This is a genomic window from Pseudomonas sp. W15Feb34 (genome assembly GCF_023127765.1).
GTDB lineage: Bacteria > Pseudomonadota > Gammaproteobacteria > Pseudomonadales > Pseudomonadaceae > Aquipseudomonas > Aquipseudomonas synxantha_A.
The window spans coordinates 172320-226030 of the sequence record NZ_SPKN01000042.1 but is presented as its reverse complement, the minus strand read 5'-3'; the positions used below and the strand labels follow the sequence as shown (position 1 = coordinate 226030).

Below are 53711 nucleotides of genomic sequence, written 5' to 3'. Positions count from 1 at the left end.
ACCCAAGCAATTTGACTACTCTAACGAGCATCAGATTGCGGTGTGTGAAGACCCAATGAACCGAAAGTTCGACGTTCACAAAACACCGAAAACTGTCACATACCCAATTTGCTGAAGCGAGGCCAACTGGTCCCGACTCAGTACCCGAATTTCTTGACGACCATAGAGCATTGGAACCACCTGATCCCATCCCGAACTCAGCAGTGAAACGATGCATCGCCGATGGTAGTGTGGGGTTTCCCCATGTGAGAGTAGGTCATCGTCAAGATTAAATTCCGAAACCCCTGTTTGCTAACGCAAACAGGGGTTTTGTTTTGGGCGGTCGAAAAGTACCGAGCTATTCAATACCCACAGCTTTTTGCAAAGCCTCAAAGATCAGTCGAACCTTGCAGCGCTTCAGGGTTCACAGCAGGGGCGTCATGTATTTATCTCTATCGTTGTGTACCTACAGACACAGGTGCAACGTCTGAGCTCTTATGCAAAATAATCCCCGGAAACAGGCCGCACCGCCTGTCCGGACCCGACCACCCGGACTATCATGCCGATAGCCCAATCCCTTACCGCAAGGAGCCGCTCGGAACGCCGATGCGCCAGATCTGGAAATCTTTTCGAGCCCTTTATTTCGCCTCTTTGATGATGCTGATTGGCTCCGGCCTGCTCAGTACTTACCTGGCCTTGCGCCTGGCGGCAGACAATGTCGACAGTTTGTGGGTCGGTGCGCTGATGGCCGCCAACTATTTTGGCTTGGTACTGGGCGGCAAGATCGGGCATCGCCTGATTGCCCGCGTTGGACATATTCGTGCCTACGCGACTTGCGCCGGAATCGTCGGCGCGGCAGTGCTGGGTCATGGCTTGATTGATTGGCTACCTGCCTGGATCGTGCTGCGGATAATCGTCGGCCTGGGGATGATGTGCCAGTACATGGTTATCGAAAGCTGGCTCAATGAACAGGCGGATGCCAAGCAGCGTGGCGTAGTGTTCAGCGGCTACATGATCGCGTCCTACCTCGGGTTGGTACTGGGGCAGTTGATCCTGGTTATGCATCCTCACCTTGGGCTTGAACTGCTGATGTTGGTCGCGCTGTGTTTTGCGTTGTGCCTGGTGCCTGTGGCCATGACCCGACGCATTCACCCCGCGCCCCTGCACCCGGCCCCGATGGAGCCCCGTTTTTTTATAAAGCGTGTGCCACAGTCTCTTAGTACGGTGCTGGGCGCGGGCTTGATCGTTGGGTCGTTCTACGGTTTGGCGCCGCTCTACGCGTCTCAGCAGGGGCTGACGACTGAGCAAGTCGGCTTGTTCATGGGGAGCTGCATTTTTGCCGGCTTGGTCGTTCAGTGGCCGCTGGGATGGCTATCGGACCGCTATGACCGCGCGCTGTTGATTCGCTGCTTTGCGTTGTGCCTGGCCGTAACAGCGTTGCCGCTGGCGATCATGACTCAAGTACCGCTGGAAGTGCTGTTTGTGGCAGGCTTCTTCTGTTCGCTGGTGCAATTCTGCCTTTACCCATTGGCAGTGGCTTTTTCCAACGATCATGTAGAAGGTGATCGTCGGGTTTCGCTGACGGCCATGTTGTTGGTGACCTACGGCATAGGCGCCAGTATCGGCCCACTGCTGGCGGGCGTAGTGATGAAGTTGTTCGGCAGCCAGATGCTCTACGCGTTTTTCAGTTTGTGTGCGTTGATCCTGGTATGGCGCATCCGCCCCAAAGCAGTGACCAACCTGCACCAGGTCGACGACGCCCCGCTGCATCACGTGGCAATGCCTGACAGCATGTCCAGTTCACCGCTGGTAGCAGCGCTAGACCCACGGGTGGATGAGCAAGTGGTACAGGAGCAGATGCAGGTCACTGTCCCTGACCCGGAACCCGAGCCAGACCCGGTAACTGATGAGCCAGCCAATGAAGAGCCGCAGGAGCCGGTGGACCCGGATGAACATCCCCATGACTTGAGCAGGGCACGCCCCTGAACGAAAAACGGGCAGTTCCTATCAGGAACTGCCCGTTTTTTATTTCAGCGTCCCAACCTTAAAGATCATCGTCCTTGTCGAAGCGCCGAGCCTCGCGCTGCAGCTGGTAGACAAAACGCTCCACCTGGCGCTGCACCAAACCACTCATGTTGTGAAAGCGCACGCCAGCAAAGGTCGTGTTGATCTTGTCTTCGAAGTGCAGGTAGCGCAGTTCGACGGAGGTGGTCATGCTGCCAAAGGGCAGGGCGGCGATAAACCGGTCATAGACCTGGCCCAACTGCAGGCGCTCGGAGATATCGCCCTCAAAGCGCAATTTGCAGCCGGTGGCGGAAATGTCCAGAAGTTTGCCGCTGATCGGTGCCTTGAGCTTCTCGCCGCCCAGTTCGATATTCACCAATTGCGCAAGTTTCAGCGCGGCGCGAAATGCATTGCGCCGCTGATGGTAAACCACTTCATCAGGCATGCTGCCGCTATAGATACGGTGGCCGTCTTTTTCGCTGATGTTCAGCGTGCCATTGCTTTCCCAGGCAACCCGTACACCTTCATGGAAGCCTTCGATACGAAAGGGTTCGCCGTTCTCGAGGTAGCGCTCACCGTCTCGGGGGATCATTTCATCCAGGGCCAGCGTTTTGCTGTCCCGATCAATATCCACCAAATAGCTTTGAAAGCGCTGGCTGCGTTCGTGGAAAGTGATGATCAGCGGATCATGGCTTTCTTGCAGCATCCGTAATGTGCTGGCGACTTCCAGAGGCGTAGTGAGCACCTTCGGTGGCTGCGGTGCATCTTCCGCATTAGGGGCGTTGAACACGGTTCTTCCATCTCCAGACAAAGTACGACTACACGCAAGAACCGGCATTTTGCCAGTATGTAGCGCTCCTTGGATAGGTCGCGCTGTAAACCGGTGTCAGGCTTGGCTGCGGGTACTTGGCTTGACCAGGCGAGAGGTGGAGCCTTGGGCGTTGTACAGGGCCGGAGGCTCACCACCGTGCAGTATGCGCAACTGATTGGCGGTCGTGGCTTGCTGAAGCTGGATTGATTGGCCGTTGAGCAGGTTGGCTTCCTGGCACTGGGCAAGCAATTGATTGAGTTCTTTGCTTTGCGCCAGTAGTTGATCACCGACCGAGGAATGGCTGGCCAGTTGTGCCAGGCCTTCGTGATCGGCAGGCAGGCCCAGGCTGATGAGTATCTGGCTGCGCTTCTTGCCGTGTTGTTCGAGCAACACAATCAGCGACTGCTTGCGCGCCAGGATTTCTTCGAGCAAGGGCATGTCCCGGCCGTACAGGGCCAGGGATTCTTCCTTGAGCAGCTCAAGCAACTGGTGCGTGGGCGTCAGATCATCAATGATCAGTTGAAGCAGATGTTCGTCGTGGTGCATGGCTGGCCTTGGGTTTTAAGCGTCCAAAAGCCCTGCGCAGGCTTTTGCCTAGCGCTCGGCTTCGAAGTTAAGCAGCTTACTGGCTACACGGCTGCTGTCGACTTTATAGCTGCCGTCGGCGATGGCCTGTTTCAACTCAGCCACGCGAGCTTTATTGACAACCGGCTGATCACGCAGCGAGTCAGTGACCTTCTGCAACTGTTGAGCCTCATTGCTCAGGTGTACCGATTCCCCGCTCTGGCTGGCGCTGGCCTGCTCTGCCTTGGCGGGCAGGGGCTGGGACTTGGCTTCTACGCTGTCCTTGGCACCGTTGGTGCGCGTATTGCCCGGCAAAGCCTGGGTGCTATTCAAACGACTGAAATCAATGACCATGGTGAAAAAAACCTCTGGGTATTTGGACGCTTGCCATGTTTTCGGCCATACCCGGGCAAACTTTAGGCTCGATTGACAATAAACCTGTACCGCTCGACATCCAATACACAGTGTAGGAAAAGCCGGGCTGTGATTCCAGTGATCTATAAAGCAACTTCGACCTGACCTGGCGCCGTGACCCGCGCCTTGATCACGCGATTGGAGTTGAGGTTCTTGACGCGAATCTGTTCGCTCATGCCGCCGTTGGACAGTGCCTCCCCTGGCATCCTTACGTTCAGCCCGCCACTGCTGGCAGAAATCACCACCTGGTCACCCTTGCGAATCACTTCGGCCTGTTCCAGATGAACCAGTGTGATGACTTGATCGGTGACCATTGGTCGGGTGAGTCTCTGCCCGATAGCCTGGTCCACTGAGGTCAGGTAGCCCTGGTTGATCAGGCTGATATCGCGCTCGCGCAGGGCCACATCCTCGTAGCCGATGATGCCGGTGCGTTTCAACGGTCGCGCGACCACTACCACATCGCGGAACAGCTTGACCTGAGCCGGCACGAATACCGTCCAGGGCGAGGCGCCTTCACAGCGAACTTTTACCGTTACGCGTCCGATGGGCTGGGTAGGGCTTTCCAGCGTGGCTGTCAATTCCTTGTCGCACATCGGCATGCGCAAGCGCGGGTCCAACTGGCTGACCTGAATTTCATAACGTCCCGGGGTCTGCGTGGTCGCCAGATAATCTTCTACAGTGAATTCAAGAAAACCCTGGGTGACGCCGATAAGGAGATCAGGCAGGGTGACATTGTCGGCGCGTGCGGTAGCGCCAATGCTCAAGGCAAGCAGCGCCATCACGGTGCTGAACAGCCTGCGGTGGCTAGGGCGTCGGGAAACTGTCGTTTTAATATCCATGTTTAATAAATAGCAAAGCTCGTGCCGTTTAGTGTTGGGTGCGCGTCGTACCCCCAGGATTTAGGAGTCAGGGCATGGCAGGTGTAATGGATTCAGTAAACCAGCGCACACAGCTGGTAGGGCAGAATCGCCTGGAGTTGTTGCTTTTTCGCCTGGATGGCAAGCAGTTGTACGGCATCAACGTATTCAAAGTGCGGGAGGTGCTGCAATGCCCCAAGCTGACGATCATGCCCAAGTCCAGCCCAGTGGTGTGTGGCGTAGCCAACATCCGTGGTGCAACTATTCCCATTCTTGACCTGGCGATGGCCACGGGCTCGGCGGGTTTGCAAGACCGCCAGAACCCCTTTGTGATCATCACCGAGTACAACACCAAGACCCAGGGTTTCCTGGTGCGCTCGGTGGAGCGTATCGTCAATATGAACTGGGAAGAGATCCACCCGCCGCCCAAGGGCACGGGGCGCGATCACTACCTGACGGCGGTGACACGGGTCGATAACCAGTTGGTCGAAATCATCGACGTGGAGAAAATCCTCGCCGAAGTGGCGCCCACTTCGGAAACCATCTCTGTGGGTGTGGTGGATGCCGAGACTGCACACAAGGCGGTGTCTCTGCGCGTATTGACCGTGGACGACTCCTCAGTGGCGCGCAAGCAGGTCACACGCTGCCTGCAGACCGTTGGTGTAGACGTGGTGGCCCTCAATGATGGTCGTCAGGCCTTGGATTACCTGCGCAAGCTGGTGGACGAAGGCAAGAAGCCCGAAGAAGAATTCCTGATGATGATCTCCGACATCGAGATGCCGGAAATGGACGGCTACACGCTCACGGCCGAGATACGCAACGATCCACGCATGCAAAAACTGCATATCATCCTGCATACTTCGTTGTCGGGGGTATTCAATCAGGCAATGGTCAAGAAGGTTGGTGCTGATGACTTTCTGGCCAAATTCCGTCCTGATGACCTCGCATCCCGGGTAGTCGACCGGATCAAGGCAGCAGATCACGGCTAGGGGATTTCCCCCGGCGATCACACGATTTAAGAGGCGGTATCATTGTCTACGGGTAATTTGGATTTCGAACAGTTCCGGGTCTTCCTGGAAAAAGCCTGTGGCATATTGCTCGGTGAAAACAAGCAGTACCTGGTATCCAGCCGTCTCAACAAACTGATGGAACAGCAGGGCATCAAGTCCCTGGGTGAGTTGGTCCAGCGGATCCAGGGGCAGCCGCGCAGCGGGCTCAAGGAAATGGTGGTCGATGCCATGACCACCAACGAAACCCTGTGGTTTCGCGATACCTACCCCTTTGAAGTGCTCAAGAACAAAGTGTTGCCGGAAGCCATCAAGGCCAGTCCTGGCCAGCGCCTGCGTATCTGGTCGGCGGCTTGTTCCTCGGGGCAGGAGCCGTACTCGATCTCGATGTCCATCGACGAGTTCGAGCGAACCAACATGGGCCAGTTGAAAGCCGGCGCGCAAATTGTTGCTACCGACTTGTCCGGCACCATGCTCACCAACTGCAAGACCGGTGAGTACGACAGCCTGGCCCTGGGCCGCGGTTTATCCCAGGAGCGCCTGCAGCGTTACTTCGACCCCAAAGGCGCCGGGCGCTGGGCGATCAAGGCACCGATCAAGAATCGCGTGGAGTTCCGCTCGTTCAACCTGCTCGACAGCTACGCCAGCCTGGGCAAGTTCGACATGGTGTTCTGCCGCAACGTGCTGATCTATTTCTCGGCCGAAGTGAAGAAAGACATCCTTTTGCGTATCCACGGCACGCTCAAGCGCGGCGGTTACCTGTTCCTCGGTGCTTCCGAAGCGTTGAATGGCCTGCCGGACCATTACCAGATGGTGCAGTGCAGCCCGGGGATCATCTACCAGGCCAAGTAAGTCGCACGCAGTTAAAGTGTGGGAGGGGGCTTGCTCCCGATAGCGGTGGTTCAGTTGATGTCTTTATCACTGATACACCGCTATCGGGAGCAAGCCCCCTCCCACATTTGTTTCTGCGGCAACGTTGAAGAAAGCGGCAACTCCCCATTGCCGCTTTACTGTCACTATGTGGAAAACGCTTGCCGCTTTTCTGGCATAGTCGCCGGCAACTACCCTCGAAACCCTTGATATACGGGCCTCCGCAAGATTGGCACGCGCCTTGCTATAACCCTGCTAACGAACAGCAGGTCAGCCTAAAGGTTTCCGCCATGAGCATCAGCTTCGATAAAGCGCTCGGTATCCATGAACAAGCCCTGGGCTTTCGCGCCCAGCGTGCCGAAGTCCTGGCCAATAACATTGCCAACGCCGATACCCCGAACTACAAGGCTCGGGACCTGGACTTCTCTGCCGTGCTCGCCGCACAGCAAGACAAGACCAAGAACGGCACCTTCGCCTTGAACATGACCAACAGCCGTCATATCGAAGCGCAAGGCCTGAGCAAGGGTGACGAGTCGTTGCTGTATCGCACGCCGATGCAGCCGTCGATCGACCAGAACACCGTCGACGCGCAGTTGGAGCAATCGAACTACGCCGAGAACTCGGTGAACTTCCAGGCCAGCTTTACCCTGCTCAACAGCAAATTCAAAGGGCTGATGTCAGCCCTGCGTGGAGAATAAGCCATGTCCCTGTCCAGTGTTTTCAATATTGCCGGCAGTGGCATGAGCGCGCAGACCACGCGTTTAAACACCGTCGCCAGTAACATCGCCAACGCCGAGACCGTCTCTTCGAGCATTGACCAGACTTACCGTGCCCGTCACCCGGTGTTTGCCACCATGTTCCAGGGTGGCCAGGCCGGTGGCAGCGATTCGTTGTTCCAGAACCAGGACGCAGCCGGCTCCGGCGTGCAGGTGCTGGGTGTGGTCGAAGACCAGAGCAACCTGGAGGCCCGTTACGAGCCCAACCATCCGGCCGCGAACGAAAAGGGTTACGTCTACTACCCCAACGTCAACGTGGTCGAGGAAATGGCTGACATGATCTCCGCCAGTCGTTCGTTCCAGACCAATGCGGAAATGATGAACACCGCCAAAGCCATGATGCAGAAGGTCCTGACCCTGGGTCAGTAATAAGGGGCGCCAAATAATGGCCATCGTTGATACGTCAAACAACACGGCAGTCCAGGACCTGTTCAATTCCAAGGTCAAGGACGCTTCGAACAATGTCTCGAATGTTTCCAAAGCGGCCACTGGCAACCAGTCGCTGGGCAAGGACGCATTCCTGCAGTTGCTGGTAACCCAGCTGAAAAACCAGAACCCGCTGTCGCCCCAGGACAACGGCGCGTTCGTGGCCCAACTTGCCCAGTTCAGCAGCCTGGAAGGCATCAACACCCTGAACGACTCGGTGAATAACATCTCCAGCAACTTCAGCTCTTCGCAAGCGCTGCAGGCTTCATCGCTGGTGGGGCGGTCGATCATTATCCAGACCGACAAAGCCATGGTTGATACCAGCAAGAGCATGAACGGTTCGGTAGAGGTGCCATCGGCGGCGGGTAACGTTTCCGTCAAAATCACCGACAAGGACGGCAACGTCGTGCGCACCGTGGATATGGGCGCGCAGAGTGCCGGCAGCCAGAGCTTTATCTGGGACGGCAAGAATGACAAGGGCGAGGTCGCCCCAGCCGGCACCTACACCTTCAATGCCTCCACCAAGAACGACAAAGGTGACGCGGTGGCCCTGGCCACCTCGCTACCGGCCACGGTTACCAGCGTGACCTTGAGCAAGACCGGCGGCGAAATGCTGCTCAACCTTGCAGGCGGCATGGGCAGCGTCAAGCTGTCGCAAATTCAGACTATCGGTACATAGAGCCGGCTAAATACGGCAGAGGGAGAGAAACATGTCTTTTAATATCGGCCTTAGCGGCCTCTATGCGGCCAACAAACAACTGGACGTGACCGGCAACAACATCGCCAACGTCGCGACCACTGGCTTCAAGTCATCCCGTGCGGAATTCGCCGATATCTACGCGGCTTCCAAGTTGGGCACCGGCCAGAACAGTATCGGCAACGGTGTGAACCTGGCGGCAGTGTCCCAGCAGTTCACCCAAGGCGATGTCAATGGTAGCGGTGGCATCCTCGACATGGCGATCCAGGGCGGTGGCTTCTTCGTGCAGAAGGGCAGCGACGGCTCGCTGGAATACACCCGTAGCGGTGCCTTCCGAGCGGACAAAGACGGCTATATCACCAACAATACCGGCACCTCGCGCCTGCAAGGCTATGCCGCGGACGAGAATGGCAAGATCACCAAGGGTGGCCTGGTCGACCTGCAGCTGAACCTGGCCAACCTGCCCCCGAAGGCGTCTACCAAGGTGGACTCTTCCAGCAACCTGAACTCCTCGTCGCCGGTGATCGATCAGTCCAAGAACCCGTTTGATCCAACCAAATCCGAAACCTTCACCACGCAATACAGCACCACCTTGTACGACTCCCAGGGCAACGCGCACCCGATGGTGCAGTACCTGGTGAAAACCGATGCCAACCAGTGGCAGGCCTACACCTTGATCGATGGCCGCAATCCTGATGGTTCGGCGCCTACCGGTACCGGTGCTGACGTGAAGGCGCCTGTGCCGTCGACGTTGAGCTTCGATGGTGCTGGTAACCTCAAGAGCATCGTGACCGGCGGTGTTGCCGGTAACACCTTGACCATCAAGGATTGGGTACCTGGCACGGTGACCGATGGCGTATGGAAGGCTAACGATGCGACGGCGAACAAGGACGGCATCGCCATCAACATGGGCACCGTCACCCAGTACAACTCGGCCAGCTACCGTAACCCGCCGGTCACAGATGGTTACGCCACCGGCCAGATCACCGGCTTGAAGATCGATGGCAGCGGTGTGCTCTTCGCCACCTTCAGTAACCAGCAGAGCAAGGCCATCGGCCAGATTTCTCTGGCCAGCTTCAACAATGAGCAGGGCCTGCAGCCCGCCGGCGGTACGACCTGGAAAGAGACCTTCGCGTCGGGTCAGCCGGGCTTCGACGCACCGGAATCTGGCACTCTGGGGTCGATCAAGGCCACCTCCCTGGAGAACTCCAACGTCAACCTGACCAACGAGCTGGTTGACCTGATCAAGGCCCAGAGCAACTACCAGGCGAACGCCAAGACCATCTCCACCCAAAGCACCATCATGCAGACCATCATCCAGATGACCTGATAGGTTAGTGCTTCAAAATGTGGGAGGGGGCTTGCCCCCGATAGCGGTGTATCAGCCAAGTATCCATTGACTGACACCACCCTATCGGGAGCAAGCCCCCTCCCACATTTGCATCTGCTTCACGCTGCCAATCCAGTTATTGACCGAACCGCAGTACCGCAACAAGGGCTTTATGCCCGCCCAAGAAAAAGCCCCCGATACACCCTAGGTGTATCGGGGGCTTTTCTGCCTTAAGTGGTTAAACCCTCGGCAGGTTCAGCTTATTGGCAAGCTTCGCAATCCGGCTCGTCAATCGCGCAGGCCTTTGGCACAGGTGCCGGACCGGCAGGAGCTGCGAGAACCGAATCATCACCATGGTTGCCGCTGGAAACAGCGTTCAACTTACCGGTGTTGATGGTCGACTTCTCGGTGCTGGTCGCGGCCAGGGCACGGAGGTAGTAAGTGGTTTTCAGGCCACGGTACCAGGCCATGCGGTAGGTCACATCCAGCTTCTTGCCCGAAGCGCCGGCGATGTAGAGGTTCAACGACTGAGCCTGGTCGATCCACTTCTGACGGCGGCTGGCGGCGTCAACGATCCACTTGGTATCCACTTCGAAGGCGGTCGCGTAGAGCTCTTTGAGTTCTTGCGGGATGCGTTCGATCTGCTGCACGGAACCGTCGTAGTACTTCAGGTCGTTGATCATGACCGAGTCCCACAGGCCGCGGGCTTTCAGGTCGCGAACCAGGTATGGGTTGATCACGGTGAATTCGCCCGACAGGTTCGATTTCACATACAGGTTCTGGTAGGTCGGTTCGATCGACTGCGACACGCCAGTGATGTTGGCGATGGTGGCGGTCGGTGCGATGGCCATGATGTTGGAGTTACGAATACCTTTTTGCACGCGGGCACGAACCGGCGCCCAGTCCAGGGTTTCGTTCAGATCAACGTCGATGTACTTCTGGCCACGGGCTTCGATCAGGATCTGTTGCGAATCCAGCGGCAGGATGCCCTTGGACCACAGCGAACCCTGGAACGTCTCGTAGGCGCCGCGCTCGTCGGCCAGGTCGCAGGACGCCTGGATCGCATAGTAGCTCACCGCTTCCATGGATTTGTCGGCGAACTCGACCGCAGCATCCGAACCGTAAGGAATGTGCTGCAGGTACAGCGCGTCCTGGAAGCCCATGATACCCAGGCCCACTGGACGGTGCTTGAAGTTGGAGTTCTGCGCCTGTGGCACCGAGTAGTAGTTGATGTCGATCACGTTATCGAGCATGCGTACTGCGGTGTTGACGGTGCGTTCCAGCTTGGCGGTGTCCAGCTTGCCGTTGACGATATGGTTCGGCAGGTTGATCGAGCCCAGGTTGCAAACGGCGATCTCGTCCTTGTTGGTGTTCAAGGTGATCTCGGTGCACAGGTTCGAGCTGTGGACCACGCCCACGTGCTGCTGCGGGCTGCGCAGGTTGCATGGGTCCTTGAAGGTCAACCAAGGGTGGCCGGTTTCGAACAGCATGGACAGCATTTTGCGCCACAGGTCTTTGGCCTGGATGGTCTTGAACAGCTTGACCTTGCCTGGGTACTCGGTGAGGGCTTCGTAGTACTCGTAGCGCTCTTCGAAGGCCTTGCCGGTCAGGTCGTGCAGGTCCGGCACTTCGGATGGCGAGAACAGGGTCCACTTGCCGTCATCGAAGACGCGCTTCATGAACAGGTCAGGGATCCAGTTGGCGGTGTTCATGTCGTGGGTACGACGACGGTCATCACCGGTGTTCTTGCGCAGCTCGATGAACTCTTCAATGTCCATGTGCCAGGTTTCCAGGTAGGCACACACAGCGCCTTTGCGCTTGCCACCCTGGTTAACGGCGACGGCGGTGTCGTTCACCACTTTCAGGAACGGTACAACGCCCTGGGACTTGCCGTTGGTGCCCTTGATGTAAGAACCCAGTGCGCGCACCGGGGTCCAGTCGTTACCCAGGCCGCCGGCGAATTTGGACAGCATGGCGTTGTCGTGGATCGCGTGGTAGATGCCCGACAGGTCATCCGGCACGGTGGTCAGGTAGCAGCTCGACAGCTGAGGACGCAGGGTGCCGGCGTTGAACAGGGTCGGGGTCGACGACATGTAGTCGAAGGACGACAGCAGGTTGTAGAACTCGATCGCACGGTCTTCTTTGTTCTTCTCTTCAATCGCCAGGCCCATGGCCACGCGCATGAAGAACACTTGCGGCAGTTCGAAGCGGATACCGTCCTTGTGGATGAAGTAACGGTCGTACAGGGTTTGCAGGCCCAGGTAGGTGAACTGCTGGTCGCGCTCGTGGTTGATCGCCTTGCCGAGTTTTTCCAGGTCGAAGGTGGCCAGGATCGGGTTCAGCAATTCGAACTCGATACCCTTGGCGATATAGGCCGGCAGGGCTTTGGCGTACAGGTCAGCCATCTCGTGGTGAGTGGCGCTGTCGGCGACTTTCAGGAAGCCCAGGCCTTCGGCACGCAGGGTGTCCATCAACAGGCGCGCGGTCACGAACGAGTAGTTCGGCTCGCGTTCAACCAGGGTACGGGCGGTCATCACCAGCGCGGTGTTGACGTCGGTCAGGGCCACGCCGTCGTACAGGTTCTTCAGGGTTTCGCGCTGGATCAGGTCACCGTCGACTTCTTCCAGACCTTCGCAGGCCTCGGTGATGATTGTGTTCAGGCGGCCCAGGTCCAACGGGGCAAAGCTGCCGTCAGCCAGGGTGATGCGGATCGACGGGTGCGCTTGTACGGCAGCTTCTTCGGCCGGGGAGCGTACGGCACGTTCCTTGGCGCGCGAATCGCGGTAGATCACGTAGTCGCGGGCCACTTTTTGCTCGCCGGCACGCATCAGGGCCAGTTCAACCTGGTCCTGGATTTCTTCGATGTGGATGGTGCCGCCCGAAGGCATGCGACGCTTGAAGGTCGCGGTGACCTGTTCGGTCAGGCGGGCAACGGTGTCGTGGATGCGCGACGAGGCAGCAGCGGTGCCGCCTTCAACTGCAAGAAACGCTTTGGTGATGGCGACGGTGATTTTGTCATCGGTATAAGGAACGACAGTGCCGTTACGCTTGATCACGCGCAGTTGGCCAGGTGCGGTGGCGGACAGATCCAGATTCGAATCAGCGGCCTGGGGCACGGAGCCTTGCGGGTTCTCGCGAGTTGTGTCGGTTTGCATGGGGGGTTGTCTCCACATTCTATATTTATTTGGGCACCATCAAGGTGCCCACCGTTCCGTCCTGAAGCACTTACAGCAGGCCAGGGCCTGGCATAACAACTTCGGGACAGGAGGAAGGGAGCTCATCGCGCCGCTTCCATGCCGAAGTCTTTGGCTTGGGGCCGGGAGCCCTTCGCCGTATTCCTGCTGGGTGACAGTGGCCTGGTTCAAGCCCTGCAACACCCGTACCGTCTTCAGCCAAGCGGGCTTGAAAACGGCTGCCATCCGCGTGCGCGGTTTGGGCTTTGAAAAAATGCTTTGGTTCAACCAAACGTGAGCAAGAAAGCGCTTGAGTTTCTGGTCTGACTTGTGTTTGGTTTTTTCGCTTAAAACCCTACATGTAGGGTTTTTTTAGCGCCGAGGTACAAGATAATGCGTTTTTGGGGGGTTAGCAACGCACTACCTGTGGATAACGCTGTGAGTAAAATGTGTATGAATCGTGGAACACCCGTGTAGGCCGCATTACTACTGGATCACACCGTTTGTCACCGAATATTCCGAGGTGCAAACCGTTGGTTGGAATTTTGAGGGCGCGAACCCTATCACAAAAAAACGCCATCACCGAATGGAATTCCTGGCTTGTATTTAAGGGTTGGGGCATGGCTACAATCGGGCTTTGTTATGCCCTTAAAACATGACAAACAGGGTATGGGCGGTGGAGGCCGCGTGAGCCAAAGAATTTCTAATAATAATGAGGTGGCGCGTGGAGCAAGATGCCTGGCAGATACTGATCATCGAGGACGACGAGCGACTCGCCGAGTTGACCCGTGAGTACCTGGAAAGCAACGGCCTGCGCGTGTCGGTGGAAAGCGATGGCGCCCAGGCTGCGGCGCGCATCATCGCCGAGCAGCCGGACCTGGTGATCCTCGACCTGATGCTGCCCGGCGAAGATGGCCTGAGCATCTGTCGCAAAGTTCGCGAGCGCTATGAGGGCGTGATCCTGATGCTTACCGCGCGTACCGACGACATGGACCAGGTGCAGGGCCTGGACATGGGCGCTGACGACTATGTGTGCAAGCCCGTGCGCCCGCGCCTGTTGCTGGCGCGTATCCAGGCGCTATTGCGGCGCAGCGAGCCGGCGTTACCGGCGGCGGGGGAAAACCAGCGCCGCCTGCAGTTCGGCCCGCTGGTGGTGGACAACGCGCTGCGCGAAGCCTGGCTGCACGATGGCGGGATCGAACTGACCAGCGCCGAATTCGACCTGCTGTGGCTATTGGTCGCAAATGCCGGGCGCATCCTGTCCCGGGAAGAAATCTTCATTGCCCTGCGCGGCATTGGCTACGACGGCCAGGACCGCTCCATTGATGTGCGCATCTCGCGCATTCGGCCGAAAATCGGCGACGACCCGATCCACCCGCGCCTGATCAAGACCATCCGCAGCAAAGGCTACCTATTCGTCCCCGAAGCCGCTGCCGACATGCCGCTGTGAATTCGATCTTCCTGCGCATCTACGGCGGCATGTGCGCGGCGCTGATCCTGGTGGCGTTGCTCGGCGCCCTGGCGTTGCATCTGCTCAACGATGTGCGCAGCGGCCAATACCGCGAAAGCCTGGCCCACGGCACCTTTGCCTTGATGGGCGATAACCTGCAAGCCATGAACGCCATCGAACGGCTGCGTGCCTTGGCGGTATGGGAGCGTTTGCTGGGCATTCCGCTGGAGCTGCGCACGTTTACAGAGGCGCAACTGGACCTGGGCCAGCGCAACCGCTTGCAACGCGGCCAGGTGCTGGTGGAACAGACCGGCCCTCATGCGGCGCGGGTACTGCGATTGGTCAGCGAGCAGGAACAGCTGGTGCTCACCGGTGAAGTGCAGCAGATCAGCGAGCAATTGGCCCGTGCAACTATCTACCTGCTGGCCGACGAACTGGTGCGTTTTCCGGTGGCTGAGCAGCCACAACGCCTGGCCGACATCAAGCAGGCCAAGGGCTTTGGTTTTGAGATGCACTTGATGGCCCTCGACCAGGCCGATATGGACGACGACCAGCGCCGTCGCGTGGCGGAAGGCGATACGGTGATGGCTCTGGGCAAGGGTGGCGATTCGATCCGCGTATTTGCCGGCATGGTCGGTACGCCGTGGGTGCTGGAAATCGGCCCGCTCTATCAAATGAACCCCTATCCGGCACAGTGGCTGATTCTGATCACCTTGATCGGCCTGACCCTGATCGGCTTGATCGTTTATCTGCTGGTGCGCCAGCTGGAGCGCCGGCTCAAAGGCCTGGAGGCGGCAGCAACGCGGATCGCCAAGGGCAACCTGGAGGTGCGCGTGCCGGCCCGGGGCGCCGATTCGGTAGGGCGCCTGGCGGCAGCGTTCAATGGCATGGCCGAGCACTTGCAGCAATTGCTGGCGATTCAGCGCGAACTGGTGCGTGCGGTGTCCCATGAGCTGCGCACGCCGGTAGCGCGCCTGCGTTTTGGCCTGGAGATGATTGGTGACGCCGCCACTCCCGAGGCGCGGCGTAAATACCTGGAAGGCATGGACGGCGATATCCAGGACCTCGATGGCCTGGTGGATGAAATGCTCACCTATGCGCGCCTGGAGCAGGGCGCGCCGGAGTTGAATTTCCAGCGAGTGGACCTCGATGCACTGCTTGACCAAGTCATTGGCGAATTGTCGCCACTGCGCCCGCAGGTCACCGTGACTCGCGGTGTCTGCCTGTCATCGGCCCACTGGGAGGACGCCTGGGTCGACGCTGAGCCGCGTTACCTGCACCGCGCCCTGCAAAACCTTGTCAGTAACGCCATGCGCCACGCCAAGGGCCAGGTGCTGATCAGTTATCAGGTCGGCCAGCTGCGCTGCCGTATTGATGTGGAAGACGATGGCCCCGGCGTGCCGGAGAGTGCCTGGGAGCGAATTTTCACGCCGTTCCTGCGCCTGGACGACAGCCGTACCCGCGCCTCGGGGGGCCATGGCCTTGGCCTGTCGATTGTGCGGCGGATCATCTATTGGCACGGCGGGCGGGCGTTGATCAGCAAGAGCAACAACCTGGGCGGGGCATGCTTCAGCCTGAGTTGGCCAAGGGATCAAGACAAACCCTGACACCGCTATCGGGACCAAGTCTACCTAGCGCCGATGGCCACCAGGCTCAACAACTGCTCCCCTTCCACCCCAAACTGCCCCTCCAACTCTTTGCCATCACCCCATTCTTCAGAAAGATCCGTGAGCAACCGCAGCCGCACATGGCCCGCCTGTGACCACTCCAACAGCTCGGCATGTTCAAAGTAAAAGCGCTTTTGCACGATGGGGTAGAGCGCCTTGAACAGACTCTCCTTGATCGAAAACGTCAGCGTCACCAGCAACCCATGCAGCTCACGCGGTATGGTCGCCATACGCTGCAGCTCGTTGGCTGTCAGAATTTCCCCGGCCAGGCGCTCCGCCCGCTCCAGAGTCAGCACATTCTCCAGGTCCATGCCCAGCCCGCGCCATTGCGCCTTATGCCCGACAATCGCTGCGGCGTGCCCGGTGCTGTGGGTGATGGAACCACTGATATGCCCTGGCCAGACAGGCGCGCGGTCTTCACCGATGGCTGGAATGCAGTTGAGGTTATCCAGGCGTTGCAGTGCTTCGCGGGCGCACAGGCGCCCTGCGAGAAACTCCGCCTGACGCTTGGCAACCGAGCGCTGAATGCTCGCCGGCGGCGGCACAGCGCTGCGTTGGAAATCGCCCGCGTCCAATAAGGCCGGATCGAATCGGGTGCTCAAAAACACCGTGCCAGGTAAGGCGACAGGTAGCGGCCAACGGGCATCGAGCGGGGTGCAGCAAGAGGGTAGGGGCGTCATGCGCGGTATTTTGCCGAGTTGGCGCGCCAGTGGATAGTCCGGCGCGGTTCAGGTGTAGTCAAGAGCCTGTTCAGGGGGAGTTCAGGGGCGCCTGCGTAGTCTGGACCTCACAGCCCAAACGCGTATGAGGTAATGACCATGACTGCGATCAAGAAGCTGATGTTGGCGTTAACCATGCTCGGTGCCACCGCGGGCGTGCAGGCCAGCGATGGCGCCTTTGCGGCCTTTGGCGGCGAAAAAACCAGGAAATCCGGCAACCTGATCCATCGTGTCAGCTTCGAAGACGTCGGCACCCAGGCCGCGCCGTGGGGTCAGGCCCTGGGCGTTACCGCTGCGCAACCCGACTATCGCAGCGGCTACACGCACCTGACGGGCCAGTACAATGGCATTAAACTGCGCCCGCAAGACGTGCAGGGCCGCTATGATATCCCTCTGTCGGACAGTTGAATTGCCTTGGAGAGCCTTATGAAATTGCTGGTGGTGGAAGATGAGGCGCTGCTGCGTCATCACCTGTTTACCCGCCTGACCGACAGTGGGCATGTGGTCGAAGCCGTGGCCAATGCCGAGGAAGCCCTGTACCAGACCGGCCAGTTCAACCATGACCTGGCGATCATCGACCTTGGCCTGCCCGGCATGGGCGGCCTGGACCTGATCCGCCAATTGCGTACCCAGGCCAAGACTTTCCCGATCCTGATCCTGACCGCTCGCGGCAACTGGCAGGACAAGGTCGAAGGCCTGGCGGCCGGTGCCGACGACTACGTGGTCAAACCCTTCCAGTTCGAAGAGCTGGAGGCGCGCATGAATGCCTTGCTGCGCCGCTCCAGCGGCTTTACCCAGTCCACTATCATCGCCGGGCCGTTGCTGCTGGACCTCAACCGCAAGCAGGCCTCCCTGGATGAACAGCCGCTGGCGTTGACCGCCTACGAATATCGGATCCTTGAGTACTTGATGCGTCATCATCAACAGGTGGTGGCCAAGGATCGCTTGATGGAGCAGCTCTACCCTGATGATGACGAGCGCGATCCGAACGTGATCGAAGTGCTGGTCGGTCGCCTGCGCCGCAAGCTGGAAGGCCCCGCCGGGTTCAAGCCGATCGATACCGTGCGCGGCTTGGGTTACCTGTTCAATGAGCGCTGCCGTTGATTCGCTCGCTACGTGTGCGCCTGATGCTGGCGGCCGCCACCCTGGCCGTGCTGTTTATGCTCGGCCTGTTGCCGGCCATGCAAGGCGCCTTCAGCCTGGCCCTGCAGGATTCCATCGAGCAGCGTCTGGCGTCGGATGTGACCACCCTGATTTCTGCGGCGCGGGTGGAAAATAACCGCCTGCTGATGCCGGCGCAGTTGCCTGACGAACGTTTCAACCTTACCGACAGCCGCCTGCTCGGCTATATCTACGACCGCGAAGGCCATCTGGTGTGGCGTTCGCGGGCGACCCAGGAAGAAAACATCAACTACAAACCGCGTTACGACGGGCGCGGTAATGAGTTTGCGCGCATCCGCGAGGCCAATGGCCAGGAATTCTTCGTGTATGACGTCGAGGTCCGGTTGCTGGGGGGCAAGAGCGCCGCCTTCAGTATCGTCGCCCTGCAACCGGTGCGTGAGTACCAGTTGACCCTCGAAGGCTTGCGCGAGAACCTTTACCTTGGATTCGGCGCGGCCCTGCTGGTGCTGTTGACGCTGCTGTGGCTGGGCCTGACCTGGGGCCTGCAAGCCTTGCGGCGCCTGAGTCAGGAACTTGACCAGATCGAAGGCGGTACCCGCGAAAGCCTCAGTGAAGAACACCCCCGCGAACTGTTGCGCCTGACCGGCTCGCTCAACCGTTTGCTGCACAGCGAGCGGGAACAGCGTACGCGCTACCGTGACTCCCTTGATGACTTGGCCCACAGTTTGAAAACCCCGCTGGCGGTCTTGCAGGGGGTGAGCGAAGACATGGCCCAGCGTCCCGAAGAGCGCAGCCAGGCGTGGGTATTGCAATCGCAGATTGAGCGCATGAGCCAGCAGATCGGCTACCAATTGCAGCGTGCGAGTCTGCGTAAAAGCGGGCTGGTGCGTCACCAGGTACGTCTGGAGCCCGTGCTGCAAAGCCTGTGCGATACGTTGGAGAAGGTTTACCGCGACAAGCGTGTCACCGTCACCTTTGATCTGCCACCTGAGTGCGACGTGCCCATCGAGAAAGGCGCGCTGCTCGAAATGCTCGGCAACCTGCTGGAAAACGCCTATCGCCTGTGCCTCAAGCAAGTGCGAATCAGCTTGGTGGAAAACCTGGACGGCCTTGAGCTGTGTATCGAAGATGATGGCCCAGGCGTGCCACCGGACCAGCGCGCCCGGATCCTGCAAAGGGGCGAACGTCTGGACCGCCAGCACCCGGGGCAGGGCATCGGGTTGGCGGTGGTCAAGGACATCATCGAAAGCTATCACGCGCGTTTGACGTTGGGGGATTCAGCGTTAGGGGGGGCTGCGTTCAGGATTCATTTTCCGGCCTTGTGATCTGCACTGGCCTCTGAATGTATTCACACATCAGATTTTGTAAACCCGATCAACTGTGGGAGCTGGCTTGCCTGCGAAGAGGCCCTCCCAGGCGCTATACCTTTAACTCTCCTGCGCCCTGTAGGCCCCCGGCGTCAACCCCGTCCATTTCTTGAACGCCCGATGAAACGCCGACGGTTCGGAGAACCCCAACTGTTCGGCAATTTCCTGCAAAGACAAATCCGCCCGTCCCAGGTGGTAAATGGCGATATCCCGGCGTAACTCATCCTTCAACGCCTGAAAGCTCGTGCCTTCTTCGCGCAGATGCCGGCGCAGGGTTTGCGGGCTGATGTGCAAATGCTGGGCGACGGCTTCCAGGTCCGGCCAGGGCGTGCGGTCGCGGCTGAGCAAGCGGCGCAACTGGCTGCTCAGGCTGTCGCCTTCATCCGGCCGCGACAGCAAGTCGGCAGGGGAGCGCTGCAAAAAATGCTTGAGAGTGCGTTCATCCTGCAACAACGGCAGGCTCAGGTAGCGGCTGGGAAACACCAGGCTGCTGGTCGGCGCACCGAACACCAAGGGGCAGGGGAACAGCAGGTCGTACTCGCCAGCATGGTCCGGCATCGGGTAACTGAAGGTGGCCTGTTGCAGCCGGATTCGCTGGCCGATCAGCCAACTGCCCAGGCGATGCCAGATCACCAGCAGGCATTCACTGAGGAAGTGATCCGGGTCCCATAGCTGCGAGTCATCCAGGCTCAGCCGCGCCATATCGCCTTCTTTCGTCAGCTGCCAGCGCGGGCCCTGTGGGAATAGGCTATAAAACAATAAGCCGCGTTCCAGAGCCTTTTCCAGCGTGCGGCAGTGGATCAGGGCGTGGCACATCATGGCGAAGGTGCCACGCTTGCTCGGGCCTTCGGCGAACCCCAGGTATTCGTCATCCAGCCCCAGCCAGAGCATTTGCAGCAACCGCGTAAATTGCTCCGGAGCGATACGGGCGCGGGGCTCGGTCAGCAGTTCGGGGCTGATGCCCACCTGCTGCAACAGCCCTGAGTAGTCGTAACCCACACGACGCGCACCGCCGAGGGCGGCTCGGGCGTAGTGACTGGCGATGGTACGTTCACGCATGAAAGGGCCTCATCCATGGAGTGGCGGATGGTAGTCAGACCCCGGCGCGACGGCAAGGCGGATATCCGCCAAATTGTAGGACGAGACGGGGCGGGCGGGCGGAAATCCGCCACCTTGTTCCACGGCTCAAGCGCGTCAATAAACGCCAAGCCCCGATGTTGAAGGGCCTTCAGGGTGTTTAAGCAAAGTGGCACGCTGTTTGCGATAGGGATTGCAGCGCAGGCTCTCTCCTACAGGCTTCGCAAACAACAAATCCCTCCAGTGCAGGAGGGTTCGCAATTCAAGTGTCGTGGGCAATGGCGGATATTTGCCACACGGGACGATTGAGGAACTTTGCAATGACGACTCGTCAGCCAATCTACAAATCCCTGTATTTCCAGGTGATCGTTGCAATCGTTATCGGTATTTTGCTCGGCCACTTCTACCCGCAGACCGGCGTGGCCCTCAAACCACTGGGTGACGGCTTTATCAAGCTGATCAAAATGGTCATCGCCCCCATCATCTTCTGCACCGTTGTCAGCGGTATCGCTGGCATGCAAAGCATGAAATCGGTCGGCAAAACCGGTGGCTACGCACTGCTGTACTTCGAAATCGTGTCCACCATCGCCTTGCTGATCGGCCTGGTCGTGGTCAACGTTGTGCAGCCGGGCGCCGGCATGCACATCGACGTCGCCACCCTGGACGCTTCCAAAGTGGCGGCCTACGTCACCGCCGGTAAAGACCAGAGCATTGTCGGCTTTATCCTCAACGTCATCCCGAACACCATCGTCGGCGCCTTTGCCAACGGCGACATCCTGCAAGTGCTGATGTTCTCGGTGATCTTCGGTTTCGCCCTGCACCGCCTGGGTGCCTACGGCAAGCCGGTGCTGGACTTCATCGATCGCTTCGCCCACGTGATGTTCAACATCATCAACATGATCATGAAGCTCGCGCCAATCGGTGCCCTGGGCGCCATGGCGTTCACCATCGGTGCCTACGGTGTGGGTTCGCTGGTGCAACTGGGCCAGCTGATGATCTGCTTCTACATCACCTGCATCCTGTTCGTCGTGCTGGTGCTGGGCGCAATCTGCCGCGCTCACGGTTTCAGCGTGTTGAAGCTGATTCGCTACATCCGTGAAGAACTGCTGATCGTACTGGGTACTTCGTCTTCCGAATCCGCACTGCCGCGTATGCTGATCAAGATGGAGCGCCTGGGTGCGAAGAAGTCCGTCGTCGGCCTGGTGATCCCAACCGGTTACTCCTTCAACCTCGACGGTACGTCGATCTACCTGACCATGGCTGCCGTGTTCATCGCTCAGGCGACCGACACCCACATGGACATCACCCACCAGATCACCCTGCTGCTGGTGCTGCTGCTGTCCTCCAAAGGCGCTGCAGGTGTGACTGGCTCGGGCTTTATTGTCCTGGCTGCCACCCTGTCGGCTGTCGGCCACCTGCCGGTTGCCGGCCTGGCGCTGATCCTGGGTATCGACCGCTTCATGTCCGAAGCCCGTGCCCTGACCAACCTGGTGGGTAACGCCGTAGCCACCATCGTTGTGGCCAAGTGGGTCAAGGAGCTGGACACCGACAAGCTGCAAAGCGAGCTGGCATCCGGTGGTACCGGTATCTCCGAAACTCGCGAGCTCGATGACCTGGGTGTGGCCGAAGGCCCTGCTCCTGTGGTCAAGTAAGCCGCTGATGGCGTGATCTGACGCTTAGGCAATTGGCAAACGCCCCGACTGGTTCGGGGCGTTTGCGTTTGTGCGCGGCCACTTTTTGATTATTTTGCTTTACAGTAAACAACGATTTTTCAACGCTGGCAGGAAGGTTTGATGGACAGTGTGGATTTGAATGTCCTGCGTAGCGTCCTGGAATGGCGCCGCGCCGGGCAGCGCGTGGTGCTGTACAGCGTGGTACAGACCTGGGGCAGCGCGCCGCGCCCTCCGGGGGCGATGCTGGCCTTGCGTGGCGACGGTGTGGTCATTGGTTCTGTGTCCGGAGGCTGCATCGAAGATGACTTGATCGCACGCCTGCAGGACGGGCGGCTGGCGGACGACGGACCACCAGTGCAGCTGGTGACCTACGGCGTCACCCGCGACGAAGCGGCACGTTTTGGCTTGCCGTGTGGCGGCACGCTGCGCCTGACCGAAGAGCGGGTGGATGATTGGGCCTGGGTCGAGCAACTGTTGGCGCGCTGTGAAGACCACCAGGTCGTCGCACGTGAATTGAACCTGGCCACGGGCGCGGTAACCCTGAGCGCTGCGAGCAAGACTGATGTGGTGAGCTTCGACGGCGAACGCCTGCGCGCCATTTACGGCCCGCGCTGGCGGCTGCTACTGATCGGCGCCGGGCAACTGTCGCGCTACGTCGCCGAAATGGCGCGCTTGCTGGATTTCGAAGTGCTGATCTGCGACCCCCGCGAAGAGTTCGTCTACGGCTGGGAAGAGCAACATGGCCGCTTTGTACCTGGTATGCCCGACGAGGCGGTGTTGAACATCCACACCGATGAGCGCACGGCCATCGTTTGCCTGACCCATGATCCGCGTTTGGATGATATGGCGCTGCTGACGGCGCTGAACTCCGCTGCGTTCTACATCGGCGCCCTGGGTTCGCGGGTCAATACCCAGAAGCGCCGGGAGAACCTGGCGGCGCTGGGCTTGTCGGCGGATGCGATTGCGCGCTTGCACGGGCCGATTGGTTTGCATATCGGCAGCCATACACCGGCGGAGATTGCCCTGTCGTTGATGGCGGAAATTGTCGCGATCAAGAACGGCGTGGCACCGATGCAGAAAAAGCCCCTGGCGGTAGCGGCGCAGTGACCGTTACAGCGATTGTGCTGGCAGCGGGGCAGGGCAGTCGCTTTCGCGCCGAAGCCGGGGCGGATCAAGACAAGTTACTGGCTGCTTGCGTGGGGCTGGATGGCGTTATCCGGCCGGTCATCGAGCAGGTGCTGCGCAACTTGCCTGAGCGTGTTGTAACGCGCTGGCTGGTGACGTCGCCGGGGCGCGGGGAGGTTATCCGCCTGGCAGAGGCTTATGGCTGTCAGGTTGTACTGCTGGACTCGAGCGGGATGGGCGACAGCATTGCGGCCGCGGTCAAGGCCAGCGGTGCAGCGGATGGGTGGCTGGTGGTGTTGGGGGATATGCCGTTTATCCAGTCATCGAGTATCGAGCGGGTTATTGCCAGCGTGGAGGGCATCACTGTGCCGGTATCTGCCGGGCAGTATGGGCACCCGGTGGCTTTCGATCACACGTTTGGGCCGGCGCTGATGGCTCTGAGTGGGGATCGTGGGGCCAAGCCGTTGTTTGCACAAACACAGGTGCGAGAGGTGCAGGTAGATGATCCTGGTGTGCTTTGGGATGTCGATGTGCCGCAACGGTTGAGTTTTACTGCAGGTTAAGTGTGGGAGCTGGCATTCCAAGTAGCCATAAAAAAGCCCCGCCTGATTGCTCAGGCGGGGCTTTTTAGTGGCGGATGGAATCAGACGAGGGGTTTAGGCTCTTCTTCCACGGCCTTGTGCTCTACCGCCTGGGCAGCCGCTGCGGCAGCTGCTTCGGCTTCCTTGCGACGACGACGCACTTCACGCGGGTCGTTCGGCGCACGGCCATTTTCGGTAAGGGCGCTGGCAGGTGCAGCTTCAACCACTGGGGCTTCAACTTCAACCACGGGTGCGGGCTCCACAACCGGCGTCGGCTCAACCACTGGGGCTGGCTCGGCGACGACTTCAGCAACCGGCGTCGGCGCTTCTTCTACCGCAGGGGCAGGCGTTGGCGCTTCAACCGGGGCAGCTGGCTCAGCGGTCCACTGGAAGGCGGTCTGTTCTTCGCGAACTTCACGCACAACCGGGGCGGCTTCTTCGGCAACCGGTGTTTCTACAGCCACTTCAACCACTGGCGCAGGCTCGATAACCGGTGCGGGCTCAACAGCAACCACTTCGGTTTCTGGCTGTGCGTCGCGAACCGGAGCAACTTCCACTTGCGCAACCACTGGGGCTTCGATAGGGGTCGTGGCTTCAACAACTGGCGCTTCCACAACCGGCGCTTCAACCACTGGGGTCTGGACAACGGGTGTTTCTACGGCAGCAGTTTCTTCGACAGCGGCGGTAGCACGCTCGGCTTGCTCGTGAGCCTGGGCTTGCGCAGGTGCGCTGATGACCGAGCTGGCGACGGCAGCGGTAACGGCCAAGCCGGCAGCCAGTTCGGCGCCCGTTGGTTCGTTGCTGGCCGCTTCTGCGTTTTCGCCGGCTTCTTCCGCGCCTTCGATCACGTTGCCGTTGGCGTCACGCTGACGCTCACGACGGTTGCTGCGACGACGCTGGCCACGGGAGCGGCGGCGTGGACGATCGCCTTCGGCGTTGTCCTGGCCGTCTTCCTGCAGTTGCTCTTCGCCGGTCAGTACTTCTTCTTCGCTGGCGGCAGCGGCTTGCTCGGCGCGTGGTTGACGCTCTTCACGCGGCGGGCGCGGCTGGCGCTCTTCACGTGGGGCACGCTCTTCACGCGGCTGGCGCGCCGGGCGTTCTTCGGTGGTTGCGGCAGTGGCAGCAGCGACGGCAGGTGCCGCATCCAGCGGCTCGCGCAGTTCACGCACACGCTCTTCACGCTCGCCACGCGGCTTGCGATCTTCGCGCGGAGCACGCGGGGTACGTGGTGCGCGCTCTTCACGCGGTGCACGTTCTTCACGGGCTACGGCCGGGGCTTCTTCACGGGCTTCGCGAGGAGCGCGCTCTTCACGGGGGGCGCGTTCTTCACGCGGTGCACGTTCTTCGCGTGGCTTGCGTTCTTCGTCACGGCGGCCGTTGCGGTTGCGGCTCTGCTGGCGGCCGTTGCGACGCTCTTCGTTGCGCGCCGGGCGCTCGGTGGCAGGCTTTTCAACCACAACCGGGGCGGCAGGCTCTTCCTTGGTGGCGAACAGGCTGACCAGCGACTTCACCAGGCCCTTGAACAGGCTTGGCTCAGGCAGGGCGGCCGGTGCGGCAACCGGTGCGGCGGCTTCGGTCGGGACCGGTGCGTTGGCACGTGCCGGTGCAGTCTTGACGGCGGCTTCCTGGCGAACCAGGGTGCGGGTCGCGGCCGCTGGCTGAACTTCTTCCACTTCGGCCGCGGCAGCAGCGATTTCATAGCTGGACTGCCCGCTATGGGCTTCCGGGCTGTCATCACGCAGGCGCTGTACTTCGAAGTGCGGCGTCTCGAGGTGATCGTTCGGCAGGATGACGATACGAGCACGGGTGCGCAGTTCGATCTTGGTGATCGAGTTGCGTTTTTCGTTGAGCAGGAAGGCGGCAACCGGAATCGGCACTTGTGCGCGAACTTCGGCGGTGCGGTCTTTCAGGGCTTCTTCTTCGATCAGGCGCAGGATTGCCAGGGACAGCGATTCAACGTCACGGATGATGCCGGTGCCGTTGCAACGCGGGCACACGATACCGCTGCTCTCACCCAGGGACGGGCGCAGGCGCTGACGGGACATTTCCAGCAGGCCGAAGCGCGAGATACGGCCCACTTGTACGCGGGCACGGTCGGCTTCCAGGCACTCGCGGACTTTCTCTTCCACGGCGCGCTGGTTCTTGGCAGGGGTCATGTCGATGAAGTCGATCACGATCAGGCCGCCGATGTCACGCAGGCGCAGCTGGCGGGCGATTTCTTCAGCCGCTTCCAGGTTGGTCTGCAGGGCGGTTTCTTCGATGTCGCTGCCTTTGGTGGCGCGCGCCGAGTTGATGTCGATGGACACCAGGGCTTCGGTCGGGTCGATGACGATGGAGCCGCCGGAAGGCAGTTCGACCACGCGCTGGAAGGCGGTCTCGATCTGGCTTTCGATCTGGAAACGGTTGAACAGCGGAACGCTGTCTTCGTACAGCTTGATCTTGCTGGCGTACTGCGGCATCACCTGGCGGATGAAGGTCAGGGCTTCGTCCTGGGCTTCAACGCTGTCGATCAGCACTTCGCCGATGTCCTGGCGCAGGTAGTCGCGGATGGCGCGGATGATCACGTTGCTTTCCTGGTAGATCAGGAATGGCGCGGAACGATCCAGGGACGCTTCCTTGATAGCGGTCCACAGTTGCAGCAGGTAGTCGAGGTCCCACTGCATTTCTTCGCTGCTGCGGCCCAGGCCTGCAGTGCGAACGATCAGGCCCATGTCGGCCGGTGCGATCAGGCCGTTCAGCGCTTCGCGCAGTTCGTTGCGCTCTTCGCCTTCGATGCGACGGGAAATACCGCCGGCACGCGGGTTGTTCGGCATCAGGACCAGGTAACGGCCAGCGAGGCTGATAAAGGTGGTCAGGGCGGCGCCCTTGTTGCCACGTTCTTCTTTCTCGACCTGGACGATGACTTCCTGGCCTTCGCTCAGGACGTCCTTGATGTTCACGCGGCCTTCGGGGGCTTTCTTGAAGTATTCGCGGGAGATTTCTTTGAGGGGCAGGAAGCCGTGGCGCTCGGAGCCGAAATCGACAAAGGCAGCCTCAAGGCTTGGTTCGATGCGAGTAATACGGCCTTTATAGATGTTGGCCTTCTTTTGCTCGCGTGCACCGGATTCGATGTCCAGGTCGTAGAGGCGTTGGCCATCTACCAGTGCAACACGCAACTCTTCGGGTTGAGTCGCGTTAATCAGCATTCTTTTCATGTTGTACCGTCGGTTTCCGGGCTGCCGGAAACGGCGTTCGGCACACACGACTTCTCACGGTCGGTGTCAGGTGCGTCAAGAGTGGTTGGCCACTCCAGTGTCCAGCAAAACCTGCCAATTGGGCCGGTATCGCGACGGACGCGTCCTGCTCGTTAGCGGTGGTGACAAAGGCACCACTTCAACAAAAGCTAAGGTCAGGAGGAGGAATCAACCGGCGACTGTGGACGAGATGAAGCGTCTGAAACAAGCCTAGTGCTACACAGTCCGACGGTTGTGCATCTCCACCCTACACGTATCCCTGATAATTCGGGTGCTGCCGCGCGCAGAATCCGCAGCGGGTTGGCATTTACCGTGGGCTCCAATGGGGAGTCCACGCTCATGGCTAAACAAGACTAGGTGTGGGCGACTGCGCTCTCACTCAGCTCTTAACAGGCGTTGTTTCCGAAGCATCTGCCATGGTCTGGCTCAAGACTGACTGCACTTTGTGAACTGGCCGTAAATATCGGCGCAAAACGCGAGTATTCACTCTGCTTTTTGCACTCGCTTCAGGCCTCATGTCACCTGCGCTTGTTACAATCCCGAGCCTTCCAAGGTGGCCGAAGCCCCGTAGGACGGCCTCGCGTCCTGATGAATTGCGATGGTCAGGGCCGGCAATTTGCCGCATGTCCTCTGCCCAGGCCGCTTTTGGCGGCGTTCGCGACTATAGCAGCAATGATTAAGTGCTTCAATTCCATAAAAAATTGTTATCATCGCGGCCATGACGACTACCACCCCCCCGACCCCCAGCGTCCAGCTGCTTGAGGTCTCGCCGGAATATGCCGGCCAACGCATCGACAATTTTCTCCTGGCCCGGCTCAAAGGCGTGCCCAAGACCTTGATTTACCGCATTTTGCGTAAAGGCGAAGTGCGCGTGAACAAGGGGCGGATCAAGCCTGAGTACAAGTTGCAGGCGGGCGATATCGTCCGTGTGCCGCCCGTGCGCGTGCCTGAGCGCGACGAGCCTGTGCCCCTGGCCCAGGGGCTGTTGCAGCGCCTGGAAGCCTCGATTGTCTTCGAAGACAACAAACTGATCGTGATCAACAAGCCGTGCGGCATCGCAGTTCACGGCGGCAGTGGCCTGAACTTCGGCGTGATCGAAGCCTTTCGCCAGTTGCGCCCGGATGCCAAGGAGCTGGAGCTGGTCCATCGCCTGGACCGTGACACCTCCGGCCTGTTGATGATCGCCAAGAAGCGCAGCATGTTGCGCCACCTGCACACCGCCCTGCGTGGCGACGGTGTGGACAAGCGCTACATGGCGCTGGTGCGTGGCAATTGGGCCAGCTCGATCAAGAGCGTTCGTGCACCGCTGCAAAAGAGCAACCTGCGTTCCGGTGAGCGTATGGTCGAGGTGGACGAGGAGGGCAAAGAAGCCCTGACCCTGTTCAAGGTACTGCGCCGCTTCGGCGACTTCGCCACCATGGTCGAAGCCAAACCCGTCACTGGTCGTACTCACCAGATACGCGTGCACACCCTGCACGCGGGGCACTGCATTGCCGGTGACACCAAGTACGGTGATGAGGGTTTCTCCAAGGAGATCCGCGATCTGGGCGGTAAGCGTCTGTTCCTGCACGCCTACATGCTCACTGTGCCGCTGCCCGATGGTGGCGAGCTGAAATTGCAGGCGCCGGTCGACGAGATGTGGGCCAAGACCGTGGAGCGTTTGAGTGTCGCACCTTGACTACAAACTGCTGATCTTCGATTGGGATGGGACGCTGTGCGATTCCATTGGTCGGATTGTCGAGTCGATGCATATGGCTTCGACTCGCTCGGGTTTTGAGTTGTGCAGCGACATCGCGGTCAAGGGCATCATTGGCCTGGGCTTGCCTGAAGCAATCCGCACGCTTTACCCGCAAATTGCCGACGACGAGCTGATAGCGTTCCGCGAGCACTATGCCGATCACTACATTGCGCTGGAGGCCGAGCCTTCGCCGCTGTTCGACGGTGTGGTGCAGTCGCTGGAGGCTTTGCGTGCCGAGGGCTTTCAGCTGGCGGTCGCCACCGGAAAAGCCCGTCGCGGGCTGGATCGGGTGCTCAAGGCGCATGGCTGGGAAGACTATTTCGACATTACCCGTGCGGCTGATGAAACCGCCAGCAAGCCCCATCCTCTGATGCTGGAGCAGATCCTGGATCATTGCGGTGTATCGCCGCGCCAGGCATTGATGGTGGGTGATGCGTCTTTCGACCTGATGATGGCGCGCAATGCTGGCATGGACAGCGTGGCGGTCAGCTATGGCGCCCAGGCTGCCGAGGCGTTGCAGCAATACGAGCCGAGGCTCACGATTGATCATTTTTCTGAATTGCAGGCCTGGCTCAGCCGGGCCCGATAAGTCTTTGCTGGGGTTGATGGCATGAGTGACGAGTGGAAAGCGCCCGAAAAGGCCGAAAGCAGTGATGATAAAAGCTGGAAGCTGCTGGAGAAGACCCTCCTGGCCAGTGTCCAGGAACAGCGTCGTTCGCGGCGCTGGGGGATTTTTTTCAAGCTGCTGACCTTTGTTTACCTGCTTGGGATACTGGCGCTGTTCAGTCCGCTGATGGATATGGAAAAAAGCGCTACCCGCGGTAGTCACTACACCGCCCTGATTGAGGTGCGCGGTGTGATTGCCGACAAGGAGCCCGCGAGTGCCGACAATATCGTCACCAGCCTGCGCGCCGCCTTCGAAGACCCCAAGGTCAAGGGCGTGATCCTGCGTATCAACAGTCCTGGCGGCAGCCCTGTGCAGTCGGGCTATGTGTATGACGAGATTCGCCGGCTGCGCGCACTCCATCCGGATACCAAGCTCTACGCGGTAATTTCCGACCTGGGCGCCTCGGGGGCTTATTACATCGCCAGTGCCGCTGACCAGATCTATGCCGATAAGGCCAGCCTGGTGGGCTCCATTGGTGTGACGGCGGCCGGTTACGGTTTTGTCGGCACCATGGAGAAGCTGGGGGTGGAGCGTCGCACCTACACCTCGGGTGAGCACAAGGCGTTCCTGGATCCTTTCCAGCCGCAAAAGGCGGATGAAACCGCGTTTTGGCAGAGCGTGCTCGATACCACTCATCGCCAGTTCATTGCCAGCGTCAAGCAGGGCCGTGGTGACCGGTTGAAGGATAAGGATCATCCGGAGTTGTTCTCCGGGTTGGTGTGGTCGGGCGAGCAGGCATTGCCGCTGGGCTTGATTGACGGATTGGGTAGTGCCAGCTCGGTGGCGCGGGATGTGGTTGGCGAGAAGGAGTTGGTGGATTTTACGGTCGAGGAATCGCCGTTTGATCGCTTCTCCAAAAAGCTCGGCGCCAGCGTGGCTGAGAAGCTTGCGCTGTACATGGGCTTCCAAGGCCCGACGCTACGCTGATACCCCGAGCCTGCTGTAGATCAAAAGGTGGGAGGGGGGCTTTCTCCCTCCCACATTTGGCCGGTGGTGTATTTAAGGGATTTGCACGCCTTCAGCGAGCAGCATATCCACCAGCCGAATCAGCGGCAGCCCGACAAGGCTGGTCGCATCCTGCCCTTCGGTGCTTTGGAACAGGCTCACGCCCAGCCCCTCGGCCTTGAAGCTGCCCGCGCAGTCATAGGGCTGCTCGATCCGCAGGTAGCGCTCAATACGCTCTGCATCCAGCTCGCGCATGGTTACCGTGAAAGGCACGCAGTCGACCTGGCAATGCCCTGTGTTGCTGTTGAGCAGTGCCAGCCCGGTAAGAAAGCTCACACGCTTGCCACTGGCCACCAACAACTGTTCGCGGGCGTTTTCAAAGGTGTGAGGCTTGCCGATGATCCGGCCTTCCAGTGCAGCGACCTGGTCAGAGCCAATGATTAAATGGCCAGGATGGCTGGCGGCGAGGGCGCGGGCTTTTTCTTCGGCCAGGCGCTTTACCAGTTCGATGGCGGATTCGTCCGGGCGGTGGCTTTCGTCGATATCCGGCGAGCTGCAGGTGAAAGGCAGGTGCAGGCGGCTCAGTAATTCCCGGCGATAAACCGAGCTGGACGCGAGTAATAAAGGCAGCATATACGTCTCCTCAAGGCAGTCACCGATTCTAGCGACGCGACCGGCTGACGCACAGGGCTGAATTTCCTTTGACATGGCTGGGTGCATCCCTATAATGCTGCGCCTATGTTGAATGACCCGATTCCACCTCACGTTGACCCGCGCAAATTGGCTGATCGTGGCACCACCCTTCAAGGTGAAGTGCTGCTGGCCGATTTGGAGAGACTCTGCGACCCGCTTTCCGACACTGTCGGTACGGTGCAGGCTAAATTCGTTTTTGAACGAGATGAACGTAAGTCTGTGGTAATCCACAGCTTTATCGACACCGAAGTCAAAATGGTTTGCCAGCGTTGTCTTGAGCTGGTCACCCTGCCGATCCACAGCGAATGCAGTTATGCTGTGGTGAAAGAGGGTGCGAATACCCAGTCGTTGCCGAAAGGTTATGACGTGCTGGAACTGGGCGAAGATCCATTGGATCTGCATGCACTGATCGAGGAGGAGCTTTTGCTCGCCTTGCCCATTGTGCCTGCTCATCATCCGGAAGAATGCCAGCAGCCGGAGGGTCTCGATGACGAGGCCGAGCCGAGCGAGGACGAGGTAACGCGGTCCAACCCGTTCAGTGTATTGGCGCAGTTAAAGCGTGACCCAAACGTTTAGGAGTTAATCAATTATGGCTGTTCAGCAGAACAAAAAATCCCGCTCCGCCCGTGACATGCGCCGTTCGCACGACGCTCTCGAGGCTAGCACCCTGTCCGTGGAAAAGACCACTGGTGAAGTTCACCTGCGTCACCACGTATCGCCAGAAGGCGTATACCGTGGCCGTAAAGTGATCGACAAGGGCGCTGACGAGTAATCACTTGTCTGCCCAAGTCATCGCGATTGACGCAATGGGCGGGGACTTCGGTCCCCGCAGCATTGTTCAGGCCTGCATTGCCAGCCTGTCTGCTACGCCCTCGCTGCACCTGACCCTCGTCGGTCAACCTACCCTTCTTGAAGAACTGATTGCCAGCCATCCGGCGGTGGATCGCGCGCGCTTGACCATTACCCCTGCCAGCGAAACCATCGGCATGGATGAAAAGCCGGCCGCAGCCTTGCGCGGCAAGCCCGACTCTTCAATGCGTGTGGCCCTTGAGCTGCTGCGTGATGGCAAGGTGCAAGCCTGTGTCAGTGCGGGTAATACGGGGGCGTTGATGGCCTTGTCGCGGCATGTGCTCAAGACCTTGCCGGGTATCGACCGCCCGGCGATGGTGGCGGCGATCCCGACGCAGAAGGGCTATTGCCAGTTGCTGGACTTGGGCGCCAATGTCGATTGCAGTGCCGAGCACCTGTTGCAGTTCGCCGTGATGGGCTCGGTGGCCGCTGAAGCGCTGGGCGTAGCCCGGCCAAGGGTCGCCCTGCTGAATATCGGCACCGAGGACATCAAGGGCAACCAGCAGGTCAAGCTGGCCGCCACGTTGTTGCAAGGCGCGCCGGGCTTGAACTACATAGGTTTTGTCGAAGGTGACGGCTTGTACCGTGGTGAAGCCGACGTGGTGGTGTGTGACGGGTTTGTCGGCAACATCCTGCTCAAGTCGAGCGAGGGCTTGGCAACCATGATTGCCACGCGTATCGAAGCCTTGTTCAAGCAGAGCCTGGTATCGCGCATGGTCGGTGCCCTGGCGCTGCCGTTGATGCGCCGCTTGCAGGCCGACCTGGCACCGGCACGGCACAACGGAGCGAGCTTTCTCGGCTTGCAGGGCATTGTGGTCAAAAGCCACGGCTCGGCCGGCGTGCAGGGGTTTCAAAGTGCGATTGCGCGGGCGTTGATCGAGATACAGGAAAACCTGCCGCAACGCCTGCACGGCCGTCTTGAGGATCTGTTGCCTTAGGCGAATTGGCCCGGGAGTGCTTAAATGTGACCGGCCAGTTCAATTGACCATCCAATCTGTCAGTTTCGCGCGCTCTCACCGTTGGAGTGCGCATTTTTGACGACCAGATCATTAGGGGCTTGTTACATGTCTACATCCCTCGCATTCGTCTTTCCAGGGCAGGGTTCGCAGTCCCTCGGCATGTTGGCCGAGCTGGGCGCGCAATACCCGCTGGTCCTGGATACCTTCAAGGAAGCTTCCGATGCCCTGGGTTACGACCTGTGGGCGCTGACCCAGCAGGGGCCGGAAGAGCAGCTCAATCAAACCGATAAAACCCAGCCGGCCATTCTGACCGCGTCGATCGCCCTGTGGCGCTTGTGGCTGGCAGAAGGTGGGGCGCGTCCGGCATTTGTTGCCGGGCACAGCCTGGGCGAATACAGCGCCCTGGTGGCGGCGGGCAGTCTGACCCTTGGTGAAGCGGTCAAGCTGGTCGAGCGTCGTGGCCAGTTGATGCAAGAAGCCGTTCCGGCCGGGCAGGGCGGCATGGCCGCGATCCTGGGCCTGGATGATGCGGTGGTAATCGAGGCCTGCGCCGAAGCGGCGCAAGGTGAGGTGGTCAGCGCGGTGAACTTCAACTCCCCGGGGCAGGTGGTGATCGCCGGCGCCAAGGCGGCTGTTGAGCGCGCCATCGAAGGCTGCAAGGCCCGGGGTGCCAAGCGTGCACTGCCGTTGCCGGTGAGCGTGCCGTCCCACTGCGAACTGATGCGCCCGGCTGCCGAGCGCTTTGCCGAGTCTATCGCGGCCATCAACTGGCAGGCGCCGCAGATCCCGCTGGTGCAGAACGTCAGTGCGGCCGTGGCTGCCGACCTCGACACCCTCAAGCGCGACCTGCTGGAGCAACTGTACAAGCCGGTGCGCTGGGTTGAATCGGTCCAGACCCTGGCTGCCAACGGCGCCAACGAGTTGGTCGAGTGTGGCCCGGGCAAAGTCCTGGCCGGCCTGAACAAGCGCTGCGCCGACGGTGTGTCGACCGCCAACCTCAATACCCCTGAAGCCTTCGCTGCCGCTCGCGCGGCACTGGCCTGAATCCCGTACTTAGGAGAAGCCTGCATGAGTCTGCAAGGTAAAGTTGCACTGGTTACCGGCGCTAGCCGTGGCATTGGCCAGGCCATCGCCCTGGAGCTGGGCCGTCAGGGCGCCGTTGTGATCGGCACCGCCACTTCCGCCTCGGGCGCCGAGCGTATCGCCGCGACCCTGAAGGAAAACGGCGTGCAGGGTACCGGCCTTGAGCTGAATGTGACCAGCGATGAGTCCGTGGCTGCCGTATTGGCCGAGATCACTGCACAGTTCGGTGCGCCGGCGATTCTGGTGAACAACGCCGGTATCACCCGTGACAACCTGATGATGCGCATGAAAGACGACGAGTGGTACGACGTGGTCGATACCAACCTGAACAGTCTGTTCCGCCTGTCCAAGGGTGTTTTGCGCGGCATGACCAAGGCGCGTTGGGGCCGAATTATCAATATTGGCTCCGTAGTGGGTGCCATGGGCAACGCAGGCCAAGTAAACTACGCTTCCGCCAAGGCCGGTCTGGAAGGTTTCAGCCGTGCACTGGCACGTGAAGTCGGTTCGCGGTCGATTACGGTCAACTCGGTGGCCCCAGGGTTCATCGACACCGATATGACCCGCGAACTGCCGGAAGCACAGCGTGAAGCGTTGCTGACGCAGATTCCGCTGGGCCGTCTGGGCCAGGCTCAAGAGATCGCGAATGTGGTCACTTTCCTGGCATCCGACGGTGCGGCATACGTGACTGGGGCTACAATCCCGGTGAACGGCGGGATGTACATGAGTTAAATTGTGACGGATCGCTTCAAAAAAATGTCATACGAGCTGTCTAAAATCCGTTATAAAGCTGCAACTTAATTTATAGGCAGGTGGCCGACCGGGTACAGGGTGAAGCTTTCAGTTGAAAAGCTGAAATGGCTTTCTATACACTTACCCACTGGCCAGCTGCCTGAATTTGTCCATTAGGAGTTAAACAAGGTATGAGCACCATCGAAGAGCGCGTCAAGAAAATCGTTGCCGAGCAACTGGGCGTTAAGGAAGAAGAAGTGGTCAACACTGCTTCCTTCGTAGAAGACTTGGGTGCCGATTCCCTTGACACCGTTGAGCTGGTGATGGCTCTGGAAGAGGAATTCGAGACCGAAATCCCGGACGAAGAAGCTGAAAAAATCACTACTGTTCAAGCTGCCATCGACTACGTTACCAGCCACCAGGCGTAATAGTTTGTAGTCGTCGCTTGCTGTCAGGGAAAAACCGCACTGCTGTAACGGCGTGCGGTTTTTTCTTTAGGCGGTGATGAAAAGTAAGCTGCGAATCGAAGTGTCGTCATTAGAAAAAGGAGAGTGCTGTGTCGCGTAGACGCGTCGTAGTCACCGGTATGGGTATGTTGTCGCCACTGGGTACGGATGTGCCGAGCAGTTGGCAGGGCATTCTGGCTGGCCGCAGTGGTATTGGTCTGATCGAACACACGGACCTTTCTGCCTATTCCACCCGTTTTGGCGGCTCGGTAAAGGGCTTCAATGTCGAGGAATATCTCTCGATCAAAGAATCCCGCAAGCTCGACCTGTTCATTCAATACGGCTTGGCAGCCGGTTTTCAGGCGGTGCGCAACGCCGGCCTGGAAGTCACCGACGCCAACCGTGACCGCATCGGCGTGGCCATGGGTTCGGGGATTGGCGGTTTGACCAATATCGAAGAAACCAGCCGCACGCTGCACGATTCCGGCCCGCGTCGAATTTCACCGTTCTTCGTGCCCGGCTCGATCATCAATATGATTTCCGGCTTCCTGTCCATCCACCTGGGTGCACAAGGGCCTAACTACGCCATCGCAACGGCGTGCACCACGGGCACCCACTGCATCGGCATGGCGGCGCGCAACATCGCTTATGACGAAGCGGATGTGATGATCGCCGGTGGCGCTGAAATGGCCGCCTGCGGCCTGGGCATGGGTGGCTTCGGTGCATCCCGTGCGTTGTCGACCCGCAATGACGAGCCCACCCGAGCCAGCCGTCCGTGGGACAAGGGCCGTGATGGCTTCGTGCTGTCTGACGGCGCCGGTGCCCTGGTGCTGGAAGAGTTGGAGCACGCCAAGGCGCGTGGCGCCACCATCTACGCCGAGTTGATCGGCTTTGGCATGAGCGGCGATGCCTATCACATGACGTCGCCACCGTCCGACGGTGCCGGTGCTGCGCGCTGCATCACCAATGCACTGCGCGATGCGAAGGTCAACCCTGACCAGGTGCAGTACATCAACGCCCATGGTACTTCGACGCCGACCGGCGACCTGGCGGAAGCCGAAGCCATCAAGTCGGTGTTCGGTGAACATGCCTACAAGCTGGCCGTCAGCTCCACCAAGTCCATGACCGGCCACCTGTTGGGTGCGGCGGGCGCGGTCGAGGCGATCTTCAGTGTAATGGCGATCAAGGATCAGGTCGCTCCGCCGACCATCAACCTTGATGAGCCGGACGAAGGCTGCGACCTGAACTTCGTGCCCCACGAAGCGCAACCGATGCCGATCGACGTGGTGATCTCCAACTCGTTCGGGTTTGGTGGCACCAACGGCTCCCTGGTGTTCCGCCGGTTTGCCGAGTGATGCACAGCTGGGTCGACGGTCAGCCGGCGGGCAGCGTGCCCCTGAAAGATCGTGGCCTGGCGTATGGCGATGGGATATTCGAGACCATCGCCGTCAAGGCCGGGCAGCCGTTGCTGCTCGACCGTCACCTGCAACGCCTGGAAGAGGGTTGCAGGCGCTTGGCACTGGTGGCCGATCACGGGTTGATTCGCAACGAAGTGCTTGGCTTCGCCGCCGCGCTGGGTGACGGTGTCCTCAAGTTGATCCTCACCCGTGGCGACAGCCTGCGCGGTTATGGCATCAACCCTGGCGCCCCGGTGCGTCGTATCTTGCAGGGCAGTGCGCCCGCTATTTACCCGCCCGCCCATGCAATCGAAGGCATCCGCCTGTTCCCCTGTACCACGCGCTTGGCTGAGCAGCCGCTGCTGGCCGGTCTCAAGCACCTCAACCGCCTGGAGCAAGTGATCGCCCGTGCCGAATGGCAAGATACCGAACATGCCGAAGGCCTGATGCTGGATATGTCCGGGCGGGTGATCGAAGGCGTGTTCAGCAACCTGTTCCTGGTGCGCAACGGCTTGTTACTAACCGCTGATCTGACCCGTTGCGGCGTGGCCGGGGTGATGCGCGCCGAACTGCTGGCCCAGGCACATGCGCTGGGCGTCCCGGTGGTCGTGGCCGACATCAATATTGAGCAGTTGCAGCAGGCCGATGAAGTCTTTGTCTGCAACAGCGTATATGGCATTTGGCCGGTGCGTGGATGCGCTGCGATGAGCTGGCCGGTTGGGCCGCTCACCCGTAAACTGCAGGGTATTGTTCGCGCGCTATTGGATATTTGAGTTGATACGAAAACTGGTGTTACTGCTGCAGATCAGCCTGGTCTCGGCAGCGTTGCTCGTGGGCTTTTCGGCCTGGAAACTCGACTCTGCCCTCAAGCAGCCCCTGAAGCTGCCCCAGGAGCAGTTGCTCGACGTGCCGGCTGGCGCTACCCCGACGGGTACTTTCAATCGTCTGGAAGCCGACGGTGTACTCGACGATGCATTCTGGTTACGCCTGTACTGGCGCTTCAACCTTGAAGGCCAGCCACTGCACAGCGGCGAATACCGCATGACACCCGGCCTCACTGCCGAAGGCTTGATCGGCCTGTGGCAGCGCGGCGAGGTGGTGCAATACAGCCTGACCCTGGTGGAGGGCTGGAATTTCCGCCAGGTGCGCACCGCCCTGGCCAAGCATGAAAAAATCGTTCAGACCCTTCCTGGCCTGACTGACAGCGAAGTGATGGACAAGCTCGGCCATGCGGGTGAGTTTCCGGAAGGGCGTTTCTTCCCTGACACCTACCGTTTTGTACGCGGCATGACCGATGTCGAATTCCTGAAAAAAGCCTACAACCGCCTGGACGATGTGCTCGCCCAGGAGTGGAGCAAGCGTGCCGACGATGCGCCGTACACCGACCCTTATCAGGCACTGATCATGGCGTCCCTGGTGGAAAAGGAGACCGGCGTGCCGCAAGAGCGTGGGCAGATTGCCGGTGTGTTCGTGCGCCGCATGAAGATCGGCATGATGCTGCAGACTGATCCCACCGTGATTTACGGCCTGGGTGAGCGCTACAACGGCAAGTTGACCCGCGCCCACCTCAAGGAAGCCAACCCCTACAACACCTATATGATCGCCGGCCTGCCGCCCACGCCTATTGCGATGGTCGGTCGCGAGGCGATCCATGCAGCGCTGAACCCGGTGCCGGGCAGCAGCCTGTATTTTGTCGCCCGTGGCGACGGTAGCCATATTTTCTCGGATAACCTGGATGCTCATAATGCCGCCGTGCGCGAGTTCCAGCTCAAGCGGCGTGGCGATTACCGCTCCAGCCCGGCGCCGGTGGTGAAACCGCTGGAAGATGCAACCGCACCTGCCGAGGCACCGATTGAGCCCGCGCCGGACAGTACCGCGCCGCAAAGCCCGCAATGACTCTGACTAAGGACTGCCTGTGACTGGCTTGTTTATTACCCTGGAAGGCCCGGAAGGTGCCGGTAAAAGCACGAATCGCGACTACCTGGCCGAGCGCCTGCGTGCGCAGGGCGTCGAAGTGGTGCTGACCCGCGAGCCGGGCGGTACGCCGCTGGCCGAGCGTATACGCGAAGTGCTGTTGGCCCCGGGTGATGAGCCAATGAACCCGGACACCGAGCTGCTGCTGGTATTTGCCGCCCGAGCCCAACACCTGGCCGAAGTGATTCGCCCCGCGCTGGCACGCGGCGCCGTGGTGATTTGTGATCGGTTCACGGATTCCACCTACGCCTACCAGGGCGGTGGCCGAGGCTTGTCAGTAGAGCGTATCGCCACCCTTGAAACCTTCGTACAGGGCGATGTGCGTCCGGATTTGACCCTGCTGTTCGATCTGCCCGTGGAAGTGGGTATGGCCCGCGCCAGCGCTCGCGGTCGCCTGGATCGTTTCGAACTGGAAGGCCCGGTATTTTTCGACGCGGTGCGCAGCGCTTTCCTGCAGCGCGCCAAGGCTGAGCCGGCGCGTTATTACCTGCTCGATGCGGCGCAGCCGTTGAACCAGGTGCAACAGGCCATCGATGCGCTGTTGCCGACTCTGCTGGAGCGCACTCGTGGCTGAGTCCTACCCGTGGCAGGACAGCTTGTGGCAGCAACTGGCCGGTCGTGCCCAGCACGCCCATGCCTATTTGCTGCATGGCCCCGTGGGCATCGGTAAACGTCACCTCGCCGAGCGCTTGATGGCTAGCCTGTTGTGCCAGCGCCCGGTCAATCTGCAGGCGTGTGGCGAGTGCAAATCCTGCCTGCTGCTCAAGGCTGGCAGTCACCCGGACAACTATGTGCTGGAGCCAGAGGAAGCCGACAAGGCGATCAAGGTCGACCAGGTACGCGACCTCGTCAGCTTCGTAGTGCAGACCGCGCAGATGGGCGGGCGCAAAGTGGTGCTGATCGAGCCAGTCGAGGCGATGAACATCAACGCCGCCAACGCCTTGCTCAAAAGCCTTGAAGAACCGTCCGGCGACACCGTGCTGTTGCTGGTGAGCCATCAGTCCAGCCGTTTGTTGCCGACGATTCGCAGCCGCTGCGTACAGCAGGCGTGCCCGTTGCCGAGCGAGGCCATGAGCCTGCAATGGCTGGCGCAGGCGTTGCCGGAGTGCACCGAGCAGGAACGGGTCGAGTTGTTGACCCTGGCGGCCGGTTCACCCCTGGCAGCCGTGAAGCTGCAAGCCCAGGGCGTGCGTGAGCAACGAGCACTGGTTGTGGAGGGTGTGAAGAAGCTGCTCAAGCAGGAGCTGTCCGCCACGCAACTGGCCGAAAGCGCCTGGAAGGATATTCCCCTGCTGCTGTTGTTCGACTGGTTCTGCGACTGGTCCAGCCTGATCCTGCGCTACCAACTGACCCAGGATGAAAACGGCCTTGGCCTGGCGGATATGCGCAAGGTGGTGCAATACCTCGCGCAGAAAAGTGCCCAGGACAAAGTGCTGAACATCCAGGACTGGATTCTTGCTCAGCGCCAGAAGGTACTCGGCAAGGCCAACCTCAACCGCGTGCTGTTGCTTGAGGCGCTGCTGGTGCAGTGGGTTGGCCTGCTCGGGCGCCGTTAATTTCCGGGGCCGACAGGTGTATGGTTGGCCAGACCCTTTTCGTGAATTAAGCCCTGACTTCCTATGCTCGTAGATTCCCATTGCCATCTTGATCGCCTTGACCTTGCCCAGCACGGCGGCTCCCTCGACGCCGCCCTTGAAGCTGCACGCCAGCGTGGGGTAGGGCACTTTCTGTGCATCGGCGTCAGCGCTGAAAACGCCGGTGACGTCAAAGCCCTGGCTGATCGCTACGCCGATGTGGATTGCTCGGTGGGCATCCACCCGCTGGACCTCAAGCCCGGCGAAGCCCCGGCTCTGGATTGGCTATTGGGCGAACTCAACCATCCACGGGTGGTGGCCATTGGCGAAACCGGCCTGGACTACCACTACGAGCCTGAAGCCGCCGAGTTGCAGCAGGCCTCTTTCCGCCTGCACTTGCAAGCCGCCCGGCAGACCGGCAAGCCGGTGATCGTCCACACCCGGGGTGCCCGCGCCGATACCTTGACCTTGCTGCGCGAAGCCGCGCTGCCGCAGGCCGGTGTGTTGCATTGTTTTACCGAAGACTGGGACATGGCCAAGGCTGCTCTGGACCTGGGGTTCTATATTTCCCTGTCGGGTATCGTCACCTTTCGCAACGCCGACGCGCTGCGCGACGTGGCTCGCCAAGTGCCAGCCGATCGCCTGCTGGTGGAAACCGACTCGCCGTACCTGGCACCTATTCCCCATCGCGGCAGGCCAAACCTGCCTGAATATGTGCGTGACGTGGCCGATTACTTGGCGATGCTGCGCGGCGAGTCGTACGAGCGCTTCGCCGAGCAGACCACCGAAAACTTCAAACGCCTGTTTCCGTTGGCCCATGTAGCCGGATAGTACGGCTGAATCGCAGGCAAAAAAAACCCGGGTTCTGGGGGGTGAATCCGGGCTAAGACCATTAGGAGTAAAACAAGGGCACGCAGTCCGTCGGTACCCAGGTCGTCGCGTCACTTGGGGGAGATGTCGCGGCGACAGTTGAAGTATTGATCAGTATCCGATTCAGTCCAGTCAGATCTGATCGTTTTTTAAACAGATTTGGAATACGCCCGCTTAGCTTGAGTTCTCATTGAGCAGGTGGGCAGCTTCAGGTGGTGCGTCTATTTCTGACTGATATCGATAAAAACGTTGGCGTATTGAAAGTTAAGTGCATCGCGGGTTCACATAGACATTGCCCAACGACCGTTCAGTCGGGATAATCCCTCGCATCGGGTAAATCGTATCGCCACGTATCTGTGGCCCTGCGCAACCCTCCCTATTCCGACCTTTGCAGACTTCTTCCTCATGCACAAAGAACCCCGTAAGGTCCGTGAGTTTCGCCGCCGTGAGCAGGAAATTCTCGACACCGCACTCAAGTTATTCCTCGAACAGGGCGAAGACAGCGTCACGGTAGAGATGATTGCGGATGCCGTGGGTATCGGCAAGGGCACCATCTACAAGCACTTCAAATCCAAGGCCGAGATCTACTTGCGTCTGATGCTCGACTACGAGCGCGACTTGAACGAGCTGCTGCACTCGGCCGATGTCGACAAGGACAAGGAAGCGCTGTCTCGCGCTTACTTCGAGTTCCGTATGCGTGACCCGCAGCGCTACCGCCTGTTCGACCGCCTGGAAGAGAAGGTGGTCAAGGGGCACCAGGTGCCGGAAATGGTCGAGGAGCTGCACAAGATCCGCGCCTCGAACTTCGAACGCCTGACCCTGCTGATCAAGGGGCGTATCAGTGAGGGCAAGCTTGAAGACGTGCCGCCGTATTTCCACTACTGCGCCGCCTGGGCCCTGGTGCATGGCGCCGTGGCGCTGTATCACTCGCCGTTCTGGAGCAATGTGCTGGAGGACCAGGAAGGTTTCTTCCAGTTCCTGATGGACATCGGCGTGCGCATGGGCAACAAGCGCAAGCACAGCACTGAACTGCCTGGCCCTGAAAAAGGTGATGAGACCCCGGCTACGTAAGTTATTCGCCGTAGTGATGGGGCAATGATTTACTGCCAGGGGTATTAACCCAGGAATATACTCAGGCAAGGACCTTGCTAAAAGCTGATTTATGAGTCAGTTTTTAGTGCGCCCGAATTATCTTCTGCCGGAGTGATCCATGATCGTTGATCGTCAAGGCAGGCGTTTTCGCAATTTGCGGATCAGCCTGACCTCAGCCTGCAATTACGCGTGTACCTACTGCGTGCCTGACGGCAAGCGGCTGGTGGCTGCCCAGGACGAACTCTCGGCCGCGGCCATGGCCCGGGGCGTGGCTTACCTGATTGAAGCGGCGGGCATCGAACGCCTGCGCATCACTGGCGGCGAACCGCTGGTGAGCCCCAAGCTGGAAGCGTTCATGGACGCGGTAGGGCAGATGGGCCTCAGCGACATCAGCCTCACGACCAACGGCCAATTGCTGGCGCGCAAACTGCCGTTGCTGGTGGATGCCGGCATTCGGCGTATCAATGTCTCCCTCGATACCCTGGATGCCGATGCCTTTCGCAGCATCGCCCGTGGCGGCGACCTGGCCACCGTGCTCGATGGTATGGACCAGGCCAGCGCGGCCGGCATCAAGATCAAGGTCAACATGGTGCCATTGCGTGGCCAGAACCTGGATCAGGTGATGCCTCTGCTCGATTACTGCCTGGAGCGTGGCTACGAGCTGCGCTTTATCGAATTGATGCGCATGGGGCACCTGGCGAAAGACTCCAACGCGTTCCTCCAGCAATTTGTGAGCTTGCAGCAATTGCTCAGCCTGATCGGTGAGCGCCACGAATACCTGCAAGCCAACGCGCCCGTTGACGCTACCGCCGTACGCTACGAAGTACCGGGCAAAGGCTTCTTCGGCGTGATCGCCAACGAAAGTGTACCGTTCTGTCGTACGTGTTCGCGGTTGCGGTTGTCCTCCACGGGCTGGCTGCATGGTTGCTTGTCCTCAAGCAATCGCCACTACGTCGGTGACTTGCTTGATCAACCGCGCCACCAGGCATTGCCGGCCTTGCAGGGCTTGTTGATGAAGGCGCTGGGCGACAAGCAGGAAGTGGCGTTTTCGGGCGGCGCGACGATCATGAAGATCATTGGCGGCTAAGGTCGCGCATGCCTCAATGTGTTGTCCTTCAAGCTGGCGCAGAACCTGCATCTCACGCCCATTCGCCGGTTTTCCGTCACCGGCTTCTGGAGGATTAGGATGCGTAGTCTGGTTTTACTGCTGGCGGCGTTGGCCCTGAGTGGTTGTATGACCGTCAGCGATATGGCCGAAGGCACTCGCTATCAGATGAGCGATGCCGGGCTGCTGGACCATAGCGACACCCGGCGTACGGCCTCGGTGCGCATACAGCCGGATTCCTTTGTATTTATCGCCCAGGGCGCCTTCGTGCCGCCGGGCAGCGCGTACCCGCGACCCAACGTGGTCGCCGAGGAAGCGTTCAACGGTTTCGTCGAATATTTCCCCATGGTCCGTCGTGCCCGCCAACCCGAAGGTCTCGAGCAGGCCATGGCCGAAGCCCGCGAGGCGGGGGCTCACTACCTGCTGTATTGCCGTTTTGCGGCAGCCGATGACCGTATCGGCAATGCCGATGAGTGGACCGACCAGCAAGCTCTGGACCGCCTGGGGCTGGACAGCGGTGTGATCCAGGTCATGTTGATCGAGACCAGCACCCAGTATTTGATTGATACTGCACGTATTCGCAGTCGTGGCGGTTTACTGACGTTCCACGACACATCGCCACAAGATCTGATTGCCCGCCCCCTGGCGCAATACGCCCGAGGCTTGCTGGGTATGAGCAATCAGTAGACCTGAGGAGAGCCCCATGACCGATTCCGCCAAGGCCAATGACCTATTGGCCCAACTGCCCAAGGGCAAGGGGCCGGCGCCGGTGCACCTGTGGAACCCGGATTTCTGCGGCAACATCGACATGCGCATTGCCCGCGACGGCACCTGGTTTTACCAGGGCACGCCTATCGGGCGAAAACCGATGGTCAAACTGTTTTCCAATATCCTGCGCCGAGACGGCGATGATTATTTCCTGGTGACGCCGGTAGAGAAAGTCGGCATCAGCGTTGACGATGCGCCATTTGTGGCGGTAACCCTGGACGTGCAAGGGCAGGGCGAAAGCCAGGTATTGCGCTTTACCACCAACGTCGACGAGCAGGTCGAGGCCGGCCTCGAACACCCCTTGCGGGTGGTGACGGACCCTGTCACCCAGGAACCTGCACCCTACGTGCGAGTTCGCACCAACCTTGAAGCCCTCGTGCATCGCAACGTGTTCTACCAATTGGTGGAGCTGGCGGTGACTCGTCCGATCAACGGTCAGAACTGGCTTGGCGTATGGAGTGCAGGGGAGTTTTTCCCCATCGGCCTGGAACCCTGAGGCTGATTTTGCCTTCACCCTGAAATAATCTCCTTGCTGTAAATGCCTGCTTTCGGTTATCAATTTGTACATGATTAGACATGTTCGATTTGATAAGAAAAAACGCGTCGTCGACGAGCTCATCCGCCGTATCGAAGGTGGGGTCATGGCCGACGGTTTGCTATTGCCAGGTGAGCACCAGTTGGCCGAGGAGTTTGCGGTCAGCCGTGGCACGCTGCGCGAAGCGCTGGCCGAGCTCAAGCGCCGTAACTATATCGCCACCCAGAGTGGCGTCGGCTCCATCGTCACCTTTGATGGCATGGTCCTCGACCAACGCAGCGGTTGGGCCCAGGCCCTGGCAGACACGGGGGCTCAGGTGAGCACCGACGTGCTGCGTTTCGAAGCGGTGACGCGCCCGGACTTGTTCAGCCGTTTCGGCACCGATCAATTTATTGCCCTGGATCGCCGCCGGAACACGGCCGATGGCGTTGCGGTGTCTCTGGAGCGTTCGTTGATGCCAGCAGTGGGCGGCCTGGAAAGCCTGCCCCGCATTGGCCTGATCGATGATTCCCTGACTATCACCCTGGCGGCCTACGGTTATGTGGGCGCCGAAGGTGACCAGTGGATCGGCGCCGAGCCCCTGAGCGATGAAGATGCTCAATTGCTCGGGCGCGCTGCCGGCACGGTATTTCTCAAGGCTTCGCGCACCACCTACGACCGTCGCGAACGCTTCATGGAGCATGTCGAAAGTTTGCTCGACCCGCTGCACTTTCGCCTGCATCTGCAGTTTGGAGCTGCCAAATGACCCGGGAAGACCGCGCACTCGGTGCCTTCTACGGCTTGGCCCTGGGCGACGCCCTGGGTATGCCCACACAATCCTTGAGCCGCGAACAGGTGAAAGCGCGCTTCGGAACCATCACCGCCCTGGAAGACGCCGACGCCGACCAGCCTATCGCACCGAACATGCCCGCCGGTTCCATTACCGATGACACCGAGCAGGCCATCCTGGTCGCTGAGTTGCTGGTGCAAGGCCAAGGCCAGATCGAACCTGCCGTGCTTGCCCGGCGCCTGATCGACTGGGAAGCGGGAATGCGCGCCAAGGGTTCCCAGGACCTGCTCGGGCCGTCGACCAAACGGGCGATCGATATGATCCTGGCTGGCCATACGCCGCAAGAGTCCGGACGCTACGGCACCACCAATGGTGCGGCCATGCGCATCACCCCGGTGGGCATCGCCGCCGATGTCAGCGAGACAGCCTCGTTTATCCAGGCGGTGATCCAGGCTTGCCAGGTCACCCATAACACCAGCCTGGGTATCTCCAGTGCCGCGGCCGTGGCGGCGGTGGTCTCCGCCGGCATCAATGGCGTGGACCTCGGCGAAGCCTTGAACATCGGCATTCAGATTGCCCAGCAGGCTGAAAGCCATGGCCACTGGGTGGCCGGTGGACGCATTTCCACTCGCATCAGTTGGGCTCGCACCCTGAGTGTCGGCAGCGATGACAAGGCCCTGTTTGCCGATTTGCTCTACGAATTGATCGGGACGTCTGTTGCCTCGCAGGAGTCGGTGGTGGTGTCGTTCGCCCTGGCGCAGCAAGTCGCGTCCGGCGATATGAATGCCTTCGAAGCACTGTGCCTGGCCGCCAGCCTGGGGGGCGACACCGACACGATCGCCGCGATCCTGGGGGCCATGCTCGGCGCGTGCCTGGGGATGCAGTGCTGGCCAGAGGCGCTGATCGAGCAGGTCAAGCAGGTCAATGGCCTGGACTTGCAGCCGCTGGTCCAAGCGTTATTGGCCTTGCGATAAACACGGAACTAAATGTGGGAGCTGGCTTGCCTGCGACAGCGGTTTTCCAGTGGCTGCTGGGCTGGTTGACACACCCCAATCGCAGGCAAGCCAGCTCCCACATTAAAAAGCGTTGAGTCAGGAAGACTGCATAAAGATTCGACTCGCTGCCACAACCACAACAATACAGGCACCAGGAGCACCCCTTCATGAGCAGCACCTCTAGTGGCCAAAGCGCCGGGCAGTTGGAAACACGCGGTATCGAGCCGGTCCCGGAAGGCGAGTGCAACGGCCATCCGCTGCAACTGTTCTGGGTATGGTTTGCCGCCAATATCAGCATCCTCGGCTTGCCGCTCGGCGCAACGTTGGTCGCGTTTCGGGGCCTGGCCATCTGGCAGGCGATCATCGTCGCAATCCTTGGCGCAGCGGGTTCCTTCGCGGTAGTGGGCATCATCTCCATCGCCGGCCGCCGTGGTCGCGCGCCCAGCCTGACGTTATCCCGCGCTATCTTTGGCGTACGCGGCAATATCGGCCCGACGGTGGTCTCGCTGATGTCGCGCCTGGGTTGGGAAACCGTCAACACCACCACGGCCGCCTTTGTGTTGCTGTCCTTGTGTTCGATCCTGTTCGGTTCGGCGGTAGAGGCGAAAAGCGCCCCCGTACTCACGTTGATCTTCATCGCCATCTTTGTACTGCTGACCCTGGCGGTATCCGGCCTCGGCCACGCCACGCTGCTGGTGATCCAGAAGTGGGCCACCTATGTATTTGGCGGTTTGAATATCCTGGTGGGCGGCTTTCTGTGTGCCACTATCGACTGGAGCGCGGTGTTCAATGCCACACCTGCGCCGTTGAGCGCGATGATCATCGGCGTCGGCACCATGGCCGCCGGCACCGGCATTGGGTGGGCCAACGCCGGTGCCGATATGTCGCGCTACCAGCACCGCAGCGTCAAGGCTGTGCGCCTGGTGGCCAGCGCCGCCTTTGGCGCGGGCATCCCGCTGGTGTTGCTGATTACCCTTGGTGGCCTGCTGTCGGTGGGTAACGACGACCTGGCGTCGGCCACCGACCCCATCATCGCGATCCGCGACATGCTGCCCACCTGGATGGCGGTGCCTTACCTGATCACCGCATTCGGCGGGCTGTTGCTGTCGAACAATCTGTCGGTATATTCGGCCGGCCTTACCACCCTGACCCTGGGTCTGAAGGTCAAGCGCGTGCACGCGGTGATTGTCGATATCGTGGCGATCTTCGCCGGTTCCATCTATTTCATGCTGATCGCCGACAGCTTCTATGGCCCGTTCATCACCTTCATTTCGTTGCTGGCGGTGCCGATTACGGCGTGGGTCGGGATCTTCGTGGTCGACCTGATACACCGGCATTACTACAGCCCCAAGGACTTGCTGGATGTCAGTCCGAGCAGCGCTTACTGGTATCGCGGCGGTGTGGAGTGGCGTGCCTTCGGCGCCTGGGCCGTGGCTATCGTGCTGGGGTTCTGCTTCACCACCATCGGCACCACCGCGCAAAATATCTGGTTCGCCGGGCCGCTGTCCGACTCCTGGTTGGGCCACAACGGCCTGGGCTGGGTCGTCACCTTCCTGGTCGCAGGCGGCCTTTATGCGGTACTGGGCGGCGCGGCTGATCGTCGCCCGGCTTTGGTAGAGGGTACCCATGCCTAGATTGCTGCATACCGGCCAGGTCATTGTCGACCTGGTCATGGCCCTCGACACCCTGCCGGCAACTGGCGGTGACGTACTGGCCAAATCTGCCAGTTTCGAAGCGGGCGGTGGCTTCAACGTCATGGCGGCGGCGCGGCGCAATGGGATGTCGGTGGTCTACCTTGGGCGCCACGGCAATGGCCGGTTTGGTGACTTGGCTCGCGCCGCGATGCAGGCTGAAAAGATTGAAATGGCATTGACTGCGAGCAACGAGAAGGACACTGGTTTGTGTGTGTCCCTGACCGAGGCCACCACTGAGCGTACGTTCATTTCCCATATCGGCGCCGAAGGCGAATTGAGTGCCGAAGATTTGGCCAGGATCGTCCCGCTCGCCGATGACTACGTGTACGTCAGTGGCTACAGCCTGCTCCTTGAGGGCAAGGCGCAGCCGTTGATCGACTGGCTGCTGGCGCTGCCGCGAGAGATCGTGGTGGTGTTCGATCCGGGACCGCTGGTCAAGGCGCCGGATTCAGTCTTGATGCGGGCGTTATTGCCACGTATCGATATCTGGACCAGCAATGGCCCGGAAGCTCTGGCGTTTACCGGTGCCCTTGAGATCGCCGCGGCGTTGCCTGCGTTGAGTCGACATCTGCCTGCGCAAACCTTGCTGGTCGTACGTGATGGGCCCAATGGTTGCTGGGTAGGGCGCACGGCTGAAATTGAACATGTACCCGGTTTCAAGGTGCAAGCGGTCGACAGCAACGGTGCGGGGGATGCGCACGCAGGGGTGTTTATTGCCGGCTTGGCGCAGGGCTTGAAACCTGTCGAGGCGGCGCGTCGAGCGAATGCTGCGGCGGCGTTGGCGGTGACGCGTTGGGGGCCGGCCACATCACCTGCCACTGCCGAGGTCGAGGCACTACTCAGGGAATAAACACACGTCAAAATGTGGGAGGGGGCTTGCTCCCGATAGCGGTGTATCAGCCAGCTTATCTATAGCTGGCCCACCGCAATCGGGGGCAAGCCCCCTCCCACATTTTGAATCTATGTTTAGCCTGCTTTTTTCAACGCCTGGATCAATTCATGTTTACGCATGGTCGAGCGGCCCGGAATGTTCTTGGCTCGCGCCTCCTTCATCAGGCCCTCCTTGGTTTGCGTACCCAACGAAGCCCCACTGCTGCGCGGGTGCCCCTCACGGCTAGCTGCCGCACGCTTGGCCGACTCCTGCCGGTCCTGGGATTTCTTCGCCGGCGCTTTATGCTGGCCCGAGCCGCCGGCCTTTTCACCGCCGCCGGACTGCTTGTTGACGGTGGCCCAGGCCCGGGCTTCGGCTTCTTCCTTGGACAATCCCTTGTGCTCATAACTGTCTTCGATATGAGCGGCCTTGCGTTTCTGTTCGGCGGTGTATTTGGCTTTGCTTCCACGAGGCATCGCTAAAACTCCTTCTGGCCCCGGTCGCAGGGCCAGACCAGAAATGACTTACCGAGGGCCTGCACCGTCGAGCTTGCGGGCCTCATCCACACCCGAGGCGGTGAGCTTGATCGGCAGGTTCAACGAGTATTCACCGGCGTCGTCGGTGGTCACATGCCCATCCTTGATCAGCCCGCGGTCTTGCAGAAACGCCAAGACACTGGCGACTTGTTTCTCACCGCGGTAGTTGTCCAGTACCTCCTTGCCCAAGCCCTGGGGATGAGCGTGCAGCAGGCGGGTGAGGACTTCTTTTTCAAGGTTTCTATCGACGTTCATGCGAACCTCTTCACTGGGAAATGATCGGGTGTCGGTGTTGCCAGGGATGTATCAAGGCGCTGGTTGTTTCGGTGCACCTGGCAGATTCGAGTCGTCGCCTTTATTGATCTTCGGCTCATTGACCGAGGGGCCCATTTTGCCGTTACTGACCGCAGCCGGGGCCTGGCGCTGGGTATCATGGCCCTGGGTGTGAGGGTCGGCGCCGTTGGTGTTGTCGATGATCGCGCCGCCGTTTGTATCCAGGCCAGTGCCCATGGATTTCTGCGATTCAGTCGTCGCGTCGGGCGTCGGGTCGGTGGGGCCGGTCGACGAAGTCGCCGCAAAGGCGCTCAGGGACGCAGCGGACAGCAGGCCGGTGAGGGCGAGGGCAGCAAATTTGGAGTTTTTCATGAGGGTGTCTCCATATGATTAATGTCCTTACCCTTTATTGGTCAGCCACCCTTTGCTGTTCGTGCCTTGATGGCGACGAACGGTATCAGTTCACCTGTATCACTTTATGTATCGATACTCGCCGCACGATCAAGCGCGCCACGGTGATCGACCAGTTCAGTGCGGCGATGACCAGTACGCTCAACAGCATCGTCGACAGGCCGAATTCGACAATCATTTTGCCCGCGAGCCATGGAAACCCGAAGACGCCGATAAAGTACGCCAGGCTGAACAGCAATAACGCCTGGGACATGGTGCCGCTGGGTGCTTCACTGGCCACCAGCCCATTGATCACCGAGTACGTCAGGCCATACCCGACCCCCAGCGTGGCAGCGGCCACCAGATAGCTGAAGTTACCGCTCACCCCAAACGCGAATAGCGCAACCGCGCCAAACATGACGCCGGACAATACGCACGCAGCCTGATAGGCATCACGCTTGACCACAAAGCCGGCGATCAACAGCCGGCTGGTAATCGCAGCAGTCAAGAAACCTGCGAAGAACAGTGAATAATCCAGCTGATGGGCCAGCGCATAGCTGGTCTGGAATGACGACAACCCACCAAACACGCAGCCACCCAGGCCGACCATCAAGATCGCGAACGCTGCCTTGGACGTCAGCACGCGGCGGCTTGCTGTCCAAGTGATCTTCGAAGCCGGCACGTTTGCATGCTGTTTGAACTGCGCGCCCATGCGCCAGAACATCACAACCCCGGCAAGGCTGGCCAACCCGGCAATGTAGAACGCTGTCGTCAGGGGCAAGCCCAGCGCGGTGGCGGCGCGCCCCAGCAACGGGCCGGAACCGATCCCGCTCAACATGCTGCCGGACAGCAGGGCAAAATACTTGGCGCGCTGCTGGGGTTGCACCAGCAGCGTCACGATGATCGGCCCCAGGGTATAGAACACGCCCCAGCCCAAGCCCAGGGATAACCCGAACAGCATCAGGCCCTGGCCAAACCCGGGGGACAGGGCAAACCCGAGGCAGGCCACCACCAGCATCACACCCGTGCCCGCAATCGCTCGCGCTGCGCCCAGCGCATCCGCCAGGTGCCCGGAAACGACCACCGCCACAAAGGTGCTGAGCATTGCCGTGGCAATGACACTGCCGGCGTCGTGCTCGTTGCCGCCGCGTGAATGAATCAGCAGTGACAGCAAAAAGGTCGAGCCATAGGACAGCGACAATAAGAAACTGGCGAGGCAGAACAGCGCGAATGTCTTCGCGCCAACTGCAGACGTGGTGGGCATGAGCAGGACCTGAATGTTGGAATTATGCCGCTTGTTTACCATGGGCGCTCATGGGGATTGTTCTGTGATTACTGGTGCTGGCATTACTCTGGGGCGGAGTAAAAACACTTCGGTCGGCATGAAATTGCGCTGCAATCGGTCATCAAACCGCCTTAGTATGTGGGCTTTGAAATTGCCCAAGGCGCGCCCATGACCATCGAGATTCGCCCCGCCGTACCTAGCGATGCTGCGCAGATCCTGAGTTTCATCACCGAGCTTGCCGAATATGAGAAAGCCCGGCACGAAGTGATCGCCAGCGTGGTGGATATCGAGCGCAGCCTGTTCAGCGAGGGCGCTACCGCCCATGGCCTGATCTGCCTGCGCGACGGTTTGCCGATTGGTTTTGCCGTGTTCTTTTTCAGCTACTCCACCTGGCTGGGCAGCAACTGCCTGTACCTGGAAGACTTGTATATCAACCCGGAACAACGCGGCGGCGGAGCGGGCAAGAAGCTGTTGCGCCACCTGGCGAAGATCGCCTGCGATAACGGCTGTGGGCGTTTCGAGTGGAGCGTGCTGGACTGGAATGAACCAGCGATTGCCTTCTACAAATCCATCGGTGCCCAGCCTCAGGAGGAGTGGGTGCGCTATCGCATGGAAGGCGAGGCGCTGAGGGATTTTGCCCAAGGCTGACCGACATTCCAAACCGGCTTATCAATGGCCGGTTTTTTTTGCTTTCGCTCACAATATGGGATGCAAATTTATATATTGAGATATTTCAAGGTCTGGGTTTATAGTCGCCTGCATCAGCACTCACTACCAAAAATAAAACAGGTGAAGCGATGCAGGCACAACCGTTGTCCCTACCTGCCGTGCCCGAGCCGACTTACGGCGAGCGGCTGAAGAACAAGGTGGTGATCATCACCGGCGCTGCGCAAGGTATTGGCGAGGCGATCGTGGCTTGCTTCCAGGCCCAGCAGGCGCGACTGGTGATTGCGGACATCCAGGGTGAAAAAGTCGAGAAAGTAGCCGCCTGTTGGCGCGAACGTGGCGCCGAGATTTGCGCACAACCTGTAGATATCACCTCCAAAGAGCAATGGCAGGCGCTGGTCAATCTCGCCATCGAGCGCTTTGGCCGGGTGGACGTACTGGTCAACTGCGCCGGGGTCAATGTGTTTCGCGACCCGCTGGAAATGACCGACGAGGATTGGCGCCGCTGTTTCGCCATCGACCTTGATGGCGCCTGGTTCGGTTGCCGTGCGGTACTGCCGCACATGATCGAGCAGGGCATCGGCAACATCATCAATATTGCCTCCACCCATTCCAGCCACATCATCCCCGGCTGCTTTCCTTATCCTGTCGCCAAGCATGGCCTGCTCGGCCTCACTCGCGCCCTGGGCATCGAATACGCGCCCAAGGGTATCCGCGTAAACGCTATCGCCCCGGGCTATATCGAAACCCAGCTTAACGTCGACTACTGGAACGGCTTCCCCGACCCCCACGCCGAACGCCAGCGCGCGTTTGACCTGCACCCGCCCAAGCGCATCGGCCAACCCATTGAGGTGGCGATGACCGCGCTGTTCCTGGCGACCGACGAGGCACCCTTTATCAACGCCACGTGCCTGATGATCGATGGCGGGCGTTCGGTGATGTACCACGACTAAATCGTTTTCCAATAACAAGAAAGAGGTGGTTCATGTTCAAGAAGACTCTTGGCGCTGTGGCGCTGGCGATGGTGTTCAGCGGCTTTGTATCGGCTGAAGAAGTGAAGATCGGCTTCCTGGTCAAGCAGGCCGAAGAGCCGTGGTTCCAGACTGAATGGGCCTTCGCCGAAAAAGCCGGCAAGGAGCATGGTTTCACTGTGATCAAGATCGCCGTGCCCGATGGCGAGAAAACCCTCTCGGCCATCGACAGCCTCGCCGCCAACGGTGCCAAGGGCTTTGTGATCTGCCCACCGGACGTGTCCCTGGGCCCGGCCATTGTCGCCAAGGCCAAGGTCAATGGCCTGAAAGTCATGGCTGTGGATGACCGCTTTGTCGATGCCAAGGGCAACTTCATGGAAGACGTGCCGTACCTGGGCATGGCCGCGTTTGAAGTGGGCCAGAAACAAGGAGCCGCCATGGCCGCCGAAGCGAAAAAACGCGGCTGGGACTGGAAGGACACTTATGCGGTGATCAACACCTTCAACGAACTTGACACCGGCAAGAAGCGCACCGACGGCTCGATCAAATCCCTGGAAGACGCCGGTATTCCCAAGGATCACATCCTCACCGCCGCGCTTAAAACCCTCGACGTACCCGGCAGCATGGACGCCACCAACTCGGCCTTGGTCAAGCTGCCGAGCGGGGCGAAGAACCTGATCATCGGCGGCATGAACGACAACACGGTGCTGGGCGGCGTGCGCGCCACCGAAAGTGCCGGCTTCAAGGCGGCCAACGTCATCGGCATCGGCATTAATGGCACCGACGCCATCGGCGAATTGAAGAAAGCCGACAGCGGTTTCTTCGGCTCCATGCTGCCGAGCCCGCACATCGAGGGCTATAACACCGCACTGATGATGTACGAGTGGGTCACCAAAGGCACTGAACCACCGAAGT

General features: G+C 59.9%; 54 protein-coding genes and 1 rRNA gene. 42 read left to right on the top strand and 13 right to left on the bottom strand.

The window, feature by feature from the left end; genetic code table 11:
* Positions 1-152 precede the first annotated feature (152 nt).
* Together rrf and E4O97_RS20025 are read left to right on the top strand one after the other, a co-directional pair.
* Positions 153-268: ribosomal RNA gene (rrf, locus tag E4O97_RS20030) — 5S ribosomal RNA — on the top strand.
* A gap of 317 nt (positions 269-585) precedes the next feature.
* Complete coding sequence (locus tag E4O97_RS20025) at positions 586-1965, top strand: MFS transporter (RefSeq protein WP_005790600.1); 1380 nt, start codon at positions 586-588, stop codon at positions 1963-1965.
* A gap of 58 nt (positions 1966-2023) precedes the next feature.
* On the opposite strand, the gene E4O97_RS20020 is transcribed toward E4O97_RS20025, so the two are convergent.
* The 4 genes from E4O97_RS20020 to flgA form a co-directional block, all read right to left on the bottom strand.
* Complete coding sequence (locus E4O97_RS20020) at positions 2024-2773, bottom strand: flagellar brake protein (RefSeq protein ID WP_005790597.1); 750 nt, start codon at positions 2771-2773, stop codon at positions 2024-2026.
* Positions 2774-2869: 96 nt separating this feature from the next.
* A complete protein-coding gene (locus E4O97_RS20015) occupies positions 2870-3340 on the bottom strand; it encodes a flagellar protein FlgN (protein WP_216091990.1) in 471 nt (156 codons plus the stop codon).
* A gap of 48 nt (positions 3341-3388) precedes the next feature.
* A complete protein-coding gene (gene flgM / locus E4O97_RS20010; protein WP_032879838.1) occupies positions 3389-3712 on the bottom strand; it encodes a flagellar biosynthesis anti-sigma factor FlgM in 324 nt (107 codons plus the stop codon).
* Between the two features lie 143 nt (positions 3713-3855).
* Entirely contained in the window at positions 3856-4611 is a 756-nt protein-coding gene (gene flgA / locus E4O97_RS20005) for a flagellar basal body P-ring formation chaperone FlgA (RefSeq protein WP_248162027.1), read from the bottom strand.
* A gap of 74 nt (positions 4612-4685) precedes the next feature.
* Here flgA and E4O97_RS20000 point away from each other — a divergent pair, with 74 nt between their 5' ends.
* From E4O97_RS20000 to flgE, 6 genes are all read left to right on the top strand, one after another.
* Positions 4686-5618 (top strand): chemotaxis protein CheV, encoded by a 933-nt coding sequence (locus E4O97_RS20000; RefSeq protein ID WP_005790590.1) that lies wholly within the window; start codon positions 4686-4688, stop codon positions 5616-5618.
* A gap of 42 nt (positions 5619-5660) precedes the next feature.
* Positions 5661-6488 (top strand): protein-glutamate O-methyltransferase CheR, encoded by an 828-nt coding sequence (cheR, locus tag E4O97_RS19995; RefSeq protein ID WP_005790588.1) that lies wholly within the window; start codon positions 5661-5663, stop codon positions 6486-6488.
* Positions 6489-6796: 308 nt separating this feature from the next.
* Entirely contained in the window at positions 6797-7204 is a 408-nt protein-coding gene (gene flgB / locus E4O97_RS19990; RefSeq protein ID WP_003193573.1) for a flagellar basal body rod protein FlgB, read from the top strand.
* 3 nt (positions 7205-7207) lie between these two features.
* The gene (gene flgC, locus E4O97_RS19985) at positions 7208-7651 is read left to right on the top strand and encodes a flagellar basal body rod protein FlgC (protein ID WP_005790586.1); all 444 of its coding nucleotides are present in this window, start codon (positions 7208-7210) and stop codon (positions 7649-7651) included.
* A 16-nt stretch (positions 7652-7667) separates the two neighbouring features.
* A complete protein-coding gene (gene flgD / locus E4O97_RS19980; protein WP_032879841.1) occupies positions 7668-8387 on the top strand; it encodes a flagellar hook assembly protein FlgD in 720 nt (239 codons plus the stop codon).
* 31 nt (positions 8388-8418) lie between these two features.
* A complete protein-coding gene (flgE, locus tag E4O97_RS19975; protein ID WP_032879842.1) occupies positions 8419-9735 on the top strand; it encodes a flagellar hook protein FlgE in 1317 nt (438 codons plus the stop codon).
* Positions 9736-9995: 260 nt separating this feature from the next.
* Here flgE and E4O97_RS19970 read toward each other — a convergent pair whose 3' ends face one another.
* Positions 9996-12890 carry a ribonucleoside-diphosphate reductase subunit alpha gene (locus tag E4O97_RS19970; protein WP_032879843.1) on the bottom strand — a complete coding sequence of 965 codons (2895 nt, stop codon included), beginning with the start codon at positions 12888-12890 and terminating at the stop codon, positions 9996-9998.
* Between the two features lie 742 nt (positions 12891-13632).
* Here E4O97_RS19970 and E4O97_RS19965 point away from each other — a divergent pair.
* Positions 13633-14358, top strand: coding sequence for a response regulator (locus E4O97_RS19965; protein WP_032879844.1), 726 nt, complete (start codon positions 13633-13635; stop codon positions 14356-14358).
* The gene (locus E4O97_RS19960) at positions 14355-15965 is read left to right on the top strand and encodes an ATP-binding protein (RefSeq protein WP_032879845.1); all 1611 of its coding nucleotides are present in this window, start codon (positions 14355-14357) and stop codon (positions 15963-15965) included. Before E4O97_RS19965 ends, E4O97_RS19960 begins: the two co-directional genes overlap by 4 nt.
* 20 nt (positions 15966-15985) lie before the next feature.
* On the opposite strand, the gene E4O97_RS19955 is transcribed toward E4O97_RS19960, so the two are convergent.
* Positions 15986-16705: a 4'-phosphopantetheinyl transferase superfamily protein gene (locus E4O97_RS19955; protein WP_078822101.1), complete on the bottom strand. Its 720-nt coding sequence runs from the start codon at positions 16703-16705 to the stop codon at positions 15986-15988.
* Between the two features lie 138 nt (positions 16706-16843).
* On the opposite strand from E4O97_RS19955, the gene E4O97_RS19950 reads away from it, so the two are divergent.
* Genes E4O97_RS19950 through E4O97_RS19940 form a run of 3 tightly spaced genes read left to right on the top strand, consistent with a single transcriptional unit; the run spans position 16844 to position 19191 of the window.
* A complete protein-coding gene (locus E4O97_RS19950) occupies positions 16844-17152 on the top strand; it encodes a hypothetical protein (RefSeq protein WP_005790571.1) in 309 nt (102 codons plus the stop codon).
* Positions 17153-17170: 18 nt separating this feature from the next.
* Positions 17171-17848, top strand: a complete 678-nt coding sequence (locus E4O97_RS19945) for a response regulator (RefSeq protein ID WP_005790569.1) — start codon at positions 17171-17173, stop codon at positions 17846-17848.
* The gene (locus tag E4O97_RS19940; RefSeq protein ID WP_005790567.1) at positions 17845-19191 is read left to right on the top strand and encodes an ATP-binding protein; all 1347 of its coding nucleotides are present in this window, start codon (positions 17845-17847) and stop codon (positions 19189-19191) included. Before E4O97_RS19945 ends, E4O97_RS19940 begins: the two co-directional genes overlap by 4 nt.
* A gap of 102 nt (positions 19192-19293) precedes the next feature.
* Here the strand turns inward: E4O97_RS19940 and E4O97_RS19935 are convergent, their stop codons facing one another.
* Positions 19294-20292 carry an AraC family transcriptional regulator gene (locus E4O97_RS19935; protein ID WP_032879850.1) on the bottom strand — a complete coding sequence of 333 codons (999 nt, stop codon included), beginning with the start codon at positions 20290-20292 and terminating at the stop codon, positions 19294-19296.
* Positions 20293-20630: 338 nt separating this feature from the next.
* Between E4O97_RS19935 and E4O97_RS19930 the strand changes: the two genes are divergently transcribed.
* The 3 genes from E4O97_RS19930 to E4O97_RS19920 all read left to right on the top strand — a co-directional run bounded on the left by E4O97_RS19930 (position 20631) and on the right by E4O97_RS19920 (position 23671).
* Positions 20631-21962 (top strand): dicarboxylate/amino acid:cation symporter, encoded by a 1332-nt coding sequence (locus tag E4O97_RS19930; RefSeq protein ID WP_003189258.1) that lies wholly within the window; start codon positions 20631-20633, stop codon positions 21960-21962.
* A 141-nt stretch (positions 21963-22103) separates the two neighbouring features.
* Entirely contained in the window at positions 22104-23090 is a 987-nt protein-coding gene (locus E4O97_RS19925; RefSeq protein ID WP_078822099.1) for an XdhC family protein, read from the top strand.
* On the top strand, positions 23087-23671 hold the full coding sequence (locus E4O97_RS19920; RefSeq protein WP_032879853.1) for a nucleotidyltransferase family protein: 585 nt from the start codon (positions 23087-23089) through the stop codon (positions 23669-23671). The genes E4O97_RS19925 and E4O97_RS19920 overlap by 4 nt, the downstream gene beginning before the upstream one ends.
* An 80-nt stretch (positions 23672-23751) precedes the next feature.
* Here the strand turns inward: E4O97_RS19920 and rne are convergent, their stop codons facing one another.
* Entirely contained in the window at positions 23752-26874 is a 3123-nt protein-coding gene (rne, locus tag E4O97_RS19915) for a ribonuclease E (protein ID WP_216091987.1), read from the bottom strand.
* Between the two features lie 766 nt (positions 26875-27640).
* On the opposite strand from rne, the gene rluC reads away from it, so the two are divergent.
* From rluC to E4O97_RS19900, 3 genes are read left to right on the top strand one after another with little or no spacing between them, the layout of a single operon-like run.
* Positions 27641-28600 carry a 23S rRNA pseudouridine(955/2504/2580) synthase RluC gene (gene rluC, locus E4O97_RS19910; RefSeq protein WP_005790558.1) on the top strand — a complete coding sequence of 320 codons (960 nt, stop codon included), beginning with the start codon at positions 27641-27643 and terminating at the stop codon, positions 28598-28600.
* Positions 28587-29249 (top strand): HAD-IA family hydrolase, encoded by a 663-nt coding sequence (locus tag E4O97_RS19905; protein WP_078822096.1) that lies wholly within the window; start codon positions 28587-28589, stop codon positions 29247-29249. Before rluC ends, E4O97_RS19905 begins: the two co-directional genes overlap by 14 nt.
* 21 nt (positions 29250-29270) lie before the next feature.
* Positions 29271-30254: a S49 family peptidase gene (locus tag E4O97_RS19900; RefSeq protein WP_248162026.1), complete on the top strand. Its 984-nt coding sequence runs from the start codon at positions 29271-29273 to the stop codon at positions 30252-30254.
* 72 nt (positions 30255-30326) lie between these two features.
* On the opposite strand, the gene E4O97_RS19895 is transcribed toward E4O97_RS19900, so the two are convergent.
* A complete protein-coding gene (locus E4O97_RS19895; protein WP_248162025.1) occupies positions 30327-30905 on the bottom strand; it encodes a nucleoside triphosphate pyrophosphatase in 579 nt (192 codons plus the stop codon).
* 105 nt (positions 30906-31010) lie between these two features.
* Here E4O97_RS19895 and E4O97_RS19890 point away from each other — a divergent pair, with 105 nt between their 5' ends.
* From E4O97_RS19890 to E4O97_RS19795, 20 genes are all read left to right on the top strand, one after another.
* The gene (locus tag E4O97_RS19890; RefSeq protein WP_005790551.1) at positions 31011-31541 is read left to right on the top strand and encodes a YceD family protein; all 531 of its coding nucleotides are present in this window, start codon (positions 31011-31013) and stop codon (positions 31539-31541) included.
* 13 nt (positions 31542-31554) lie between these two features.
* Positions 31555-31737: a 50S ribosomal protein L32 gene (gene rpmF, locus E4O97_RS19885; RefSeq protein WP_003179396.1), complete on the top strand. Its 183-nt coding sequence runs from the start codon at positions 31555-31557 to the stop codon at positions 31735-31737.
* A gap of 4 nt (positions 31738-31741) precedes the next feature.
* A complete protein-coding gene (gene plsX / locus E4O97_RS19880) occupies positions 31742-32752 on the top strand; it encodes a phosphate acyltransferase PlsX (protein WP_216091985.1) in 1011 nt (336 codons plus the stop codon).
* 126 nt (positions 32753-32878) lie between these two features.
* Positions 32879-33817, top strand: a complete 939-nt coding sequence (gene fabD, locus E4O97_RS19875; protein WP_032879861.1) for an ACP S-malonyltransferase — start codon at positions 32879-32881, stop codon at positions 33815-33817.
* A 24-nt stretch (positions 33818-33841) separates the two neighbouring features.
* On the top strand, positions 33842-34585 hold the full coding sequence (gene fabG / locus E4O97_RS19870; RefSeq protein ID WP_005790544.1) for a 3-oxoacyl-ACP reductase FabG: 744 nt from the start codon (positions 33842-33844) through the stop codon (positions 34583-34585).
* A gap of 191 nt (positions 34586-34776) precedes the next feature.
* Positions 34777-35013, top strand: a complete 237-nt coding sequence (gene acpP / locus E4O97_RS19865; protein WP_003175607.1) for an acyl carrier protein — start codon at positions 34777-34779, stop codon at positions 35011-35013.
* Positions 35014-35141: 128 nt separating this feature from the next.
* Positions 35142-36386, top strand: a complete 1245-nt coding sequence (gene fabF / locus E4O97_RS19860) for a beta-ketoacyl-ACP synthase II (protein WP_005790527.1) — start codon at positions 35142-35144, stop codon at positions 36384-36386.
* Positions 36386-37201: an aminodeoxychorismate lyase gene (gene pabC / locus E4O97_RS19855; RefSeq protein WP_032879862.1), complete on the top strand. Its 816-nt coding sequence runs from the start codon at positions 36386-36388 to the stop codon at positions 37199-37201. The genes fabF and pabC overlap by 1 nt, the downstream gene beginning before the upstream one ends.
* A gap of 1 nt (position 37202) precedes the next feature.
* Positions 37203-38324: an endolytic transglycosylase MltG gene (gene mltG / locus E4O97_RS19850; protein WP_032879863.1), complete on the top strand. Its 1122-nt coding sequence runs from the start codon at positions 37203-37205 to the stop codon at positions 38322-38324.
* A 19-nt stretch (positions 38325-38343) separates the two neighbouring features.
* Positions 38344-38976 (top strand): dTMP kinase, encoded by a 633-nt coding sequence (gene tmk, locus E4O97_RS19845; RefSeq protein ID WP_228308859.1) that lies wholly within the window; start codon positions 38344-38346, stop codon positions 38974-38976.
* Entirely contained in the window at positions 38969-39958 is a 990-nt protein-coding gene (locus tag E4O97_RS19840) for a DNA polymerase III subunit delta' (RefSeq protein ID WP_032879865.1), read from the top strand. The genes tmk and E4O97_RS19840 overlap by 8 nt, the downstream gene beginning before the upstream one ends.
* Before the next feature lie 63 nt (positions 39959-40021).
* Positions 40022-40807, top strand: coding sequence for a TatD family hydrolase (locus E4O97_RS19835; protein ID WP_216091981.1), 786 nt, complete (start codon positions 40022-40024; stop codon positions 40805-40807).
* 444 nt (positions 40808-41251) lie between these two features.
* The gene (locus tag E4O97_RS19830) at positions 41252-41917 is read left to right on the top strand and encodes a TetR/AcrR family transcriptional regulator (protein ID WP_032879867.1); all 666 of its coding nucleotides are present in this window, start codon (positions 41252-41254) and stop codon (positions 41915-41917) included.
* Between the two features lie 139 nt (positions 41918-42056).
* Entirely contained in the window at positions 42057-43025 is a 969-nt protein-coding gene (locus E4O97_RS19825; RefSeq protein ID WP_005790516.1) for a radical SAM protein, read from the top strand.
* Between the two features lie 99 nt (positions 43026-43124).
* Positions 43125-43730: a DUF4823 domain-containing protein gene (locus E4O97_RS19820; RefSeq protein WP_005790515.1), complete on the top strand. Its 606-nt coding sequence runs from the start codon at positions 43125-43127 to the stop codon at positions 43728-43730.
* Positions 43731-43746: 16 nt separating this feature from the next.
* Positions 43747-44307, top strand: coding sequence for a DUF1285 domain-containing protein (locus E4O97_RS19815; protein WP_032879868.1), 561 nt, complete (start codon positions 43747-43749; stop codon positions 44305-44307).
* Positions 44308-44377: 70 nt separating this feature from the next.
* Positions 44378-45091 (top strand): GntR family transcriptional regulator, encoded by a 714-nt coding sequence (locus E4O97_RS19810; protein ID WP_078822091.1) that lies wholly within the window; start codon positions 44378-44380, stop codon positions 45089-45091.
* Positions 45088-46089 carry an ADP-ribosylglycohydrolase family protein gene (locus E4O97_RS19805; RefSeq protein WP_078822090.1) on the top strand — a complete coding sequence of 334 codons (1002 nt, stop codon included), beginning with the start codon at positions 45088-45090 and terminating at the stop codon, positions 46087-46089. Before E4O97_RS19810 ends, E4O97_RS19805 begins: the two co-directional genes overlap by 4 nt.
* A gap of 188 nt (positions 46090-46277) precedes the next feature.
* Positions 46278-47744 (top strand): cytosine permease, encoded by a 1467-nt coding sequence (locus tag E4O97_RS19800; protein ID WP_216091980.1) that lies wholly within the window; start codon positions 46278-46280, stop codon positions 47742-47744.
* The gene (locus tag E4O97_RS19795) at positions 47737-48654 is read left to right on the top strand and encodes a PfkB family carbohydrate kinase (protein WP_248162023.1); all 918 of its coding nucleotides are present in this window, start codon (positions 47737-47739) and stop codon (positions 48652-48654) included. The genes E4O97_RS19800 and E4O97_RS19795 overlap by 8 nt, the downstream gene beginning before the upstream one ends.
* A gap of 116 nt (positions 48655-48770) precedes the next feature.
* Here E4O97_RS19795 and E4O97_RS19790 read toward each other — a convergent pair whose 3' ends face one another.
* The 4 genes from E4O97_RS19790 to E4O97_RS19775 form a co-directional block, all read right to left on the bottom strand.
* Positions 48771-49151 (bottom strand): hypothetical protein, encoded by a 381-nt coding sequence (locus E4O97_RS19790; RefSeq protein WP_032879873.1) that lies wholly within the window; start codon positions 49149-49151, stop codon positions 48771-48773.
* Positions 49152-49199: 48 nt separating this feature from the next.
* Entirely contained in the window at positions 49200-49466 is a 267-nt protein-coding gene (locus E4O97_RS19785) for a hypothetical protein (protein ID WP_248162022.1), read from the bottom strand.
* A gap of 51 nt (positions 49467-49517) precedes the next feature.
* A complete protein-coding gene (locus E4O97_RS19780) occupies positions 49518-49856 on the bottom strand; it encodes a hypothetical protein (protein ID WP_248162021.1) in 339 nt (112 codons plus the stop codon).
* A gap of 85 nt (positions 49857-49941) precedes the next feature.
* On the bottom strand, positions 49942-51138 hold the full coding sequence (locus tag E4O97_RS19775; protein ID WP_248162020.1) for an MFS transporter: 1197 nt from the start codon (positions 51136-51138) through the stop codon (positions 49942-49944).
* Positions 51139-51327: 189 nt separating this feature from the next.
* Between E4O97_RS19775 and E4O97_RS19770 the strand changes: the two genes are divergently transcribed.
* The 3 genes from E4O97_RS19770 to E4O97_RS19760 form a co-directional block, all read left to right on the top strand.
* Positions 51328-51807 carry a GNAT family N-acetyltransferase gene (locus E4O97_RS19770; RefSeq protein ID WP_005790497.1) on the top strand — a complete coding sequence of 160 codons (480 nt, stop codon included), beginning with the start codon at positions 51328-51330 and terminating at the stop codon, positions 51805-51807.
* Positions 51808-51956: 149 nt separating this feature from the next.
* On the top strand, positions 51957-52778 hold the full coding sequence (locus tag E4O97_RS19765; RefSeq protein WP_216091977.1) for an SDR family oxidoreductase: 822 nt from the start codon (positions 51957-51959) through the stop codon (positions 52776-52778).
* A gap of 32 nt (positions 52779-52810) precedes the next feature.
* Positions 52811-53711 (top strand): substrate-binding domain-containing protein (locus E4O97_RS19760; protein ID WP_248162019.1); only part of this gene is annotated, 901 nt, incomplete at its 3' end.

What these genes read in the sequence shown, in the direction of transcription:
- E4O97_RS20025 (WP_005790600.1), top strand. Translation starts at nt 586, where the DNA reads ATGCGCCAGATCTGGAAATCTTTTCGAGCCCTTTATTTCGCCTCTTTG.
- E4O97_RS20015 (WP_216091990.1), bottom strand. Translation starts at nt 3,340, where the DNA reads ATGCACCACGACGAACATCTGCTTCAACTGATCATTGATGATCTGACG.
- flgM (WP_032879838.1), bottom strand. Translation starts at nt 3,712, where the DNA reads ATGGTCATTGATTTCAGTCGTTTGAATAGCACCCAGGCTTTGCCGGGC.
- flgA (WP_248162027.1), bottom strand. Translation starts at nt 4,611, where the DNA reads ATGGATATTAAAACGACAGTTTCCCGACGCCCTAGCCACCGCAGGCTG.
- E4O97_RS20000 (WP_005790590.1), top strand. Translation starts at nt 4,686, where the DNA reads ATGGCAGGTGTAATGGATTCAGTAAACCAGCGCACACAGCTGGTAGGG.
- flgB (WP_003193573.1), top strand. Translation starts at nt 6,797, where the DNA reads ATGAGCATCAGCTTCGATAAAGCGCTCGGTATCCATGAACAAGCCCTG.
- flgC (WP_005790586.1), top strand. Translation starts at nt 7,208, where the DNA reads ATGTCCCTGTCCAGTGTTTTCAATATTGCCGGCAGTGGCATGAGCGCG.
- flgD (WP_032879841.1), top strand. Translation starts at nt 7,668, where the DNA reads ATGGCCATCGTTGATACGTCAAACAACACGGCAGTCCAGGACCTGTTC.
- flgE (WP_032879842.1), top strand. Translation starts at nt 8,419, where the DNA reads ATGTCTTTTAATATCGGCCTTAGCGGCCTCTATGCGGCCAACAAACAA.
- E4O97_RS19970 (WP_032879843.1), bottom strand. Translation starts at nt 12,890, where the DNA reads ATGCAAACCGACACAACTCGCGAGAACCCGCAAGGCTCCGTGCCCCAG.
- E4O97_RS19955 (WP_078822101.1), bottom strand. Translation starts at nt 16,705, where the DNA reads ATGACGCCCCTACCCTCTTGCTGCACCCCGCTCGATGCCCGTTGGCCG.
- E4O97_RS19950 (WP_005790571.1), top strand. Translation starts at nt 16,844, where the DNA reads ATGACTGCGATCAAGAAGCTGATGTTGGCGTTAACCATGCTCGGTGCC.
- E4O97_RS19945 (WP_005790569.1), top strand. Translation starts at nt 17,171, where the DNA reads ATGAAATTGCTGGTGGTGGAAGATGAGGCGCTGCTGCGTCATCACCTG.
- E4O97_RS19935 (WP_032879850.1), bottom strand. Translation starts at nt 20,292, where the DNA reads ATGCGTGAACGTACCATCGCCAGTCACTACGCCCGAGCCGCCCTCGGC.
- E4O97_RS19930 (WP_003189258.1), top strand. Translation starts at nt 20,631, where the DNA reads ATGACGACTCGTCAGCCAATCTACAAATCCCTGTATTTCCAGGTGATC.
- E4O97_RS19925 (WP_078822099.1), top strand. Translation starts at nt 22,104, where the DNA reads ATGGACAGTGTGGATTTGAATGTCCTGCGTAGCGTCCTGGAATGGCGC.
- rne (WP_216091987.1), bottom strand. Translation starts at nt 26,874, where the DNA reads ATGCTGATTAACGCGACTCAACCCGAAGAGTTGCGTGTTGCACTGGTA.
- rluC (WP_005790558.1), top strand. Translation starts at nt 27,641, where the DNA reads ATGACGACTACCACCCCCCCGACCCCCAGCGTCCAGCTGCTTGAGGTC.
- E4O97_RS19900 (WP_248162026.1), top strand. Translation starts at nt 29,271, where the DNA reads ATGAGTGACGAGTGGAAAGCGCCCGAAAAGGCCGAAAGCAGTGATGAT.
- E4O97_RS19895 (WP_248162025.1), bottom strand. Translation starts at nt 30,905, where the DNA reads ATGCTGCCTTTATTACTCGCGTCCAGCTCGGTTTATCGCCGGGAATTA.
- E4O97_RS19890 (WP_005790551.1), top strand. Translation starts at nt 31,011, where the DNA reads ATGTTGAATGACCCGATTCCACCTCACGTTGACCCGCGCAAATTGGCT.
- rpmF (WP_003179396.1), top strand. Translation starts at nt 31,555, where the DNA reads ATGGCTGTTCAGCAGAACAAAAAATCCCGCTCCGCCCGTGACATGCGC.
- fabD (WP_032879861.1), top strand. Translation starts at nt 32,879, where the DNA reads ATGTCTACATCCCTCGCATTCGTCTTTCCAGGGCAGGGTTCGCAGTCC.
- fabG (WP_005790544.1), top strand. Translation starts at nt 33,842, where the DNA reads ATGAGTCTGCAAGGTAAAGTTGCACTGGTTACCGGCGCTAGCCGTGGC.
- acpP (WP_003175607.1), top strand. Translation starts at nt 34,777, where the DNA reads ATGAGCACCATCGAAGAGCGCGTCAAGAAAATCGTTGCCGAGCAACTG.
- pabC (WP_032879862.1), top strand. Translation starts at nt 36,386, where the DNA reads ATGCACAGCTGGGTCGACGGTCAGCCGGCGGGCAGCGTGCCCCTGAAA.
- E4O97_RS19835 (WP_216091981.1), top strand. Translation starts at nt 40,022, where the DNA reads ATGCTCGTAGATTCCCATTGCCATCTTGATCGCCTTGACCTTGCCCAG.
- E4O97_RS19830 (WP_032879867.1), top strand. Translation starts at nt 41,252, where the DNA reads ATGCACAAAGAACCCCGTAAGGTCCGTGAGTTTCGCCGCCGTGAGCAG.
- E4O97_RS19825 (WP_005790516.1), top strand. Translation starts at nt 42,057, where the DNA reads ATGATCGTTGATCGTCAAGGCAGGCGTTTTCGCAATTTGCGGATCAGC.
- E4O97_RS19820 (WP_005790515.1), top strand. Translation starts at nt 43,125, where the DNA reads ATGCGTAGTCTGGTTTTACTGCTGGCGGCGTTGGCCCTGAGTGGTTGT.
- E4O97_RS19815 (WP_032879868.1), top strand. Translation starts at nt 43,747, where the DNA reads ATGACCGATTCCGCCAAGGCCAATGACCTATTGGCCCAACTGCCCAAG.
- E4O97_RS19810 (WP_078822091.1), top strand. Translation starts at nt 44,378, where the DNA reads ATGATTAGACATGTTCGATTTGATAAGAAAAAACGCGTCGTCGACGAG.
- E4O97_RS19805 (WP_078822090.1), top strand. Translation starts at nt 45,088, where the DNA reads ATGACCCGGGAAGACCGCGCACTCGGTGCCTTCTACGGCTTGGCCCTG.
- E4O97_RS19800 (WP_216091980.1), top strand. Translation starts at nt 46,278, where the DNA reads ATGAGCAGCACCTCTAGTGGCCAAAGCGCCGGGCAGTTGGAAACACGC.
- E4O97_RS19795 (WP_248162023.1), top strand. Translation starts at nt 47,737, where the DNA reads ATGCCTAGATTGCTGCATACCGGCCAGGTCATTGTCGACCTGGTCATG.
- E4O97_RS19790 (WP_032879873.1), bottom strand. Translation starts at nt 49,151, where the DNA reads ATGCCTCGTGGAAGCAAAGCCAAATACACCGCCGAACAGAAACGCAAG.
- E4O97_RS19785 (WP_248162022.1), bottom strand. Translation starts at nt 49,466, where the DNA reads ATGAACGTCGATAGAAACCTTGAAAAAGAAGTCCTCACCCGCCTGCTG.
- E4O97_RS19780 (WP_248162021.1), bottom strand. Translation starts at nt 49,856, where the DNA reads ATGAAAAACTCCAAATTTGCTGCCCTCGCCCTCACCGGCCTGCTGTCC.
- E4O97_RS19775 (WP_248162020.1), bottom strand. Translation starts at nt 51,138, where the DNA reads ATGCCCACCACGTCTGCAGTTGGCGCGAAGACATTCGCGCTGTTCTGC.
- E4O97_RS19770 (WP_005790497.1), top strand. Translation starts at nt 51,328, where the DNA reads ATGACCATCGAGATTCGCCCCGCCGTACCTAGCGATGCTGCGCAGATC.
- E4O97_RS19765 (WP_216091977.1), top strand. Translation starts at nt 51,957, where the DNA reads ATGCAGGCACAACCGTTGTCCCTACCTGCCGTGCCCGAGCCGACTTAC.